The 56,180-nt window shown below is 45.4% G+C and carries 60 protein-coding genes, 1 other RNA gene and 1 pseudogene (2 of these 62 cut by a window edge); 40 read left to right on the forward strand and 22 right to left on the reverse strand.

Annotated elements, in window-relative coordinates; genetic code table 11:
- The 3 genes in view from AOC20_RS03030 to AOC20_RS03040 are tightly spaced (at most 28 nt apart) and all read left to right on the forward strand, a layout consistent with a single transcriptional unit that may run on beyond the window.
- Window positions 1–334: the 3' end of an LOG family protein gene (locus tag AOC20_RS03030; protein WP_215361354.1), read on the forward strand. The gene continues 524 nt to the left of window position 1, outside the view; 334 of the gene's 858 nt are visible here — the last part of the coding sequence; the start codon falls outside the window, past its left edge; its stop codon occupies window positions 332–334.
- 28 nt (window positions 335–362) lie between these two features.
- The gene (locus tag AOC20_RS03035) at window positions 363–875 is read left to right on the forward strand and encodes a hypothetical protein (RefSeq protein ID WP_215361356.1); all 513 of its coding nucleotides are present in this window, start codon (window positions 363–365) and stop codon (window positions 873–875) included.
- A gap of 3 nt (window positions 876–878) precedes the next feature.
- Window positions 879–2,096 (forward strand): BaiN/RdsA family NAD(P)/FAD-dependent oxidoreductase, encoded by a 1,218-nt coding sequence (locus AOC20_RS03040; RefSeq protein ID WP_215361358.1) that lies wholly within the window; start codon window positions 879–881, stop codon window positions 2,094–2,096.
- 2 nt (window positions 2,097–2,098) lie between these two features.
- On the opposite strand, the gene AOC20_RS03045 is transcribed toward AOC20_RS03040, so the two are convergent.
- Window positions 2,099–2,488, reverse strand: coding sequence for a group II truncated hemoglobin (locus tag AOC20_RS03045; protein WP_215361359.1), 390 nt, complete (start codon window positions 2,486–2,488; stop codon window positions 2,099–2,101).
- Between the two features lie 104 nt (window positions 2,489–2,592).
- Here AOC20_RS03045 and AOC20_RS03050 point away from each other — a divergent pair, with 104 nt between their 5' ends.
- Window positions 2,593–3,120, forward strand: coding sequence for a hypothetical protein (locus tag AOC20_RS03050; protein WP_215361360.1), 528 nt, complete (start codon window positions 2,593–2,595; stop codon window positions 3,118–3,120).
- Between the two features lie 53 nt (window positions 3,121–3,173).
- Here AOC20_RS03050 and AOC20_RS03055 read toward each other — a convergent pair whose 3' ends face one another.
- The 3 genes from AOC20_RS03055 to AOC20_RS03065 all read right to left on the reverse strand — a co-directional run bounded on the left by AOC20_RS03055 (window position 3,174) and on the right by AOC20_RS03065 (window position 5,643).
- Window positions 3,174–3,395, reverse strand: coding sequence for a TIGR02450 family Trp-rich protein (locus AOC20_RS03055; protein ID WP_215361361.1), 222 nt, complete (start codon window positions 3,393–3,395; stop codon window positions 3,174–3,176).
- A 397-nt stretch (window positions 3,396–3,792) separates the two neighbouring features.
- Entirely contained in the window at window positions 3,793–5,382 is a 1,590-nt protein-coding gene (locus AOC20_RS03060; RefSeq protein ID WP_215361362.1) for a rhodanese homology domain-containing protein, read from the reverse strand.
- A 36-nt stretch (window positions 5,383–5,418) separates the two neighbouring features.
- A complete protein-coding gene (locus AOC20_RS03065) occupies window positions 5,419–5,643 on the reverse strand; it encodes a hypothetical protein (RefSeq protein ID WP_215361363.1) in 225 nt (74 codons plus the stop codon).
- A 161-nt stretch (window positions 5,644–5,804) separates the two neighbouring features.
- On the opposite strand from AOC20_RS03065, the gene AOC20_RS03070 reads away from it, so the two are divergent.
- Window positions 5,805–5,993 (forward strand): hypothetical protein, encoded by a 189-nt coding sequence (locus AOC20_RS03070; RefSeq protein WP_011903187.1) that lies wholly within the window; start codon window positions 5,805–5,807, stop codon window positions 5,991–5,993.
- A 79-nt stretch (window positions 5,994–6,072) separates the two neighbouring features.
- Here the strand turns inward: AOC20_RS03070 and AOC20_RS03075 are convergent, their stop codons facing one another.
- Window positions 6,073–6,363 (reverse strand): DUF1330 domain-containing protein, encoded by a 291-nt coding sequence (locus AOC20_RS03075; protein WP_215361364.1) that lies wholly within the window; start codon window positions 6,361–6,363, stop codon window positions 6,073–6,075.
- Window positions 6,364–6,423: 60 nt separating this feature from the next.
- Between AOC20_RS03075 and AOC20_RS03080 the strand changes: the two genes are divergently transcribed.
- Both AOC20_RS03080 and mmsB read left to right on the forward strand, forming a co-directional pair.
- Entirely contained in the window at window positions 6,424–6,693 is a 270-nt protein-coding gene (locus AOC20_RS03080) for a cupin domain-containing protein (protein ID WP_215361365.1), read from the forward strand.
- A gap of 25 nt (window positions 6,694–6,718) precedes the next feature.
- A complete protein-coding gene (mmsB, locus tag AOC20_RS03085) occupies window positions 6,719–7,594 on the forward strand; it encodes a 3-hydroxyisobutyrate dehydrogenase (protein WP_215361385.1) in 876 nt (291 codons plus the stop codon).
- On the opposite strand, the gene AOC20_RS03090 is transcribed toward mmsB, so the two are convergent.
- The 4 genes from AOC20_RS03090 to AOC20_RS03105 all read right to left on the reverse strand — a co-directional run bounded on the left by AOC20_RS03090 (window position 7,587) and on the right by AOC20_RS03105 (window position 10,484).
- Window positions 7,587–8,864 (reverse strand): DEAD/DEAH box helicase, encoded by a 1,278-nt coding sequence (locus AOC20_RS03090; protein WP_215361386.1) that lies wholly within the window; start codon window positions 8,862–8,864, stop codon window positions 7,587–7,589. The two genes, mmsB and AOC20_RS03090, sit on opposite strands and share 8 nt — an antisense overlap.
- Window positions 8,865–9,007: 143 nt before the next feature.
- Window positions 9,008–9,586: a cysteine dioxygenase family protein gene (locus AOC20_RS03095; protein ID WP_215361388.1), complete on the reverse strand. Its 579-nt coding sequence runs from the start codon at window positions 9,584–9,586 to the stop codon at window positions 9,008–9,010.
- Window positions 9,587–9,600: 14 nt separating this feature from the next.
- Window positions 9,601–10,041: a YbgC/FadM family acyl-CoA thioesterase gene (locus AOC20_RS03100; protein ID WP_215361391.1), complete on the reverse strand. Its 441-nt coding sequence runs from the start codon at window positions 10,039–10,041 to the stop codon at window positions 9,601–9,603.
- An 11-nt stretch (window positions 10,042–10,052) separates the two neighbouring features.
- Complete coding sequence (locus AOC20_RS03105; protein ID WP_251373142.1) at window positions 10,053–10,484, reverse strand: GNAT family N-acetyltransferase; 432 nt, start codon at window positions 10,482–10,484, stop codon at window positions 10,053–10,055.
- A 161-nt stretch (window positions 10,485–10,645) separates the two neighbouring features.
- Between AOC20_RS03105 and AOC20_RS03110 the strand changes: the two genes are divergently transcribed.
- Window positions 10,646–11,227: a hypothetical protein gene (locus tag AOC20_RS03110; protein WP_251373143.1), complete on the forward strand. Its 582-nt coding sequence runs from the start codon at window positions 10,646–10,648 to the stop codon at window positions 11,225–11,227.
- A gap of 85 nt (window positions 11,228–11,312) precedes the next feature.
- Here the strand turns inward: AOC20_RS03110 and AOC20_RS03115 are convergent, their stop codons facing one another.
- Genes AOC20_RS03115 through AOC20_RS03125 form a run of 3 tightly spaced genes read right to left on the reverse strand, consistent with a single transcriptional unit; the run spans window position 11,313 to window position 13,257 of the window.
- Window positions 11,313–11,537, reverse strand: coding sequence for a TOBE domain-containing protein (locus AOC20_RS03115; protein ID WP_215348965.1), 225 nt, complete (start codon window positions 11,535–11,537; stop codon window positions 11,313–11,315).
- 8 nt (window positions 11,538–11,545) lie between these two features.
- Complete coding sequence (locus tag AOC20_RS03120; RefSeq protein ID WP_215361394.1) at window positions 11,546–12,427, reverse strand: ABC transporter substrate-binding protein; 882 nt, start codon at window positions 12,425–12,427, stop codon at window positions 11,546–11,548.
- Window positions 12,428–12,432: 5 nt separating this feature from the next.
- A complete protein-coding gene (locus tag AOC20_RS03125; RefSeq protein ID WP_215361396.1) occupies window positions 12,433–13,257 on the reverse strand; it encodes an ABC transporter substrate-binding protein in 825 nt (274 codons plus the stop codon).
- A 78-nt stretch (window positions 13,258–13,335) separates the two neighbouring features.
- On the opposite strand from AOC20_RS03125, the gene AOC20_RS03130 reads away from it, so the two are divergent.
- The 7 genes from AOC20_RS03130 (at window position 13,336) to AOC20_RS03160 (ending at window position 19,070) form a co-directional block, all read left to right on the forward strand.
- Window positions 13,336–14,358 carry a substrate-binding domain-containing protein gene (locus tag AOC20_RS03130; protein ID WP_215361397.1) on the forward strand — a complete coding sequence of 341 codons (1,023 nt, stop codon included), beginning with the start codon at window positions 13,336–13,338 and terminating at the stop codon, window positions 14,356–14,358.
- A gap of 57 nt (window positions 14,359–14,415) precedes the next feature.
- Window positions 14,416–15,165 (forward strand): molybdate ABC transporter substrate-binding protein, encoded by a 750-nt coding sequence (modA, locus tag AOC20_RS03135; RefSeq protein ID WP_251373144.1) that lies wholly within the window; start codon window positions 14,416–14,418, stop codon window positions 15,163–15,165.
- Window positions 15,166–15,341: 176 nt separating this feature from the next.
- Window positions 15,342–15,587, forward strand: a complete 246-nt coding sequence (locus AOC20_RS03140; RefSeq protein WP_215361403.1) for a FeoA family protein — start codon at window positions 15,342–15,344, stop codon at window positions 15,585–15,587.
- Entirely contained in the window at window positions 15,580–17,493 is a 1,914-nt protein-coding gene (gene feoB, locus AOC20_RS03145) for a ferrous iron transporter B (protein WP_215361405.1), read from the forward strand. Before AOC20_RS03140 ends, feoB begins: the two co-directional genes overlap by 8 nt.
- Before the next feature lie 70 nt (window positions 17,494–17,563).
- Entirely contained in the window at window positions 17,564–17,959 is a 396-nt protein-coding gene (locus tag AOC20_RS03150; RefSeq protein ID WP_215361407.1) for a c-type cytochrome, read from the forward strand.
- Window positions 17,960–18,060: 101 nt separating this feature from the next.
- Window positions 18,061–18,342: a SemiSWEET transporter gene (locus AOC20_RS03155; RefSeq protein WP_215361409.1), complete on the forward strand. Its 282-nt coding sequence runs from the start codon at window positions 18,061–18,063 to the stop codon at window positions 18,340–18,342.
- 35 nt (window positions 18,343–18,377) lie between these two features.
- Window positions 18,378–19,070 carry a fumarylacetoacetate hydrolase family protein gene (locus tag AOC20_RS03160; protein WP_215361411.1) on the forward strand — a complete coding sequence of 231 codons (693 nt, stop codon included), beginning with the start codon at window positions 18,378–18,380 and terminating at the stop codon, window positions 19,068–19,070.
- Window positions 19,071–19,081: 11 nt separating this feature from the next.
- Here the strand turns inward: AOC20_RS03160 and AOC20_RS03165 are convergent, their stop codons facing one another.
- Window positions 19,082–19,861, reverse strand: a complete 780-nt coding sequence (locus tag AOC20_RS03165) for an enoyl-CoA hydratase/isomerase family protein (RefSeq protein ID WP_215361412.1) — start codon at window positions 19,859–19,861, stop codon at window positions 19,082–19,084.
- Between the two features lie 109 nt (window positions 19,862–19,970).
- On the opposite strand from AOC20_RS03165, the gene AOC20_RS03170 reads away from it, so the two are divergent.
- The 7 genes from AOC20_RS03170 to AOC20_RS03200 all read left to right on the forward strand — a co-directional run bounded on the left by AOC20_RS03170 (window position 19,971) and on the right by AOC20_RS03200 (window position 25,759).
- Window positions 19,971–20,129, forward strand: a complete 159-nt coding sequence (locus AOC20_RS03170) for a DUF5993 family protein (protein ID WP_215361414.1) — start codon at window positions 19,971–19,973, stop codon at window positions 20,127–20,129.
- A 6-nt stretch (window positions 20,130–20,135) separates the two neighbouring features.
- Window positions 20,136–20,699 (forward strand): disulfide bond formation protein B, encoded by a 564-nt coding sequence (locus AOC20_RS03175; protein ID WP_215361416.1) that lies wholly within the window; start codon window positions 20,136–20,138, stop codon window positions 20,697–20,699.
- A gap of 36 nt (window positions 20,700–20,735) precedes the next feature.
- On the forward strand, window positions 20,736–21,737 hold the full coding sequence (locus AOC20_RS03180) for a Bug family tripartite tricarboxylate transporter substrate binding protein (protein WP_215361417.1): 1,002 nt from the start codon (window positions 20,736–20,738) through the stop codon (window positions 21,735–21,737).
- Between the two features lie 199 nt (window positions 21,738–21,936).
- Complete coding sequence (locus AOC20_RS03185; protein ID WP_251373145.1) at window positions 21,937–23,670, forward strand: hypothetical protein; 1,734 nt, start codon at window positions 21,937–21,939, stop codon at window positions 23,668–23,670.
- A gap of 11 nt (window positions 23,671–23,681) precedes the next feature.
- Window positions 23,682–24,038, forward strand: a complete 357-nt coding sequence (locus AOC20_RS03190; RefSeq protein ID WP_215361418.1) for a YcfL family putative periplasmic lipoprotein — start codon at window positions 23,682–23,684, stop codon at window positions 24,036–24,038.
- A 48-nt stretch (window positions 24,039–24,086) separates the two neighbouring features.
- Entirely contained in the window at window positions 24,087–24,677 is a 591-nt protein-coding gene (gene lpoB, locus AOC20_RS03195; protein ID WP_215361421.1) for a penicillin-binding protein activator LpoB, read from the forward strand.
- A 35-nt stretch (window positions 24,678–24,712) separates the two neighbouring features.
- Window positions 24,713–25,759: a hypothetical protein gene (locus AOC20_RS03200; protein ID WP_215361422.1), complete on the forward strand. Its 1,047-nt coding sequence runs from the start codon at window positions 24,713–24,715 to the stop codon at window positions 25,757–25,759.
- Between the two features lie 12 nt (window positions 25,760–25,771).
- Here AOC20_RS03200 and AOC20_RS03205 read toward each other — a convergent pair whose 3' ends face one another.
- From AOC20_RS03205 to trxA, 5 genes are all read right to left on the reverse strand, one after another.
- Window positions 25,772–27,163 (reverse strand): MATE family efflux transporter, encoded by a 1,392-nt coding sequence (locus AOC20_RS03205; RefSeq protein ID WP_215361424.1) that lies wholly within the window; start codon window positions 27,161–27,163, stop codon window positions 25,772–25,774.
- A 3-nt stretch (window positions 27,164–27,166) separates the two neighbouring features.
- Window positions 27,167–28,885 (reverse strand): ArnT family glycosyltransferase, encoded by a 1,719-nt coding sequence (locus AOC20_RS03210; RefSeq protein ID WP_215361426.1) that lies wholly within the window; start codon window positions 28,883–28,885, stop codon window positions 27,167–27,169.
- An 89-nt stretch (window positions 28,886–28,974) separates the two neighbouring features.
- Entirely contained in the window at window positions 28,975–29,322 is a 348-nt protein-coding gene (locus AOC20_RS03215; protein ID WP_215361427.1) for a type B 50S ribosomal protein L31, read from the reverse strand.
- A 178-nt stretch (window positions 29,323–29,500) separates the two neighbouring features.
- Window positions 29,501–30,763: a transcription termination factor Rho gene (gene rho / locus AOC20_RS03220; protein ID WP_068321061.1), complete on the reverse strand. Its 1,263-nt coding sequence runs from the start codon at window positions 30,761–30,763 to the stop codon at window positions 29,501–29,503.
- Window positions 30,764–31,031: 268 nt separating this feature from the next.
- Complete coding sequence (gene trxA / locus AOC20_RS03225) at window positions 31,032–31,358, reverse strand: thioredoxin TrxA (RefSeq protein ID WP_215361428.1); 327 nt, start codon at window positions 31,356–31,358, stop codon at window positions 31,032–31,034.
- A 109-nt stretch (window positions 31,359–31,467) separates the two neighbouring features.
- Here trxA and AOC20_RS03230 point away from each other — a divergent pair, with 109 nt between their 5' ends.
- Window positions 31,468–34,452: a PD-(D/E)XK nuclease family protein gene (locus AOC20_RS03230; protein WP_215361429.1), complete on the forward strand. Its 2,985-nt coding sequence runs from the start codon at window positions 31,468–31,470 to the stop codon at window positions 34,450–34,452.
- Window positions 34,449–37,982, forward strand: coding sequence for a UvrD-helicase domain-containing protein (locus AOC20_RS03235; protein WP_251373146.1), 3,534 nt, complete (start codon window positions 34,449–34,451; stop codon window positions 37,980–37,982). The genes AOC20_RS03230 and AOC20_RS03235 overlap by 4 nt, the downstream gene beginning before the upstream one ends.
- A gap of 4 nt (window positions 37,983–37,986) precedes the next feature.
- On the opposite strand, the gene AOC20_RS03240 is transcribed toward AOC20_RS03235, so the two are convergent.
- Together AOC20_RS03240 and AOC20_RS03245 are read right to left on the reverse strand one after the other, a co-directional pair.
- Window positions 37,987–38,334 carry a BrnA antitoxin family protein gene (locus AOC20_RS03240; RefSeq protein WP_215361431.1) on the reverse strand — a complete coding sequence of 116 codons (348 nt, stop codon included), beginning with the start codon at window positions 38,332–38,334 and terminating at the stop codon, window positions 37,987–37,989.
- A complete protein-coding gene (locus AOC20_RS03245) occupies window positions 38,315–38,596 on the reverse strand; it encodes a BrnT family toxin (RefSeq protein ID WP_349814562.1) in 282 nt (93 codons plus the stop codon). Before AOC20_RS03245 ends, AOC20_RS03240 begins: the two co-directional genes overlap by 20 nt.
- A 107-nt stretch (window positions 38,597–38,703) precedes the next feature.
- Here AOC20_RS03245 and AOC20_RS09765 point away from each other — a divergent pair, with 107 nt between their 5' ends.
- The 5 genes from AOC20_RS09765 to AOC20_RS03260 all read left to right on the forward strand — a co-directional run bounded on the left by AOC20_RS09765 (window position 38,704) and on the right by AOC20_RS03260 (window position 41,696).
- Window positions 38,704–38,829 (forward strand): hypothetical protein, encoded by a 126-nt coding sequence (locus tag AOC20_RS09765; protein WP_285896903.1) that lies wholly within the window; start codon window positions 38,704–38,706, stop codon window positions 38,827–38,829.
- A 134-nt stretch (window positions 38,830–38,963) separates the two neighbouring features.
- Complete coding sequence (locus AOC20_RS03250; protein WP_215361433.1) at window positions 38,964–39,464, forward strand: LexA family protein; 501 nt, start codon at window positions 38,964–38,966, stop codon at window positions 39,462–39,464.
- A 1-nt stretch (window position 39,465) separates the two neighbouring features.
- Window positions 39,466–40,776 carry a Y-family DNA polymerase gene (locus AOC20_RS03255; RefSeq protein WP_215361435.1) on the forward strand — a complete coding sequence of 437 codons (1,311 nt, stop codon included), beginning with the start codon at window positions 39,466–39,468 and terminating at the stop codon, window positions 40,774–40,776.
- A 67-nt stretch (window positions 40,777–40,843) separates the two neighbouring features.
- Entirely contained in the window at window positions 40,844–40,975 is a 132-nt protein-coding gene (locus AOC20_RS09770; RefSeq protein WP_285896904.1) for a hypothetical protein, read from the forward strand.
- 178 nt (window positions 40,976–41,153) lie between these two features.
- Complete coding sequence (locus AOC20_RS03260; RefSeq protein ID WP_215361436.1) at window positions 41,154–41,696, forward strand: TIGR00645 family protein; 543 nt, start codon at window positions 41,154–41,156, stop codon at window positions 41,694–41,696.
- A gap of 19 nt (window positions 41,697–41,715) precedes the next feature.
- On the opposite strand, the gene AOC20_RS03265 is transcribed toward AOC20_RS03260, so the two are convergent.
- Together AOC20_RS03265 and ffs are read right to left on the reverse strand one after the other, a co-directional pair.
- Window positions 41,716–42,375, reverse strand: a complete 660-nt coding sequence (locus tag AOC20_RS03265) for a putative quorum-sensing-regulated virulence factor (RefSeq protein WP_215361437.1) — start codon at window positions 42,373–42,375, stop codon at window positions 41,716–41,718.
- Window positions 42,376–42,663: 288 nt separating this feature from the next.
- Window positions 42,664–42,762: signal recognition particle sRNA small type (gene ffs, locus AOC20_RS03270), an RNA gene on the reverse strand.
- A gap of 32 nt (window positions 42,763–42,794) precedes the next feature.
- On the opposite strand from ffs, the gene dnaX reads away from it, so the two are divergent.
- The 11 genes and pseudogenes from dnaX to AOC20_RS03325 all read left to right on the forward strand — a co-directional run.
- Window positions 42,795–44,468 carry a DNA polymerase III subunit gamma/tau gene (dnaX, locus tag AOC20_RS03275; RefSeq protein ID WP_215361439.1) on the forward strand — a complete coding sequence of 558 codons (1,674 nt, stop codon included), beginning with the start codon at window positions 42,795–42,797 and terminating at the stop codon, window positions 44,466–44,468.
- A gap of 68 nt (window positions 44,469–44,536) precedes the next feature.
- Window positions 44,537–44,860 (forward strand): YbaB/EbfC family nucleoid-associated protein, encoded by a 324-nt coding sequence (locus AOC20_RS03280; protein ID WP_072582156.1) that lies wholly within the window; start codon window positions 44,537–44,539, stop codon window positions 44,858–44,860.
- Window positions 44,861–44,888: 28 nt separating this feature from the next.
- Entirely contained in the window at window positions 44,889–45,503 is a 615-nt protein-coding gene (gene recR / locus AOC20_RS03285; RefSeq protein WP_215361443.1) for a recombination mediator RecR, read from the forward strand.
- 241 nt (window positions 45,504–45,744) lie between these two features.
- The gene (locus AOC20_RS03290; protein ID WP_215361444.1) at window positions 45,745–47,160 is read left to right on the forward strand and encodes a carbohydrate porin; all 1,416 of its coding nucleotides are present in this window, start codon (window positions 45,745–45,747) and stop codon (window positions 47,158–47,160) included.
- Window positions 47,161–47,397: 237 nt separating this feature from the next.
- The gene (locus tag AOC20_RS03295) at window positions 47,398–48,894 is read left to right on the forward strand and encodes a TolC family protein (protein WP_251373147.1); all 1,497 of its coding nucleotides are present in this window, start codon (window positions 47,398–47,400) and stop codon (window positions 48,892–48,894) included.
- Window positions 48,895–48,903: 9 nt separating this feature from the next.
- A complete protein-coding gene (locus AOC20_RS03300; protein WP_215361448.1) occupies window positions 48,904–50,175 on the forward strand; it encodes an efflux RND transporter periplasmic adaptor subunit in 1,272 nt (423 codons plus the stop codon).
- Window positions 50,176–53,253 (forward strand): efflux RND transporter permease subunit, encoded by a 3,078-nt coding sequence (locus tag AOC20_RS03305; protein WP_215361450.1) that lies wholly within the window; start codon window positions 50,176–50,178, stop codon window positions 53,251–53,253.
- 31 nt (window positions 53,254–53,284) lie between these two features.
- On the forward strand, window positions 53,285–54,079 hold the full coding sequence (gene surE, locus AOC20_RS03310) for a 5'/3'-nucleotidase SurE (RefSeq protein ID WP_215361454.1): 795 nt from the start codon (window positions 53,285–53,287) through the stop codon (window positions 54,077–54,079).
- Between the two features lie 29 nt (window positions 54,080–54,108).
- Window positions 54,109–54,732, forward strand: a pseudogene (locus AOC20_RS03315) (protein-L-isoaspartate(D-aspartate) O-methyltransferase); the annotation flags it as partial.
- A 37-nt stretch (window positions 54,733–54,769) separates the two neighbouring features.
- Window positions 54,770–55,534 carry a peptidoglycan DD-metalloendopeptidase family protein gene (locus AOC20_RS03320; protein WP_215361458.1) on the forward strand — a complete coding sequence of 255 codons (765 nt, stop codon included), beginning with the start codon at window positions 54,770–54,772 and terminating at the stop codon, window positions 55,532–55,534.
- A gap of 17 nt (window positions 55,535–55,551) precedes the next feature.
- Window positions 55,552–56,180, forward strand: partial view of a 3'-5' exonuclease gene (locus tag AOC20_RS03325; protein ID WP_215361464.1) — the 5' portion only. It continues 193 nt past the right edge of the window; the window shows 629 of its 822 coding nt (coding positions 1–629); it begins with the start codon at window positions 55,552–55,554; its stop codon lies off the right edge, out of view.

The following is a 56,180-nucleotide window of genomic DNA, read 5'->3' on the forward strand; positions in this document are numbered from 1 at the left end:
AAATCAGTACATCAGCCCTGGACTCAGTTTTCGCTTCCATTACTTCGCGCTACGTAAGATGCACTTTATGCTGCGAGCTAGGGCAATCGTTGCTTACCCAGGAGGATTTGGTTCTTTTGATGAGTTATTCGAGGTATTGACCCTGATACAGACTAAAAAAGTACGGCCTATCCCAGTAATTTTGGTTGGCAAGCAGTATTGGCAAGAAATGGTGAACTTCAATCAGATGGTGGAGTTTGGCGTGATTGACCAAGCGGATATGCAGAGTATTCACTTTTCAGAGACGGCTCTGGAGGCTTGGCAGCATATCCAGGATTGGTATCAGCTAGGCTAAGAACAAGGGCAGCTGTAAAATACCGATCATGCATCCGTCACAAAGCAATCTCGCTACCGCCCTTGATCTTCCAGGTTATCTTCTGGGTGGCGCCATGTTATTGATTGTCTTGGTTTTTCATGGCGTATTGTTGCTGCAGATTGCCAAGCGCTACGAAGTGAAAACTTTTTTGTATTTAGCGGAGAAGAAATATTCTGCTGTCGCTTTTTGTTTTTATATTAGCGTCTTCTATTTATTCTTGACGCATATTGCAGAAATATTGATCTGGGGACTAGCGCTATATGCCTTTAAATTACTACCTGAACTAGGTCAAAGTATTTTATTTAGTGGCAGTACATACACTGCAATGGGTTTTATGGAAGACATTCTTCCGTACGGGTGGAAAATGCTCGCCGTGATTATTGCTTTTTCAGGAATGTTTTCCTTTGCGTGGACCGCGTCAGTAATGATCTCTATGACCAAGAATTTCCGCCAGGCCTATACCAAGCTTCATATGAGAAAGCTTAATATCTCATCTGACATCATTGATCGTTTTGAGTAGTGCATGAGTAGAACTTGGGATGCCATCATTATTGGTGGCGGTGCAGCAGGTCTATTCTGCGCAGGAATTGCTGGTCAGTTAGGTAAAGCAGTACTCGTACTAGACCACGCGGAAGTTTTGGGTGAAAAGATTCGCATTAGCGGTGGAGGGCGCTGTAATTTCACGAATTTACACAGCAGTCCAGCCAATTTCTTGTCCCTTAATCAGCATTTTGTTAAAAGTGCACTTGCTCGATATCCTTCATCAGAATTCATTAAGCTCGTGACGTCCCATGGAATCGGTTACCACGAAAAACATCAGGGTCAATTATTTTGCGATGACTCGGCTAAGCAAATTATTGACATGCTCTTTTCTGAGTGCGCTAAAGGTGGCGTGAGTATTCGTCACCCGGTTAGCGTTCAATCTGTTGAGCAAGCTAGCGATCAGTGGATTATTCACACTGATGCCGGCATTGAAAAATCAAAAACAGTTGTGATGGCCACCGGTGGTTTGCCAGTTCCAGCTATTGGCGCTACTGCTTATTCTTTGGATATTGCAAAGCAGTTTGGATTAAATATTGTGGATCCTAGGCCGGCTTTAGTGCCTCTTTCATTTACTGCGGATAATTTTGGCAGTCTCAACGAATTAGCCGGCCTTAGTGTTCCCGTCAGAATTGCCTCTGGTTCTAAAGGCCATCGTTATGGTGCCTGTAGGTTTATCGAGGATCTACTGCTGACACATAAAGGGCTGTCTGGACCTGCGGTGCTACAGGCCAGTAGTTACTGGGAGGAGGGTGAGCCCATTCATATTGATTGGCTTGGAGCACTTGAGCGCCCTGGTGGGTTTAATTGCGATGAGCTCTTTAATAATGAAGAGAATCGGTTAAAGCAGGCTGAAACAATTCTGGCCTCCGTTATGCCGCAGCGCTTGGCAAATGCATTTGCTGATCAAAAAAACTTGACGGGTCGTAAATGGGCTGAGGTATCTAAAAAAGATCGTCAAGCCCTCAAAGAATTAATTACCAACTGGTCTGTAAAGCCAGCAGGTACCTTAGGCTGGAAAAAAGCTGAGGTGATGTTGGGTGGTGTAGATACTAAAGAATTAGATGGGCAATCGATGATGTCGCGCAAACATCCAGGGCTATTCTTTATTGGTGAATGCGTTGATGTGACAGGCCATTTAGGTGGACATAACTTCCAGTGGGCTTGGGCAAGCGGCTTTGCTTGCGCCCAGGCACTTTAAGACTAGTTAGGCTGATTTCTCATCCAGTCTGCAGTATTAAAAAAAGATTCCTCCAGCTGCTTAGCAGCATTTCCATCGATGCCACATTCCTTCATCGCTTGATACATGCAAGCTAACCATTGATTGCGTTCATTTAAGCCGATCTTGAAGGGTAGATGTCTTGCCCTTAGCATTGGATGGCCATATTTTGGTGAGTAGATATCCGGGCCACCCATCCATCCTGTTAGGAAGAATTTCAGTTTTTCTCTAGAGCTTGAGAGATCCTCTGGATGCATGGCGCGTAAATCATGAAAATTAGGCTCTAGTGCCATTAAATCGTAAAAACGGTCTACTAACTCATCGATTTTGTCGATTCCGCCAATAGTGTCATAAATGGATTGTCTTTCGCTCATTCCCTTATTTTAAGGCTGTAAATCAGGGGAATTGGCAGTTTCTTTAATTCGGTATAGAGTAGTTATTAGAAACTTCACCAACCCCTAATTGATAGGAGCGCAATATGGACGCAAAAGATCTGCAAAAATGGCAACGAGAAAAGGCTAAAGAGCTTTTTGATTATTCGCATACCCTCTTAGAAGCAGCTAAAAAATTGAGCGAGCATCATATGGCTGAGATCGAGTGGGGTATGAAAAATGCCCTAGATAGCGCCAAATCTGCCGCAAAAAATGACTTAAGTAAATTAAAAGATTTACAGGAAGAGGCCACCAAAGAGGCCGCTAAACGCGCTGCCGCATATCAGAAGAAAGTGAAATCTGTTTTAAAAGAACTCGGGGATGGCGCTGCAGATGAAACTGAGAAGCACCTCGAGAAAGTGCGCAGCTCTCTAGTAAATTGGTTAGAGGATGCTGAAAATAAAATGCCAGCACATGCAGATAAGCTCTCTAAGGTTGTTCATGAGATGTCCACTACAGGGCAAAATATGTTTAAAGAGGGGCGCCGTATTGTGAATGAGGTTGCCGAAGCTGCCGAAAAGAATATCGACAACTTAGTACACAAATCCCCGGCATCAAAAAAGAAATCTGATTAAATATTCTTCTTAGTATTCAGAGTTATTGGCCGCCTCATTATTGGGGCGGTTTTTCATTTCCAGCCTTGCAACCATAAATCGCTGTTAGTAAGATCACGCCATGCAATCTGTGTAGTCTTTTTGGAGAAGACGGCCTCGATTTCAATGAATTCTATTTTTTCACTTGGAGGTTCAGGAAGAATCACCTTGCTGACTAAAAAGTGCTTTTGTTTGGCGATTGGCTTTACTGCCGTCCATTTGGTTAGTAGCAATTTCTTCGGGCTTAAGCGATTCATGATGAATTAGATGTGGACCATTTTTTTATAACGCGGCACATTGAAAATTTTCCCCGCTGCTGATGAGTAAGCCTGAGGAAGGTGTAAAAATCACACTGGATTGATTTGTTTGGGCTGAACATTGTCGATCAAAGAAGCTTTGGTTTCCCAAGCTACCGCAGTAATCAAACTTATCCCCCCTAAATTCCATCTGAGCTTTTCTTAGCACCATAGAGATTTTTGTTTCAGTGGGGGAGCTACAACTCCAAGTGGCATACACCTCACGCTCACAAGCACATAGCCAAAGTACTAAAAAAATAGGGGTGATGAGATGAAGGCGGAAGGGCGCTTTGAATAAATCCATACACGAAGAATAGCGAATTATTCACTGCTTCGCTGAAGGACTTTGGTACTGAGCTTATAGAACCCAGAAGTGATGGGTACCATCTTTACCCAACTGCTCTACTAGACCAAATTCCCAGTCAAGATAGGCTTGCATCGCCGCAGGATCGACGCTAGTTCCTTCGTAGGGGCGCTTATAGCGATCTAGAGGTAGTGAGGCTAAATGACTTGGTCCTTTTTCAAGCTCTAGTCCAGCTCTTATCCAAGCGGCATTACCGCCCTCTAGAACAAGGACCTCTGCTTTAATCAGGGCTTGCAGTTCTTGAGCGGCCAAGAGGCTTAATTCGCATGGTGAGCTGGTGATGACATAGCGATCTACTTGAGGAATTTTTTTCATGGCCTCACCCAGTTGAGAGCGCAATGCATACCAACATCCAGGGATATGACCTTTAACGTAATTGGCATGTGTGCTGAAATCAATGGCAATCGTATTGCTGTCTGTCTTCAACCAAGTTGAAACAGTCTTTGCATCTACGCTCTCAATGCTTGGAAGAATAGGTAAAGGCGCTTTCCAGGATCCTGTTTCCATGAGATCAGAGTTATTAACCCCGTCCAGCACATAAACATCCCACGCCATTTGTGCTAACCATGAGGCTGGCATATTGGCTCTTACTCCACCGCCACTCGGATCAACTAAAACTATACGAGCGCCTCGAACTGGGGCAACCATTTCGGTTTCTTGTACAAGCTGTCCGCCTGGCACAGATCTAAAGCCAGGGAGATGACCAGCCTCATATTCTTCTGGAGTGCGTGTATCAAAGAAGTACGTGGTTCGATCGGCTTGAGCTTTCCACGCCTCTATTTGATTCAAACTAGTGCGCTTTACCCCAGCTCTATCTGCAACGCTACGAGCACGTTGCGCTGCATCTTTTTTAGTCTCTTCACCAACTTCCCGAAATTTTCTGCTTTGACCCTTATCGAGTTCTTGTCCGGCTAAAGTCCAGCCAATCGTGCCATTACGCAGAGCATTCACTTCATTCGGAATGCCAGCATTAATGAGTGATTGCGTCCCAATAATGCTGCGGGTTCTTCCGGCACAGTTCACGATGACTTTAGTTTTAGGGTCAGGGGCTAATTCAGGTAAGCGGAGAACAAGCTCAGCGCCAGGAACACTAATGCCTGTTGGGATACTCATCGTGTTGTACTCATCAAAACGACGAACATCGACAACAACAATATTCTCTTTGGCATCAATTAATTGCTTCACTTCTTGCGCCGAAAGAGATGGTGTATGGCGCTTAGATTCTACGTACTCACCAAAAGATTTGCTAGGAACATTGACATCTTTGAATAATTCACCACCAGCTGCTTTCCAGCCTTGAACACCACCTTCGAAAATAGACACATCGGTATAGCCAAGAGTGATTAAACGTTGCGCTGCTAATTGCGCAAATCCTTCTCCATCATCTAAGGTAACGATGGGCACACTCTTCTTTGGCAGCTTCGCGTACGCATCAATCTCCACTCTAGATAAAGGAAGGTTTGCTGCAAAGAGTGGGTGCTCTTGCGCGTGAGGATCCTCCTCTCGCACATCTAATAAAGCAAGCTCTTCTTTATTGAGTAGCTTGTTGCGAACAAAGGAATAATTTTTTGTCTGAATGGCCATGCTGCCTCTTAATTTGATTTTTTATTTTCTTTTAGTCTAACTTGGCGCTATGGGTTGATGCACTGCACCAAGAAGCCAGGCATATCCATCTGGCGCTACTTTTGCTGCAGCTGCGGCGCTAACGGCCCTGCTAGCGCCACCTGGTTGAAATGGGTTAATAAAGGACAATGGCTTGCTGGAAGAAGGCCAGGAGCTGTTTTGGGCGTTGACTGAGAGTCCGATTGGGTCGGCAATCAGCAATAGAAGGATATTTCCGAGCATTTTGGGTATTTCTAAGCCTCACCAGAAAGGAGTAGCCCATTTTGACTGAGCCCGGAAATATAAGAGTTATCCCTGATTTGGGGAGCGATTTTCTATGGTTTTTATGGGGATATACTGACTTGGCTGTCAGTATGAATAATCATTTGTTAATAGGAGACAAGATGTCACAACACGATACATTGTTGGCTGCTTTTGAAGCATACAAAGCTGAAAACGAAAAATTTATTGAAAAAGGTATTAAGGCATCTGCTGCTCGCGCACGCAAAGCCCTGCAAGAAATCGCTGGTGCTTGCAAAGAGCGCCGTAAAGAAATCACTGCCACTAAAGAGGCAATGGAAGCTAAGAAGTAATTCTCATTCCAGATGAATGAAAAAGCCTAGCCTTTATAAGCTAGGCTTTTTTGTTAGGATTAATCTAATGCAAGATAGTTTAAATGGCAACGCTAAACAAAGTGAGTTTCATTGCCTTACTCCGAATGGGTACTAGTAGTTGATATTCAGGACTGTTAGCCCAAGCATGGGCATCTTGCGCCGTAGGGAACTCTAGCTCTACAAAAGTGTTAAAAGATGCGCTACCTAGTTCATTCCAAAATAGTTCAGCTATTGAGCCGCGGTTTTTGATTGAGCCCTTGTAAAGTTCGACTGTTTGGCTGACCTGACTTCTGTATTCCGCAAAGGCGTCTTGATCCTTTAGCTCCATTAATCCAATGACTTTGATCATCACCATTCCTTATAAAGATTGCCGAATGCTATGAGAGTATATCCACGCTATAGTTGAGGTATGAATATTGAGGAATTTTTACGCTTACTTCAGCAGCATGGGTTTCCGGAACCAGTAGAGGTTCAGCAACCCCCCAATAGCCAACTTGGAATCCATGAGCATCCATTTGAGGTGAAGGCGCTTGTGATCGCTGGTGACATCACTATCGTGGCAGATGGAATTACTAAGATATATAGCACTGGCGATGTATTTCATTTGGGCTTTCAGCAGCCGCATTCAGAATCGTATGGTCCTGAGGGTGTGAAATACCTCGCCTCCAGAAAACAATAAAAATTATTCAGAAGTAAGGAGAAATATGAAAATCGGATTTATTGGCTTGGGTAATATGGGTCTCCCAATGGCCCTCAATTTATTAAAAGCGGGACATCTCGTTATTGGCTTTGATTTGGTAAAGAGTCAGCTGGAAGTCTTTGCTGCTGCAGGCGGTACTGTCGCAGATAATGCAAACGCAACAGCAAAAGATGCTGATGTAATAATTAGTATGTTGCCCGCCTCGCGTCATGTAGAGGGTTTATATCTTGGCGATACTGGCCTGCTAGCAAATGCGAATCCCAAGACGCTCCTCATCGATTGCTCAACAATTTCCCCTAAGGTGGCCCAAGCAGTTGCTAGCGCTGCTAAAGCCAAAGGCTTTGCCATGATTGATGCGCCGGTATCCGGTGGCACGGCAGGAGCACAAGCAGGCACATTGACCTTTATGGTTGGCGGAGACGCTGAGGCAGTGGAGTGTGCTCGGCCAATACTAGAAAAAATGGGTAAGAACATCTTTCATGCGGGAGCGAATGGGGCGGGTCAGACGGTTAAAGTCTGCAATAACATGCTGCTGGGTATTCAGATGCTAGGAACGAGTGAGGCGCTACGCTTAGGGATAGCCAATGGCTTAGATCCCAAAGTTCTCTCTGACATCATGTCTAAGAGTTCGGGGCGTAATTGGGCCCTGGAGCTATATAACCCTTGTCCGGGGATCATGGACAATGTGCCATCATCAAAAGGATATGCTGGTGGCTTTGGTGTAGATCTGATGCTGAAAGACTTGGGGTTAGCAGTTGAGAACGCAGAAAACCTAAATGCTAACGTTCCACTAGGAAAGCTTGCACAAGAACTCTATGAGACTCATAGCAAAGCAGGTAATGGCCAGTTAGATTTCTCAAGCGTATTTAATCTCAAGTAAAGCTTCGCTTGGGCGGGCTACTTCTCTTAGCTGGAGCTTTTTTGGCTGGAGCACCGCTTGAACCAGCTGGTCTTGGTTTTCTGGATTGTTGGTGTTGTTGACTGCGTAATTGAATCGGTTGAGCCACGGCGTTAGGATCTGGTTCAAAACCAGCAATGACCTCTTGAGGTAGTTTTTGCTTAATGAGCTTTTCAATATCTCTCAGCATCTGGTGTTCATCAACGCAGACCAGGGATACAGCGACACCATTTGAGCCTGCGCGACCGGTACGACCAATGCGATGCACGTAGTCTTCAGAGACGTTTGGAAGATCGTAGTTCACCACATGGGGCAGTTGATCAATATCAATGCCACGTGCAGCGATATCAGTGGCAACTAAGGCGGTTAACTTGCCAGCCTTAAAGTCGGCAAGTGCTTTGGTACGGGCAGATTGACTCTTGTTGCCGTGGATGGCCATACTTGTGATGCCATCTTTCTCTAGCTGGGTAACTAATTTATTGGCACCATGCTTGGTACGGGTAAAAACTAGAACTTGCTTCCAGTCATTACTTTTAATGAGGTGGGCTAATAGCGGATGCTTCTTAGTCCTATCTACCGGGTGAATGAGTTGGGCGATCGCCTCGTTAGTACTATTACTTCTTGCTACTTCAATCAGTTCCGGCGCATTCAATAAGCCATCAGCCAGCGCTTTGATCTCGGTAGAGAAGGTTGCTGAGAAGAGAAGGTTCTGGCGTTGCTTTGGAAGCACAGCCAGGATCTTTTTAATATCACGTAAGAAACCCATATCTAGCATGCGATCTGCTTCATCGAGAACCAGAATTTCAATGTCCTTGAGGGAAACGCAATTTTGCGACATCAAATCCAATAAGCGTCCAGGGGTTGCAACCAGAATATCTAATCCGCCAGCAATCGCTTTAATTTGCGGGTTCGCGCCAACACCGCCGAAGATAACAGTGGACTTCAGACCTGTGTACTTTCCATAAGTTACAACGGACTCTTGTACTTGAGCAGCGAGTTCTCGTGTTGGTGTAAGGATTAATACACGCAGTAGACGCTTGCCTGAGCTTGCCTTTGCAGAGGTGAGACGTTGCAAAATCGGCAGAGTAAATCCTGCGGTTTTACCCGTGCCTGTTTGTGCGGCAGCTAAGAGATCGCCGCCTTTGAGAACGGCAGGAATAGACTTTGCTTGAATGGGGGTGGGGCTGGCATAGCCTTCTTCTGCAATAGCGCGAAGAATAGGTTCTGATAAACCGAGATCTGTAAATAACATAGGGACCAATAAAGTATTGACCCGTATTCAACGTATTTAAAAATCGACTATCCCGGTCAATGGGGTGAGCTGCCACGCAAGCGCGTTTGCAGTAAGAGTCTCTATTTTAAGTCATCAACCCCAAAAGCTAAAGAATTAAGGGATTAAACAGGATTCCAGAGGTTAGGGACAACGGTATTGGCATAACCAGAGACAAAGGATTTTTCAGAGCCGGTGATGGGATCAAATACTGAGCGATGAATGCGTCCAATATTGCCGCCATACACATGAATGCTGATCGAAGTCTGATCACTCAGGCTATTTTCGACAACGTGAATGTCATGAGTATCCGGGGAAACGGTATCAACATGTCCGGGTTGACTAATACATGCCTCTCCAGGTTTGAAGCTACCATCTGTTTGTCGATAGTAGGGTGTGCCGGTTTCCTCGCCACGCAACTGACCGATCATTCCCCAAACCGTATGATTGTGCAGTGGTGTTCTTTGACCCGGACCCCATACAAAACTCACAATAGAAAATTGATCTAAGGGATCGGCATACAGTAAGTATTGTTGGTAATACTGTGGATGGGGTTTAGTAAATTCTTCAGGCAACCAATCATCTACTGCAATCAGTTTTTCTAGTAATTTTTTACCATCAGTAAAAATAATCTCTTCGCTGGGCTGTTTCTCCAGCAGCAGGCTGAGTGCTTTGACGAAGGTCAGTAATTTTCCATCAGGCATAGTGCGCTCCATTGCTAATGTGACTCAGCAAGAAATAAGCCATCAGGCCAAGCTTTCGGCTTTAGTGTATTGGTATCGACACAGACGATATGCAGAACAGCGCTGGCAATGACTTGCAACTCCTCGCTCTCCGGAAGTTTTCTCTGTGCAGTTTGTTTAACTGAGACTTGAGTGCGGCCACGATGTTCAATCACTTGATCAATATAGAGAATGTCATCGAGGCGACCGGGTTTATAGAAGTTCATAGTGAGCTCACGAACGGGCATCACAATATTCATTTCATTGATGAGCTTGGTGGGGCTTAAGCCACGCTGAGAGAGCCACTCTGCACGACTACGTTCAAAAATCTCCAGATAACGTCCGTGATAGACAAAGCCAGCAGCATCTGTATCGGAATAACATACGCGATGAATGTAGGTGAAAGCTGAAGGGTCTGGATTGAAGTGAGTAGTCATTGTTGAAAAGTCTATTTTGGCAATATGAGAATCATATTACGATGCGGGATGCCAGCCTCTTTATAAGTAGGGCCTTGTGCTGTAAAGCCTGATTTTTCATAAAAAGGAATGGCCTCAACTTGAGAGTGCAGCACAATCGACTCTGTCCCTTGTGATTTAGCAAGACAAATCAAGCTTTCTAAGATTAGCTTACCTACACCCTGATTTCTGAATGGGGCTAATACAGCCATGCGTCCAATTTGAACCTCTCCACGATCCAAATCTACTAGCCTGCCCGTTCCAATACAACGTTCATCAAAATAGGCTAGGGCATGAGCCGCCACGGAGTCGTATTCATCTAACTCTAGCTCTGCCGGAACTCCTTGCTCCTGAATAAATACCTCATGACGCACCAAAAAGGCGCTGGTCTTAGCCTCTTTCCACGGTTTTATGAGTATTTCCAAGATGGTTGGGTCTCAATTGGCTGTAAATGGCTCAATTTACCAAAGAAAGGGGGTTTAAAGATAGTTCGGTACCGTACAAAAAGTGCCTCATTCCGTGGTTACAATGAATTGTGGCTCTTTATAGAGCCCGTCCAAAACCTTTTACTCATTTAGGAGTTATCTTGAAGAAATCTTTATTGGCTGGTTTGTTTGCTGTAGTTGGCGTTAGCTTTGCGAGTTCTGTTTTTGCACAACTTCCTGCAAAGATGTTGCCTTTAGCGGCTGACGTTGTGGTTTTGAGCGCAACCGTTGATTCAGTAGATGCTAAAAAGCGTATCGTTGTATTGAAAGATGCTAACGGTAATTTGGCCCAGATGAATGTTTCTAAATCAATTAATGATTTAGATAAAGTTAAAAAGGGCGACGTATTCTTGGTCGAGCATGCTCAAGCGGTTGCAGTTGGTTTAACTGCTGCTGGTAAAGATGCTAAACCAGGCGTATCTGGTGTACGCTCAGTGGTAATCGCAGGCAAAGGTTCTGCAAAGCCATTTGAAGAAACAACAGATACTGTATATGCAACTGTCAAGATTTCAACAATTGATCAAAAGACACGTATCGTTACTTTCACAATGCCTAATGGCGAGAAGCAAAAAGTTAAAGTGGATCAAGCAGTTCTTGGATTAGAGAAATTCAAAGCTGGCGATGATGTGATGATTGAGTTTGTTGACGACACAGCTATTGGTTTCGTAACACCAAAGAAATAAGTATTCAATTACTAAGCAGTACTCTAGTTGTAAAAAAGCCCGCAGTAGCGGGCTTTTTTATTGCAACTTAAATCTAAATTCTTAATTAAGCACTCTTGGCAATCATGACGTCAGAAGCCTTAATCACTGCCCAGGCTTGATCGCCAACCTTCAGGTTCAGTTCATCAACCGCCTCGTTAGTAATTGATGCAGTCACGATATGGCCACCACCAATATCCAATTTCACATGGGATGTAGTTTGACCCATCTTCAGTTCTACTACTTTTCCGTTAAGGGTGTTACGGGCGCTAAGTTTGACTTTGAGTTCCATGATTTCTCCTAATGAACGTATTGCTTTGCGTATGCAGCATCATTATATAAGGGCTCTTTATACTTTGATTTGCCATAGTTCCGGATGATCGACTGACCCTCATCTGAAGCTACAAATTGGATGAACTTCACTGCTATATCGCGATTGTTAGTAGTGCCAGCAGGTGCAGCTAGGGCATCATAAGTATTTACCAAGTACTTGTCACCTCTATAAAGGATCTGCAAATTTGGCGCTACATCCTTTTCGGCGACCCAGGTGCTGCTATCAGTCATAAAGTAAGCATTCTCTGCATTCGCTTTTTTAAGTGATGCCGTCATAAAGTCGTTAGTAACGATGTACCAACTGCCCTCTGGTGCAATGCCTGTCTTTTTCCAGATGTCCATTTCTTTAACGTGGGTGCCGGATTTATCCCCTCTAGAAATAAAATTTGCCTTTACCTTGGCAATCTTAGAATAAGCATCGGCACCACTACTAGCCAATTTAATTTGCGCAGGGTCGTTCTTTGGCCCAACGATATAAAACTCGTTAGAACCAATGAGCGTCCGGTTAGTAGCCCACCCATCCGCTATAGCTTTATTAACTGCATCAGGTGCATGCACCATGATCATATCGACTTGAGCAGTTTTCAAAAGATTGAGGGATGCGCCACTACCGGCTTTGATCCAGATTAAGCGAGCACCTTCTTTTTTATCAAAGGCTTCGCCAAGAGCTTGAAGAAGCCCTAGCTCACCAGGACTACCAGTAGCCAATGTAAAGCTTTGATTGCCTTGTCCGTAAATGGCTTCTGGTTTTACAGCATTGTTTTGGGCCATGGCGGTTTGTAGTCCTATGCTAAAGGCAATACCAATAAAGAGTGTCTTTAGTGATGTTAGGGGCTTCTGCTTTTTCATATTGATTATTTCTTAGCATTCGGGAAGAAGAGCTGCTCGCCATCAATCTTGTAGCTTGCAATCACATCTTGACCATTTTTGGAAACGAGCCAATCAATAAATTCTTGGCCTTGTACTTTCTTAATATGAGGGAATTTAGCTGGGTTAACCAACATCACGCCATACTGGTTAAATAGCTTTGGATCGCCTTGCACCAGGATTACCAGGTCGCCACGATTCTTAAAGCTTAACCAGGTGCCACGATCGGCCAAGATGTAGCCATTCATAGCAGAAGCAGTATTCAGAGCAGGTCCCATGCCTGAGCCCGTCTCTTTGTACCAAGATTGGCCAGTAGCAGGGTTGATGCCTGCGCCTTTCCAGTAGCGCATTTCAGCAGCGTGGGTACCACTTTTATCTGCCCGAGAAACAAATGGAGCTTGTGCTGCAGAAATCTTTTGCAGAGCTACTTGAATATCTTTGCCGCCACCGACTTTTGCTGGATCAGATTTTGGGCCAATCAAAACAAAGTCGTTGTACATCACTTCGATACGTTTAGTAGCAAATCCTTCTTCTACAAACTTTTCTTCAGCGGGTTTATCGTGGACAAACACGACATCTGCGTCACCGCGACGACCAATATCCAGTGCTTGGCCAGTTCCTACCGCAACAACTTTGACTTCAATACCGGTCTTCATCTTAAAAATAGGCAGCATGTAGTTAAAGAGGCCGGATTGCTCGGTGGAGGTGGTGGATGACAACACAATACTTTTCTCTTGCGCATAAACCTGCGCAAATGGAATTGATAGTGCTAATAAGGTAGCTAGAAATAGCTTGCGAATCACTTTTTTCATGGTTGTACTCAAATGATGGTTGATTAAAACCTTATCATCGCATATATTGATACTTATTGAATATGCAAAAGATTACATATGCAAATTGAAGTGCGCCCAACTCTCATTGTTAAAACCCAGTCCGACGGAAAAAGCTCGGTAGACCTCATTTGGCTCTCTCAGTTGCTAAAAGATATCGGGCGAGGCAGCTCTTTGGTGGTAGCCAGTAAAAAGTCGGGCACCTCATATCGGGGGGCTTGGGGCAAAGTAAACCAAGTCGAGGATGCCTTAGGTATGCCGCTCATGATTCGAACCAAAGGCCATGGATCCGAACTCACTGAATTTGGGATCTTTTTCGTTGATTTTATCGAGGGTATGCAAGCGGGATATTTAAAGCATGATGCGCATTACCACGACATCCTCTTAAAGGAAATCAAGAAAATACAAAGATTGGAAAGCCTTCGGTGGAAATTTTTCTCAAGCAGTGATTCGTTAATTCAAAAAGCTGCTGCAGAAGTGAAGGGTATTGATTTAAAAATTGCGGGCTCAGGAGAGTCCTTAGAGAGGCTGCTCAATAATGAAGCGCATATTGCTGGATATCACGTCTCTGATCAGAAGAGCTCAAAAGCAATTTATCAGCGCTTATCCAAAAATGGTATCGAGATATATCCAGTAATGAAGCGAACCCAGGGATTCATTGTGAAGAAGGGAAATCCTCTGCACATTCGCTCCATAGAGGATTTGACTGGTAAAAAGGTACGCTTTATTAATCGACAGATTGGCTCTGGTACTAGGTTGTTGCTTGATACCCTGATTATGGAAGAGGGCGTTGATCCCTCGGAGATCAATGGCTATCTGGCGGAAGAATTTACTCACTCTGCTGTTGCTAATGCTATTTTGGCCGGAAAGGCAGACGTAGGCTTGGGCGTAAAGAATATCGCTTTAGAAAATGGCCTAGGCTTTGTGCCACTCAAAGATGAAATATTCTTCATTGCCATGAATAAAGAAATGGCTGCTCAATCGGAATCCTCAAAGTTGATCCGGAAGATACGGAGTGCTTCTGGAGAGACCCCGGGATATAAGGCGGTTAGCTTAAATAGGCAAATACAGGATTGGCTGTAGCCTTACATTGCTGTCAGCTATAGGGAATCAATCCACTAGAATGGATTGCATATGATCATGCGACTCCTTACCTTGTTTGCAATCTCTTTCCTCTATTTAGGTAGCGCATTTGCACAAGCGCCCACTATTGCAGTTGCCGCCAATATGAAGGATGCATTTGCAGAGATCGTAAGGGCATTTCAACCGCCCAGTAAATCTGAGATGAAGATAGTCTATGGATCATCTGGAAACTTTACTGCGCAAATAATGAATGGTGCGCCATTTAACTTATTTATTGCTGCTGACGAGCATTTTCCACTTGAGCTTTATAAGAATGGCAAAACAGTGGATGAGGGTGCTGTTTACGCAATTGGTAAGTTAGCAATGATTGCTAAAACCTCATCAGGAATCCAATTACTTGATAACAAGGCGGACATTACGAAAGCAATCAACAAGGCTAATAAGATTGCGATTGCAAAGCCTGAGCTAGCACCTTACGGTAGAGCCGCAGTAGAGTATTTAAAAGCAGAAGGTCTTTGGGATCTCACTAGAGCAAAATTGGTATACGCTGATAACATCGGGCTAGCTACAACCTATGTAGTGAGCGGTGCTGCTGATATTGGGTTTACTGCCGTATCGCTCGCTAAGTCACTAGAGGTAGCCAAAGAAACTAATTTCATGCTGGTCAATCCAAGGCTCTATGAGCCTATCAAACAACGAATGGTGCTATTGAAGGGTGCGCCCCAAGAGGTGGTGGATTTATATCGTTTTATACAGAGTGCTCAGGCCAAAGCTATCTTGCAGAAGTACGGGTACGCAACACCTTAGCTACTTGAGAGCTTCACGTATTAGGGCATGTATTAATTCACCCTTTTTTTGTTTTGGATCAAGCCCTCAAGGGTTTGACTAGTTCATCATCTCAGATTCAATCACTCTTTTGATGAATGAGATTCATTCTCATTCATCGCTATAATAGCCTTCATACAAGCCAAAAAACAAATTTCATGAATTTAGACCAGGTTGACTTAGGCAGTCTTTATCGCGTTAGTGAAGTGAATGCCCCAAAGGGCGCACCTCAAATTAAGGGTCAGCTGGAAGATATTGGGTTTTTGCCTGGCGAACAAGTGACGGTATTGCGCAAAGGTCTCTTGGGTAAGGGGCCTTATATGGTTCGCATAGGCGCCTCGACTTTTGCTTTAAGACAGTCAGAGGCGCGCATGATTTCTGTTGAAGCGACATCGCATGCCTGAATCAAAAGTCCATTTTTATTCGAGTGAACCACTCGTTGCCTTATTGGGCAATCCCAATTGCGGCAAAACAGCTTTATTTAATTTACTCACCGGTAGCAAGCAGAAGGTTGCAAACTATTCTGGAGTGACTGTTGAGCGCAAAGAAGGGCGTCTAGCCCTCGAGTCCGGTAAAAATATTCGTGTTCTCGATTTGCCTGGTGCCTATAGTCTTTATCCAAGATCGCTCGATGAAAAGGTAACGTGCAATGTATTGCTCGGAAGGGCTGAGGGTGAAAAGCGTCCCGACTTAGTCATCTGCGTATTAAGTGCAATGAACTTACGCCGAAATTTGCGTTTGGTATTGGCTGCAAAACGATTAGGGCTGCCTTGTGTCGTGGTACTCAACATGCTGGATATCGCCAAGCGCCAGGGTTTACAAATTGATACTGTTGCCCTTTCTAATGAATTGGGATTACCAGTTCTCACTAGCATTGGTATTCAGTCGAATGGTGCCGATGAGCTCAAGCATTTTTTATCGAATTTGGATTGGCGTAATTTAGATGGCTTGCGGACAGGGACAAGCGATGCCAATGTTGAGAATATCGCTTCTCATATTGCCCACACCGAAACCGATAACATTCAAGTCCAAAGAATTCTGCAAAATCTGAAGCTAGATCGCATTATTCCTGATCGACTGAGTGATCGCCTAGATGCCGTATTGCTACACCCCGTTTTCGGCCCCATGATTTTGGTGGTCTTACTTTTTTGTATCTTTCAAGCAGTCTTCAGCTGGGCTACTGTGCCCATGGATCTGATTAAAGCGGGCGTTGAGTTTTTGGGGGCACAGATTGTCGAGGTATTACCAAATGGTTGGCTGCGTAGTTTGTTGATCAACGGAATTTTGGCAGGCTTAGGTGGTGTGGTGATTTTCTTGCCGCAAATTTTGATTCTATTTTTCTTTATTTTGCTTCTTGAAGAGTCTGGCTATCTTCCCAGAGCTGCTTATTTACTGGATCGGGTAATGGGATCAGTGGGGCTCTCTGGTAGATCTTTTATTCCACTACTTTCCAGTTTTGCTTGTGCAATCCCAGGAATCATGGCTACCAGGAGCATCTCTAATGCACGTGATCGCATGGTGACGATTCTGATTGCACCCATGATGACCTGTTCGGCACGTCTCCCGGTTTATGCCTTACTAATTTCGGCATTTATTCCAGAGCAAAAGTTATGGGCTGGGATTGATTTACAGGGATTAGTCTTATTCACACTGTATCTTGCTGGAATTTTAGGTGCGATGGCAGTTGCCTGGATTCTGAAGCGCTTTACCAGTGAGCAATTCAAGATGAATGCCCTCATGATGGAGCTGCCTAGTTATCACTTGCCACGTTTGGGTAATTTGGCTATCAGTCTTTGGCAGCGTGCAGAAATATTTTTGCGTCGGGTTGGCGGAATTATTTTACTGATGACTATTGGCTTGTGGATCTTATCTAGCTTTCCATTTCCACCAGAGGGTGCAACAGGTTCGCCTATTCAATATAGCTTTGCCGGAATGATTGGGCAGGCCTTAGCTTATGTTTTCTCACCCATTGGATTTAATTGGCAAATTAGTATTGCCTTAGTACCAGGTATGGCTGCGCGTGAGGTGGTGGTGAGTTCTTTGGCAACGGTCTATGCGCTCTCAAGCTCTAATGTAGATGCAAGTGATGCATTAATTCCGTTAATCTCTAGTGGCTGGTCTTTGGCTACCGCACTTTCTTTGTTGGCTTGGTTTGTGTTTGCACCTCAGTGTTTATCTACCATTGCGGCCGTTAAGCGTGAGACTGGGGGTTGGAAGATCCCAATCATTATGCTGAGCTACCTTTTTGCATTGGCCTATATCGCTGCATTAATTACCTATCAGATTGCTAGCTCCCTTGGCTTGGCTTGATTAGGATCAAAGCAAGGTTTCGCAAATTCAGATAATCTCATAAGCATTCATTTTTGAAGAGGGTGCTCAAATGCGTTCCAAATCGTTTTTTTTCTCACTATTCTGCCTATTTGGTATTTCTGCTTCAAATTTAGCTCTAGCTCAATCTGGCGAGAATACCTATAAACAAGTTTGTGCTAGCTGCCATGGAGCAGGAGTCCTGAATGCGCCTAAGTTTGGCGATAAAGCGAAGTGGGCGCCTTTGATTGCAGAGGGTCAAGTCATCTTAACGGCTCACGCTTACTACGGCGTTAGAGCAATGCCGCCTAAAGGTGGTAATCCCAATTTAAGTATTGAGGGATTTGCAGATGCCTTGGTCTATATGGTGAATAACTCAGGAGGCAATTGGAAATCGCCAGATGCTAAAACGATTGCTGCCATCAATAAAGAAATCGAAGTGCGAAAAGCGGGTACGAAAAAGCAGTAATAAGCATACCAACGCTTAAATATGTTCGCGGGTTCGGTCTACGTCTCTATATTCATTTGCTGAACGATTAATACTCTAAATTACTTTCCCCGGTGCCTCTGATGACACTTGAGCCTCACTATATTGAGATTATTGGTTATTGCGCCGCATTCTTAACCACGATTGCCTTTTTACCGCAGGCAATCCAGTCTTGGCGTACCAGGGATCTTTCCGGAATTTCCTTGGGGATGTATTCCTTCTTTACGATAGGAGTGGGCCTGTGGCTAGTTTATGGCCTCATTATTGAAAAGTGGCCTCTCATATTGGCAAATGCTTTGACCTTTGCCTTGGCGATCAGCATCCTATTTTTGAAATTGCGTCATACTTCTAGACAGCGGAAATAGAATACGTATTCATCAAAATTCTTAGAAAGGTTTTTATGTCTTCAGCATTTGTGATCGATCCACCAGTAGTTATTTCGTTGCCCGTGACAGGTGATACCCGTCGCTTTGCTGTCAATCGCATTTACTGCGTGGGACGTAACTATGCTGATCATGCGCGTGAGATGGGACATGATCCTGATCGCGAACCACCATTCTTTTTCATGAAGCCCGCCAATTCAATTGTGACGGATGGTAAAGATATGGCATATCCAGGCTTATCAAACGATGTTCACCATGAAATTGAAATGGTAGTTGCGATTGGTAAGGGCGGTGCGAACATTGCCCCTGATAAGGCTCTAGACTATGTTTATGGTTATGGCGTTGGATTGGATATGACGAGGCGCGATCTTCAGGGCGAAGCCAAGAAAATGGGCCGCCCGTGGGATACGGGTAAAGCATTTGATCAGTCTGCTCCATGCGGCGAGATCACTCCAGCAAGTCAATGTGGTCATCCCGCCAAGGGCACTGTTAAGTTGCTGGTTAACGGAGAGGTTCGCCAAGAAGGAGATCTCAATCAGCTCATCTGGAATGTTCCCGATACGATCGCCTATCTCTCTACTTTATTTACTTTAGAGCCAGGAGACCTCATTTTCTCTGGCACCCCGGCAGGAGTTGGCCCAGTGAAAAAGGGTGATGTACTTGAAGGAAGTGTTGCTGGGTTGCCGAGCTTAAAGACAAAAATTATCTAAATAAAGCGCAATTACTTCCCAACCCATTGAGGTGGACGTCCTTCTAGGAAGGCGTTCACTCCCTCCCTAAAGTCTTTGCTGTTATAGGTTTCGCGCATGAGATCTGTGCAATCAGGGAGATTGCTTTGAAGCAGGCGCGCCAAAGTGAGCTTGCTTGCTTTTTGCGTGATGGGTGCCAGAGCACTTAATTTTTCTGCTAGCGCATTTGTCACGGATTCAATTTCTGCAGCATCCGCTGTTTGATAGATGAAGCCAGACTCCAATAATTCCGGAGCCTTAATCAGTTCAGCCGTGAGTAACATCTTCTTCACCATCGGAATTCCAAGGTGTGCTGCTATCCAAGATAGATTGCTTGGCGACAAGCAGTTTCCTAATGTCTTTGCTACTGGTATGCCAAAACGGGCTTCCGGAGTCGAAATGCGGAAGTCACAAGCAGTAGCGATCAAGAGACCGCTGCCTACAGCCAGACCCTCAATCAAGGCAATCGTTGGCATGGGTAGTTGTTGCAGGGAGGCGAAAATATGATCTACAGCTACTTCATAGGCCTCATCTTTTTGAAGATCAACAAACTGTTGTATATCACTTCCAGAAACAAATGCTTTGCTTCCTGCGCCTCTAAAAATGACTACGCGGATATCGGGGTTGCCCGCTAGCGAATCACAGATCTTTTTGAGCTCTTCATACATTGGCCAAGTGAGCGCATTGCGGGCAGTTGGATTATTGAAAGTAAGCCGTGCAATTTTTCCGTTAATAGTTAAATCTAGGCAGGGCGGTTTGGAGTCAATTGTCATGGAAGCATTCTAAACAATAGCTAACGCCACCAATACTTAAAGACCTTGCTCTAGGCTCTGTAATAGCAGTTTTGACCATATTGACAGACTCCTGCGCTAGAATTCCCCTATGTATATGTTTCTACCATTTCTGACAGCTTTGATCGGACTTGTTCTAGTCTGGTTTGAGAAGCGACTGGCAGGCTTAATAGTTTTGGCGATCACTATTGGCATTCTTTTAGTTTGGTTTAGGGTTCATGCAACCGACCATCTCAATATCAGTCTGTAATTGAAAATGAGTAGACATTCTTTTCCTTCCTTAGCGGCATTGGGCAATCAACTGGCGTTACTAGCGATTATTGGTATGCTTTCCTATGCTTTTGTGGATCAGCTGTATTTTGGTGAGTTGCCTTGCCCGTTGTGCTTAATGCAGCGTATTGGATTTGTGATCATTGGCTTTGCATTGGTTTTAAATATTCGTTGTGGCGCTCACTCCGCTCACTATGGATGGGGCATCATTGGCGGCTTAGTGGGAATGATGGTTTCGCTCCGTCAGGTGTTCTTGCACATATTGCCGGGTGATAAAGGATTTGGCACCACCTTTCTCGAATTGCATTTTTATACTTGGGCTTATGTCGGCTATACAGGTTTATTAATGGGATTAGCAATACTGTTAATGTTGCCTAATCGTGAGGTTAGATCTCGCACTTGGTTTGCAAATGCCTTGGTGATGATTTTTATTCTCCTAGTTTTAGGTAACCTGATTTCCACTTTGCTTGAATGCGGCATCGGCCCTTGTGCCGATGATCCTGTCAAATATGATGGCTGGCTTTGGCTGCGTTCCCGCTTTGGCTTTTAATCCAGGCCCTTCGGTCTGGCTCTGAATCGATTAAGCATGCAAGTCTTTAAAGTTCTCAAGAGCTTCCTGATTGCATCAGTGATGTGGGGCATAGGATGCTCGGCCCAAGCACAAGGCGCAGCCCAAAAGAATACCGCTTGGCCTAAACATACTATTCGCATCATTGTTACTTTCACACCAGGTGGTGCCCCGGATATTTTGGCGCGTGTTTTAGCAGAAAGTTGGCAACAAAATTTGGGTGTACCGGTGCTGGTCGAGAATCGTCCTGGCTATGGCGGAAATATTGGCGCTGATCTAGTTGCTAAGAGTGAGCCAGATGGTTATACCTTGTTGATTGGAACGGTAGGCATTCATGCTATCAACAGCTCGCTTTATGAAAAGATGTCTTTTGATCCTGTGAAGGACTTCACGCCGATTAGTTTTTTGGCCAGTACGCCCAATGTTTTAATCGTGAACAAAAAACTGGGTGTGAGCAATCTTCAAGAACTCATTGAGTTAGCAAAGACAAAGCCCGACCAACTCACTTTTGGCTCATCAGGAGTTGGTACTTCGCTGCACATGTCGGGTGAATTATTTAAAGAGATGGCAGGGGTACAGATTCGTCATATTCCATATAAAGGGCGCGCGCAATCATTGCCAGACTTATTAAGTGGTCGCATCTCCATGCTCTTTGATAATCTTTCCTCTTCTTTAGCCTTAATTAAAGCAGGGGAGGTTCAGGCCCTAGGAGTCACCACACTAAAGAGGTCGCATGCCGCCCCTGAAATTCCCACCTTGGCCGAGCAGGGTCTGACTGGTTTTGAGGCGGTATCTTGGTTTTCATTGATGGCGCCGGCAAATCTGCCGCCCAATATCCAAAAACGTTTGAATGAAATGACGTACCAAGCCTTGAGCAACCCCGAGGTAAGGGCTCGTCTCTTGGCGGGTGGCTTAGATCCCGCTCCGGGCAGTCCTAAGGAGCTTTCTAAGCTAATTAGCTCTGAAGCCAGTAAATGGGGCAGGGTTGTAAGGCAATCAGGTGCAAAATTAGACCAATAAACAGCTTTTCTTGTCAGCCCAAGCTTATTCTCAAGCGTTATAGATATCAGAACCATTTGCCTGACATTATTTTCAACTAATACCTCATTCCCAAGTCCTAAATTTGCCTAAATTTTCAGCACTAGACTTTTCTAAACTCGGGATAACTTTGGCTGTTTGTTTATTGGTGGGTTGCGCTACGCAGACCCAGCAAATCAAAATGAATGAGTCTAAGGAGTCATTCAAGAACGGCGATCTGCAAAATACAACCGCTGTTATTCAGAGTGCCTTCAAAGATAAAAATACTCTCTACTATATGGAAATGGGTGAGGTGCAGAGACTCCAAGGCCCTACGCAGATTCCGAATAGTACTCAAAGCTTGCTGGCCGCAGACCAGCTGGTTAGTCGCTGGGAAATTACTACGAGCGACAAGCTGAGGCGCTCTTTTTCAGGGGCAAGCTCCTATGTTTTATCAGAAGGCTTTAGTAGTGAGTATGAGCCTAAGCCTTATGAAGTCAGTTTTTTGAGTCAAACTTTAGCGTTAAATCACCTCTCTCAAGGGCGTTGGAATGATGCTATGGTTGAGGCCAAAAAAATGGCGCAGCGTGAGAAGGTGATCGAGGAGCTCATTCAAAGTAAAGTCGCAGCCGTATCTAAGGTCGAGCGTGAGCAGCAAACCAGTCCCAGCACTCAGGGCGCTACCAGTCGTGTTGAGAATATCAATGGCTACCCAATCAATTTATTGGATGATGAAGATACACGTAGCCTGAAGAATTCCTATCAGAACGCTGGCGCTTATTACCTATCGGGCTTTATTCATGAGTCACAAGGGGAGGCCAGCTTGGCGGCACCAGGTTATCGACTGGCGATTGAGTTAAGGCCCCAAGCCAATTTTTTTAAAACGAGCATTGCTAAGCTTGATTCCAATATTGCCAATCAAGGTAAAAAATCCTTTGCGGATACCTTGATCATTATTGATACGGGGTATATGCCCAAAATTATCCCTTATCAAATTAGCCAAACTTTTAATATCGGTGGTAACTCAAAGTTAATCACCTTAACTTTCCCGGTCATTGAAAAATCTAATGAACGTTTTAGACCAACAATGGTTCAGCTGGGCGATAAGATGGCTAATCCAGAGTTAGTAGCCAATATCGACGCGATGGCCCGCAAGAACTTGCGCGATGAGCTACCGGCATACGTACTGAGAGCTTCCTCAAGAGCGCTAGTTTCTTTGGCTGCACAATACACAGCTGATCGCGCCGCCCAACAGGCAGCCAACAGAAATCAGAACAATCAAAATAGTGGCAGCGCAGCTTTGATTGGCGCTATTGCAGGAATGATCGTAGGATATGGATTGCAGTCAATTAACGTGACTGATGTGCGCCACTGGTCAACCTTACCGGCGCAAACTTATATGGCCAGAATGGGTTTACCGATTGGACCCACCGTTCTTAAGTACACCCTACCTTCTGGAGTCACCGCTTCTCAGACTGTCAATCTAGTAGGTGGCTATAACGTAGTCTATATTCGCATGTTCAGAAATCGGGCAACAGTGCTCACCTCGAATGACCCAGCCGCTCTGCCATCTAAGACGCCCATTGCAGTCGTCCCAGCCGCCACCAATCCAATTCCTGCTCAGCCCGTAAGTATCTTGCCTGCAACTATAGAGTCTAAGCCAGCTGAAGGTGCTTTTGCTGGCTTTATGAAATTGTTGGGTGGCTTTCAGGACGCCAAGCCGGAAGAGCTTGCGCCAACAGCCACGTCTCCTGCGCCTGCAGTGGTAGCCTCTCCTACCGTTACGCCAGTGCAGACTGCGCCTGCGGCATCAGTCCCGGCATCCAGCCCCAATCCAACCCCCAATGCTAATCCTGCTAGCGGTAATATAGAAGGAGGGGCTAAGCCTTACGAGCCACCCAATCTGCTAAATAGTCTTCAGCAGCTTTTTAATTAGGAAAGACCTAGATGAAAAATTACCTTGCAATCCTGTTTACGGCGCTTGCTCTACTAGCGTGTAGCTCAACGCCATCAATGAAGGATATGACGGTGCGCATGGGTAATACGGATAGTATCCAAATTACCGATATGCGCAGCTTGGTGCGCAACGGCGTACTGACGGCGCAAGTCACTATCCAGAATGACAGTAAATCAAATCTGGTTTCTTATCGGTTCAAGTGGATTGGTAAAAACGGTATGACTGTAACCGATGAAGAGTCATGGAAGCCTGTCACTGTAGGTAAAGGGCAGTCGACTATTATTACGGGGATAGCCCCAACACCAGATGCGACTGACTTTCGCTTTGAGTTAAATCAGTACAAGTAAATATCAAGCAACCACTCAATATTAAAAAGATATTAAGGCTTATTAAAGATGAATATGAATACTAAAACTATCCGCTTATCCGCAATTGCATTGTCAGTCGCAGCGCTTGCTGCCTGTTCTGGACCCCAGGTGCGTTATGGCGATGCTAAAGCGGTTGAGACGGTAAATGCCAACTATGGGTCTACGGATCTACAGATTATTGCTGAGGCGATGACAAGATCACTACTTCAATCAAAAGCAATTTCCGGAAGTAAGGATGCCCCAATTGTGACTTTGGCAGATGTGAAGAATAAAACTTCTGAATATATCGATACACGTGTCATTACCGATAAGATCCGTACACAATTGATGAAGAGTGGTCAGGTGCGATTTGCAGTGAGTGTTTCCGAAATGAATAATCAAACTGAAGAGCTTAAGCGTCAGAATCAGTCTGGACTATACAAAAATAGTACGATTGCTAAGACAGGCAATATGCAAGGCGCTCAATACCGTATCGAGGGATCCATTGCATCTATTGTGAAGAACACCAAAGACGTTAAAGATGTGTACTACGTCTTTAATTTGAATCTAATTAATAACGAATCGGGTTTGCTCGAATGGGCTGACGAAAAAGAGATTCGCAAGACTGCTACACGCTAATACGGCACTCAACATCAAAGAGAATTGAGTAACACATGAAAAAAACCCTTTTAGCTTGCACAGGTCTCAGCCTAGTCTTTTTAGCCAGCTGTGCTTCCAAGCCACCCGCTCCAGCAGCAGAATCTGCGATTGTGGGTCAGGTTCCAGCAGATCCACCTAAAAATCCAGTGATTAGTGCACAAGCACTGAAAGCGGATTCTAAGTCTATTGCAGTAACGGATATTTACTTCAAAAAAGAAGGCAAGAACTTAACCTTTATTGAAGAAACCAGAACAACGACGGGTAACAGCATTTCCTCTACGATTGCACCGAAGACGATTGAAGTAGATGCCGATAAAGCAAATGCATCTGCTCTTACTGGCGGTCCAAATTCATCTGCGTTTCCAGTGAAGTTCACCGATCTGTCTGATCCAAAAGCGACCAGCCCAGGTACTGCTATTCCGCCTGCACCAGTGGTTGATGCAGCGGCACCGAGCAGCAGTACTTCAAGCGCCAATACCCAGAGCATGAAAAAGTCTGGCTATCAAAGTAATAGTGAATATGGCGAGTTACGCTATTTGGCTAATCCCATTCGTGGCTTGCTAATCAAGTCTGGTTATAAAGTGGTGCAGGCTAAATCTACACCTGCCGCTCCTAACCAAGGTGATGAGTACTTTGATATTGTGAAGCGGATTAAGGCTGGCGATTTTGGTGATGCTGACTATGTGCTCTATGGCGTCCTGGCTGAAATTTCTAGCACTGACAATGTTGCTGACATCCCCGGAACTAAATCTACTTCACAACAAGTAACACTTGAGGTAACCGTAGACTTTAATATCGTTGACACTAAAACTACTCAAGTCGTAGCATCCTTTGTAGCTTCAGGCGAGGGCAAGGATGTGCAAATTGATGGCAGGGATACAAGCCATAAGCCAAGCATGGCAAAGCTAATGAAGTTAGCCTCTTTAGATTTAGCAGAAGATGTGCGCAAGCATTTGGCGGATCAAAACTTTATTACTAATCATCCGGGGTCAGCAGGACAAGTTCGCAATCTCAAAAGACGCTTGGATGATGATGCTTCCACTTTGAAGGTTTATAAGTAATAGCGATCTGTATTAAACCTCTACCGGCGGATGTGTTTTCTCATAGCGCTCCGCCGTTCTTCTGAAGAGGTAAAGTAAGAAGCACGCAGCCAAGCCTAAGCTCAGGCTATTACCAGCCCAAAAGCCATTCGCACCTTGTAAGAATGCAGGCGTATTGCCCAATACATTAAAGCCCATAAGATAGCCGCCACCGAGGCCGACACCCCAGAGGGATCCGGCATAAATGACCATTGGCCAAAATGCAATGCGATACGCCCTCAAAATAAATGCTGCAGTGATCTGCAATGCATCAAAGACTTGATAGAACGCAATAAACAGAAAGAGGGGAATAGAAAAGACCTTTACCTCTGCTGGAGGATCATATAAATCAAGCAGTTGAACTCTGAATATCCAAACGGCGATGCCGATAGAGATGCATAGGGTTGTTGTGAAGAAGACTGATGACCAACCAATTTCTTCAGCGCGTTCAGGCTTGTTGGCACCAATCGATTGGGATACTAATGTCATCGTGGCAATAGAGAGGGATAGCGGCACCATATAAATGACAGTTCCCATATTGGCCACAATTTGATGTCCTGCTAAGGCGGTCGTTCCAAGGCGAGCAATAAATAAGGACATAAAAGTGAAGGAGGTCACTTCAATCAAGTAGCTAAAACCAATGGGTGCACCTAGTTTGAGTAGGGTCCAGATGCGATGCCAGTCAGGCATGCTAAAGCGCGCAAAAATCTTAAATGGTTTGTAAAAACGATCAAACAAAACAAAGCCTAAGGTCATGAGTAGCCAAGACCAGTTGATGATGACGGTAGCCACTGCGCAACCAGGCCCGCCCATCCCCTCAATACCAAAGCCCCCATAGATGAAGAGAAGATTTAACGGAAGCTTTAGTGCTAGGCCCATGATCTGCACCACCGTGATAACAGTAGGGCGTGATACTGCATTGTGAAGTGCCATTAATACGCGCATGGCCATGCTGGCTGGCAAGCCAATTGCTAGGATATTGAGATATAACTTTGCTTTACCTTCGATGAGATCATTCACCTGTGAGATGGCCAGCAAATGATCTGCATTAAGCAAAATGAAGCAGCCGAGCACCGTGAGACCCAAAGCAAGCCAAGTTGCTTGACGAACCTCTTCACCGATTTCTGAAAAACGTTTGGCACCAAACAGCTGACCAGCAATTGGGGCGAGGGCCGATATCACTCCCGTTAAGCCAACATAAATACTAATGAAGATGGCTGATGCCATAGCGAGCGCTGCTAGATCATCGGCAGAATAACGCGCTGTCATAGCGGTATCTAGCACCCCAAAAGCAATCACCGCTAGCTGGCCAATTAATAAAGGCCCAGCTAACTTTAATAGGGAGGGGATATCCTCGCGAAGACGCGAAAGCTTAAAGTGCAACACGATTTATTCAGGGATGACTTCGTAAAGACGTAGGCGTTCGTCGCGGTCAGCTGCGCGGCGGTCTTCCCATAGAAGGGTGAGTTTTTTATTGTTTAATTGTGCGTAAGCTTTTGCTTCTGATTGACTATGGGTTAGCATCCACGGGCAATTTGGATCGTCGCGGAAGGTGAGCTTCGAGAAGTATTGAAAAGAGGCTAGTTGTGCAAAACCGAGATTGCTAGTGTTAATGCAGCCGCCGCCAGATGGGATGACTTGAACCAGTCGCGCTGAAACATGGCGATAGGTTTTAGCAAAGTTAATTGTTGGTAGCCATAAGCTCATGAGCAGTACCCACATCAAAGTAGTGCCTGATGCAGAGATAATTAGGCAGCGCCAAATTTCTTTTGGAGCGCGTGAAGTTCTCCAGCGCACTACTGCAAGCCAGACGCCTGTGATGGCGAGTGCCACAATAAATCCTAAGACATTAAATTGACTCTCAAATCCAGGAAGTAAGCGTGCAATATTGGCCGCGGTGGTTTCAGGATAGCCGGTCACTTTTGCTAGCCAGATAATCCAAATAGCCAGTGCAATGAGCGTAAAGCTAAACATTGCAAACCAATCGATAAAGCTAATAACGCTGCGCTTGAGAACAGGCAAGCTAAATGCAGCAATGATCGAAAGGCTAGGAATCAAAATCATTAAATCATGTTCATTTGCCTCTAGGCGGAATAGAACATAGATCAAGCTGCCAATGAATAAGCTTAATGGAATAGCAAGATGCGGTGCGCGCCATGCACCTGCTTCTTTGGTGCGACCCCAGTGCGCAAGCGAAACCATGGCTAGCGGCCAAACAGGCCAAGCGTAAGCCCAAAAGTTCACGCTCAAGAAACCAAGTGATTCGATTGAGGGGGTAGCGCGCATTTCTGGCATATTTCGCCAGCCTTCTTCGGCGATATGTCGCCACTGCGCTGGTAGGTCAGCCAAATACCAAACGATGGGCCAAATCGCAAAACCAATTAAACCCAAAACAGTACTTGTCAGCGTCCACCGAAAACGCAACTTTGCATTACTAGCAATCACCGCAATGATGGTGGAGGTAACGACGATTAAGCTAAGTGTCAGGTTGCTGGAGAGCGCCACGATCGCGATACCCAGGCCGGTCCATAAACCCCCTTGCCATGGTTTGTCTAAGCCACGAACCGTACCGTACAGCACAATACTGATACCCATCAGCTGCGCCATCATCGGTGTTGTTTCATGGGCGCGTTGCGCTAAGCCTACGCACGCTAAAAAAATCAGCAATGCACCATCAGCCAATGTCATGCCATAGCTCTTTAGGTCTGGTTGACCACCAACGGCTAAAGCCATCGGTTGTACTTCACGTCGACGGCCTAATAAATAAGTGGCATACCAAATTGCTAGGGCTGCAGCAAAAAAGCAGATCGCTGAATATAGGCGAGCTGCATTGGCAGCGCCAATCCAAGAGCCAAACAATTTAATGAGGGTAGCGCCCATCCAATATGGTAAAGGTGCACCTAAGGAGATATCACGACCAGCTAAATGGGGAACAACCCAATCAATAGAGTTGCCACGAAAAAGAGTCCACATGCCACCAAAGCCAATCGCATCTTCATTCTTCCAAGGATCACGAAAGAAGAGGCCAGCAAAACCATAAACCAAAGTCAGCGCAAAAATAATAATGCGCGGAATCGATTTAGTGGCGGCGGCGGTAAGTTTGACCATGTATAAAGTTCAAAATAAAAAAGGCAGCAAACGCTGCCTTGATTATCTCGCAGAGCAGGTATTTCACATACCCTGCGAATAGAAGTGGATTAAGCCTTCTTCTTAGCTGGCTTTTCAGCAGCTTTAGCTTCTGCAGCAGCAGCTTTTTTCTCAGCTGTTTTAGCAGCGCCATCACCGGTAGCTTTAGCAACCGCTTTAGTACCGAATTTCTGACGGAATTTCTCAACACGACCAGCGGTATCCATAATTTTCTGGGTACCAGTGTAGAAAGGGTGTGATTCAGATGAAGTCTCGATCTTGGCCAATGGATATTCATTGCCATCTTCCCACTTGATTGTCTCTTTAGTAGACATAGTGGAGCGAGTCTTGAAGCTGAAGTTGTTGGAAACGTCTACAAAGACGATTTCGCGATATTCGGGGTGAATGCCAGGTTTCATATTGAGTCCTATGAGCGGGTAGCCGTTTGAGTCAAATTGACTTAAATACTTGCCCAGGTTTTAAAAACAGTTAATGTAAATCTTGGGTGCAGCAAAAGCGAAATTATGCCATGAAATCAAGGACAAAGCTCGCTTTTAGGGTCTAAAAAGGGCTAAAACAGCCCCCTAGACCCTTAAATTAGCCTCCTCGACGCATAAGGTCGAAGAATTCACCATTGTTTTTGGTGGATTTGAGCTTATCAACGATGAAGTTCATCGCCTCGATATCGTCCATATCTGCCAGCAATTTACGCAATACCCAGATCTTCTGGAGATTCTCAGCTTTAACCAGGAGTTCTTCACGGCGGGTGCCAGACTTATTGAGGTTAATCGATGGGTAAACACGACGCTCAGCCAAGCGACGTTCAAGGTGTACTTCCATATTGCCCGTACCTTTGAACTCTTCATAGATGAGGTCATCCATACGGCTGCCGGTTTCAATCAGGGCGGTAGCAATGATCGTCAATGAACCACCTTCTTCGATATTACGAGCTGCACCAAAGAAACGCTTTGGACGTTGCAATGCGTTTGCATCCACACCACCAGAAAGCACCTTACCAGATGAAGGTACAACGGTGTTGTATGCACGCGCAAGACGGGTAATCGAATCTAACAAGATGATCACATCTTTGCCCATCTCTACTAAGCGCTTGGCTTTTTCAATCACCATCTCAGCCACTTGAACGTGACGCACTGCTGGCTCATCAAAAGTAGAGGCAACTACTTCACCGCGAACGGAGCGTTGCATCTCAGTAACTTCTTCAGGGCGCTCGTCTACGAGTAGCACGATAAGGATGGCATCAGGATTATTTGCAGAGATTGCGTGTGCAATGTGCTGCATCATCACTGTCTTACCGGATTTTGGTGAGGCTACGATCAAACCACGCTGGCCGTAACCAATCGGGGAGATCATATCGATGATGCGGCCAGTCAAATTCTCTTCAGCCTTGATATCGCGCTCCAAGCTGATTACACGGTTAGGGTGTAATGGCGTTAAGTTCTCGAACATGATGCGGTTCTTAAGAGCCTCTGGAGCCAAACCGTTGATCTTGTCTACTTTTACCAATGCAAAGTAACGCTCGCCATCTTTTGGTGTACGTACTTCACCTTCAACGCTATCACCGGTATGTAAGTTAAAGCGGCGGATCTGCGCAGGGGAGATATAAATATCATCCGGAGAAGCCATGTAAGAGGCTTCCGGTGAGCGTAAGAAACCAAAGCCATCAGGCAATACTTCTAATGTGCCATCGCCGAATACTGTCTCGCCAGCCTTCGCACGTTTTTTTAGAATGGCAAACATCAATTCTTGTTTACGCATCCGTTGTGTATTTTCAATCTCCAAGCTGGCTGCCATTTCAAGCAGAGCGGATACGTGGAGGACTTTGAGTTCAGTTAATTGCATGTGGTTCTCGGGTATTGATAAAGGTAAAAATAAATATGGGAAATTGGTTTTGGGGTATTGCCGCGCTGATCTAGATCACGCAGATGTGGAAAAACAGAATTTGGGAAGTTTACTTAGAAGAGGGGGGGGTAAATTGCTGGAAAGAGCGCGCTACTTGAAAGCGCTGAACTACTGATAACTACGATACTACACTAAAAAATAGGCCTGACAAGCAGGGGAATCAGTAAAAACCACAGGCTCAACTGGTGAACCTGTGGTCTGAGACTATTTACAGATGACTATCAATAAATGCAGTCAACTGGGATTTGGCCAAAGCGCCTACTTTTTGAGCAGCCACAGTGCCATTTTTAAAGAGGATCAGAGTAGGAATGCCACGAATATTAAATTGGGCTGGAACACCTTGGTTCTCATCCACATTCATTTTCGCGATCTGTAGCTTATCGCCATACTCGCCAGCGAGGTCTTCCAGAATCGGACCAATCATTTTGCAAGGACCGCACCACTCAGCCCAGAAGTCGAGCAGAACAGGTTTATCGGACTTGAGGACGTCTTGTTCAAAAGAAGCGTCAGTTACATATTTGATGCCGGCACTCATGAAAATTCCTTATTTAGACTTATTTAGCGAGTTATTTAATTATGTCGTTACAACGCTTATATTAGCAATAAGCGGAACGTTCTGCTCAAAATAGATAAATAGTCACCTGATGCCCCAGCCTTTTCCTACCCTTTCTGATCAAAAGCAGCCGCAAGCTTGGGCAATTACGCCCAATAGCCAAGCACTTGCCGAGTTAGCTCAGGGTATTTGGGATTGTGCAGTGCAAACTAAGCAACGCCCCTTGGTGGTGCTGAGTACTGCCGGACCACTGGTTGGGGTGAGAGCGGTCTTGGAGCAAAACCGACCCAAAAATCTGCCAAGCAGCATTGCATTCTTGCCTCAAGTGATCAGTTTTGCGGATTGGCTAGAAGCGGCACCCGGCGCATGGAAGTTTCCAAAGAAGCAAAGTGATTTAGAAAGATGGTTAGGTGTCTATGCCACTTTACGTAAACATAAACAATTACAAGCGTGGTTTAAGGCTGAGACTGAAACGGGTGCATGGGGTTTAGCACAAGCCATTGTTGAAGCCTGCGATACCCTATCAATTGCAGTGAGTCCACAGTTGCAAAAACAGATTCATGAACATATTCTGAATAATCAGGCTGGCAAAAGTAATCTCGGTGAGATTTGTCTTGAACAAGCGCAAGTGTTGTTGGATAGCGCCGTTGCCAATGTTTATTCAGGAATGGCTCGTAAAGTTGTAGATCAAGAAACTAAGGTTTTGCTGGAGTTTTGGCGGTATACCGTAAGCATCAGTGACCCAGCATTTCGAAATCAGTTTGCAATGGCTGCACATCTCAATGCAATTGAAGCTGCCAAGAATGCGCATCACGCGAGACCGCTGATTTGGGTGGAGACGGCTGATCCAACTCCTATTGATCAAGAGATCATTAGCAATTTACTGAATCAGTATGCCCAATACGCTCCAGTGGTAGAAGTCAAAATGGATTGGCGTGATGCGGGCTTGTGGCCTGAGTCTATTGGCGTAGAAGGCGATGAGCAGTCTAGGGTACTAGCACTTGCAAATGTAAAGCGTTCGCAAGGTAAAGGCTGGCAACTGATTCCGGCTAAACGCTTTGAAGAGTTAGCGTGGACTGCTGCTAAAACGATTGAGCAACATCTCATTGATGGCAAAACTAATCTCGCACTTGTTGCACAAGATCGTTTAGTTGCAAGAAGGGCGCGTGCGCTACTTTCACGATTAGGTCCAGCGCTTAATATTCGCGATGAGACTGGTTGGAAGTTATCCACTACGCGTGCAGCTGCTGCACTTAATAGTTGGTTAGAGCTAATCAAGGCGCCTAAGGATGGCCCTAGTGCAAAAACCTTGCTTGAGTTTTTGCAAAATCCTTTTTTAGATTTTGGAAAAATTCTCAATCGAGACCCAGCATCCTGCATGGGACTTATTGCAGAGTTGGAAGATATTCTAGTTGCTAGTAAAGCGGAGTCTGGTTGGAAAACCTTTCACCTGGCAATTGAAGGCGCAAGAGATAATGCGACAAAAACCTCGAGTTCGCTACCAAGCTCTGCATTATTTGAGTTGCTCCAGTTTGTCAGGGAACGCCATCATGAGTGGCTGGCGTTAAAGGTTGATTGCAACCAAGCCTTTAAGCAGTTACAGGGCAATCTTCAAGCAACTGGCATGGTCCAAAGCCTCGAGAAAGACTCTGCTGGCAAACAGTTGTTAGAGGTGCTTAAGACATTTGATTTAAGTAAGACGCAATACCAAGCTTCCCCTATGCGCTTAAGTGAATGGCTGAGTTTGCTCAAAACCGTTATAGAGGGTGCTAGTTATCAAGAGGCTGGCAAAGAAGCTAAAGCTGCACTCAGTATTCTGCCGCTCAGCTCAACACGTATGCGAGATTTTGAAGCTGTAGTTGTCGTGGGTTGTGATGAGCAGCAGTTGCCGGCATATTCAGAGCCGCCACTCTTTTTCTCAGATGCGCTAAATCAGTTATTGAAGACCTCCACAATAGAGATGCAGTTTGTGCAGCAAGCTAGAGATTTGTCGCAATTGCTGGTGTCATGCCCCAATGTTGATTTGCTCTGGCAAAGTAAAAGTAATAACGGAGAGCCGCTGAGGCCCTCGGCTTGGATACAGCGTTTGCAAAATCAAATTGAGTGGGAAGCCATTCCGACTCAACTAAAAAAACGATCTTTTGAGGCCGTGCCAATGGAGATGGCGGTTGCGCATTTTGAAGAAGATCTGCCGCTGCCGCTTTCGATGAGTCCCAGCGCCTACAAGGCCCTCCGGGATTGCCCATATCGTTATTACGTTCGCAGTCTATTGGGCTTACGTAAGAACAAGGAGTTTGATGAGGGCTTTGATGCTTCCTTAGCAGGACAGACCTTGCACAAGTTACTTAAGCGTTTTTATCAAGCGCTTAAAACACAAGAACACACTAATTCAGCCCTCAAGTCCAATTCAGAGCAAAGACGCGCCTGGATGGAGCAAAGCTTAAATGTTTATTCTGAGCAAGAGTTCGCCTCTTTGATCGAGGGTGATGCTAGGGTAATGGGCACATTAAGAGATTGGCAAAAGCAAATCCCTAGTTTTGTAGATTGGCAATTACAACGTGAGATGGCAGGTTGGCAATATTTTGATGGCGAAGTCAAAGTTGGTTTTGATCTGTCATTTCAGGATGCTGATGAAAATCTCAAAATGATTCGGATTGAAGGCTATGCTGATCGCTATGACGTTCATGTAGATGACAGTAAGCTTGCCTCAGTGATTGATTACAAAAATCAACGCTTTGAGAAGGTAAAAGTACGCGCCGAACATATCTTGGATGATCCTCAGCTATTGATCTACGCTCGGGCCGCTAATGAGATGCAGGAAGGTCATAAGCTTACTGGCCATCAGGTTCGACAAGCAGAGTGGGTAGCCTTAAAGGCAGACATCTCCAAGGGAGAGCAAAAGGCTACGCGTAGCCAAGAGGTGTCTGATATGCCAGAAATGATGAAGCTATTCTCTGAGCAAATGACAGAGGACATAGAGCAGCTTTGGGCTAAAAAGCCAATGCAAGCATTTGCACCTGAAGGAGTTTGCCAATACTGCGAAGCAAGGGGTATTTGCAGGAAGGGAATTTGGTGAGTGATCTCATGAATGTGCTTCCAGAGAAGCGGGTCTATTCAGAAAGCCTTGCTTGTGATCCCCAGCGCTCGGTAATTGTCTCTGCTTGTGCAGGCAGCGGCAAGACTTGGTTGCTAGTTGCGCGTATGGTACGCCTATTGCTTGACGATGTGAAGCCGCAAGAGATTCTTGCATTAACGTTCACACGCAAAGCCGCGCAAGAAATGCGTGACCGCTTATATGGATTGCTCGAGCAATTTTCTAAAAGTGACGATGCTTCGTTAATTAAAGAACTCACCGCTAGAGGCATGGCGCGTGATCAAGCTGAAAAATACCTGCCCAAGGCTAAAGCGCTTTATGAGCAGGTGCTGGCAAATCCACAGCCGATTGTGATTGACACCTTTCATGGTTGGTTTGGCAGATTATTGGGTGCAGCCCCCGTATCACTGGGTATTCAGCCGGGATTTAAGCTGCGTGAAGACGCCAAGCGATTGCAAGAGGAGTGTCTTGACGATTGGTGGGGTGATCTCACGCCAGAACTGAAAGCCCATTACGACGTCTTACTCAAATACTTAGGATCACATGAGACGCAAAAACTCTTGATGGGTAAAAGTAGTCTCTTAAAGCAAAGAGGAGCATGGGCTTTCTTTGCAAAGAAATGCAATCAAACTAGCGTGAGCCCAATTGAGCGCCTAAAACAGTCTCTACATAAACTGAACTTACCTAATCCATTACTAGGTCAGTGGAATGCACCCAACGTACTAGAGGATCTTCAGTTCCTAGCGCGCTGTTTTCAAAATAGCAGCGTAAAAGATAGTGATCTCCTGCAATACTTGTTGCCTGCCATTGCCTGTAAAGAACGTGAAGGCAATGTGATGGAGGTCGCGAGTCACTTTCAAACTACTTTCTTAACCAAAGATCCAAAATATCGCAGTAATAACGATAAAGCTTTGGGTGAGGCGAAAAAATATCTCGAGAAGATGGGTGAGTCTCATCGTATCGATGAGCACATCGCTATTAAGCAGCAATGGGGGCATGCTTTTGAGGAATATCTCCTATGGCAAGCTGAGCAGGATGTCTTTCTTATCAATGAAGCTTGGTTTGCTCTGAGTCAATCCATGATGGCACACGCCAGCGCCCAAAAAGAGAATATGCGTGTGCGTGATTTCGATGATCTGGAAGTTGGCGTTAGCTTATTAATGGGGGAGCCTGAACATGCTGCATATCTTCAGTCTCGTTTAGATGCCAAGTACAAACAAATTTTGATAGATGAGTTCCAGGATACCAATCCATTGCAGTGGCAAATTCTGCGAGCCTGGTTAGCGGGCTACAGCGAAGGAGATGAGCGGCCAAAAGTATTTATTGTGGGCGATCCCAAGCAGTCGATTTATCGCTTCCGCCGTGCCGACCCCAGATTGTTTGTAAGTGCAGCACGGTTTTTGTATCAATACCATGATGCGGCTTATATTGAGCAAGACAAAACGCGTCGCAACGCTCCTGAAATTAATCAAACAGTGAATAGAATCTTTCAGGGCGAGCAAGTGCCGCCTGATTACCCGTATTCAGAGCAGCAAACCCTGTGGACCACTTCAGATGAAGGTAAGCCGACCGATGTTTATGCTCAGCAAGGCGAGATTTATTTATTACCCCTCATTCCTTATGCAGAGCAGACACAGGAACCCCGAGAGGGCAGCGCTTTTGACGGAGCGATTGCCGATTCAAGTGAAACGGTTGGTGTGATTCAGCGTCAGCATGAGGGTGAGTTAGTCGCGCGTCTAATTAAAGAGATCATCGCGACACGCAAGGTAGCTGACAAAGAAGGCGGCAAGGAAATATGGCGTGAGGCTAGAGCAAGCGATTTCTTGTTGCTAGTCAAACGTCGTAAATACTTACCTCAATACGAAAGGGCACTGCGTGATGTAAAGCTTGCCTATGAGAGTCCACGTTTAGGCGGGTTGCTTAATACTTTAGAGATCGATGATCTTATTGCTTTACTGACTGTTTTGGTAACACCTCGTCACGACTTACCGCTAGCCCAAGTTCTTAGAAGTCCGATTTTTAGTTTTACAGAAAAACAAATGCAGCAATTGGCAGTAGCAATGACATCAGGTCAATATCGCTCTTGGTGGGATGCACTGCAAGATAGCAAGGATGCAAAGCTACAAAGAGCTGGTCGTTATCTCCAGCATTGGCATGTCTTAGGGGAGCGCTTGCCAGTCCATGACCTGCTCGATCGTATCTACCAAGAGGGAGATGTACGCCTCAAATATGCTGCCGTCTGTCAGGATCTTGATCGTCCGCAGGTATTGGCAAATTTAGATGCTTTTTTAGAGGTGGCACTCAATCAAGACGGTGGTCAATACCCAAGCTTAAGCCGTTTTATTCAAGAAATGAATACGAAACGCCGTGGCGATGATGATGAAACGCCCGACGAGGGAGATGTTGATGCTGCCAGCGATGACAACTTGGCGGAAGTAGATGAAGAGAGCGAGATGTCAGAGGAGGATCGCTATAAGCGTGTGCGACTCATGACAATTCACGGCGCCAAAGGTTTGGAGTCGCCTTTTGTCATTATTCTCGATGCGAACAATACCGATACGAATGTGGACTACAGTGGCGTGTTAATTGATTGGTCACCACAAGAAGAGGGTCCATCTCACCTATCTCTCTTTACTTCTAAAACATTAACGAGTCCTCGCACTGAAATCAATGAAGCTGAGAAGCAAATCGGTGAAAAAGAAAATTGGAACTTACTTTACGTCGCTATGACCCGTGCGCGCCAGGGCTTATGGATTAGCGGTGATGCTCAAAAGCCCACCACCAATAACCCTAGTGGCCTAGATAAAACTTCTTGGTATGGCAAGGCAAGCAAAGCTGAGTTACCTGTATATCAGGTAGGTGATCAAGCGGGATCAATAGAAGAGACTGAAACTATTCAATCTAAGCAAGAAAATGCAGTCGAAGATTTTTTCTTGGACTGGAATCCTGCACAAGAGAGCCACACGCAAATGCTCTCTGACATCGAAAGTGGTGTCACAGTTGAAGTGTTTGCGGGCGAAGATGAGCAAGCTAGCAATCCCGATCCTGAAATTTTGGAAGAGGGTACGAACTTCCATAAGTTGCTTGAATTTCTCACTCCAGATACCACTAACCAAGCAAAGCCGGCAATGCCAAGCGAGCAAGAGCTCATGGATTGGCTAGCCGTTGATCAGAGTCATGCGGAAACATTACTCTCCCGTACTAAAAAAGTACTAGAGACTCCAGAGCTTAAGCGCTATCTCACATCAGGTGAGTGGTTGCAAGCTTGGAATGAGCTCGATATCACCAGCGAAGACGGTAAGAGCTATCGCATGGACCGTTTGATAGAGTTTGATGACCATCTAGCCATCATTGATTACAAGCTGACTATCCCGGAAGTGGCTAGTGAGCAGTATGAAAAGTACCGCAAGCAATTGCAGGGCTACCAAGCTGAACTCACGCGCATCAGAAAAGACAAGCCAAACAAGGCTTACTTGATTTCATCCAAGGGCGAGATGGTTGAATTTAGGTAAATCCTTAAGCAGCAGCCTTGAATTTGTTGGTCATTAAAGTGCCTTTGCTCAACTTCTTTTCAACAGTCGATATTGATTTGGATTCCCTTTTCACTTCACCAAGTACTTGATTGATAAAAGTTTGCCAACCTTCACCTTTGGATTTGTAAAAATCTAAAGTTTCTTTATCAATTCTTAGGGTAACCTGTTCTTTAGCTCCACTGCCTAGGGGCCTGCCACGACCACGAACTAGCGTAGGCTTAACTTTCTCCCACTCTTCATCCGTGAATGGCATATTGTCAGGATCTGCCATTGCCGCTTTTGTAATAGCAGCATCTTCTTCGGCACTAGGTCTAATTATTTTCTTTTTCATATCTCTCTACCTCGCGGGTATTTGCTTTTCTTAGACTAATAATTCTTTTACCTATTTTTAGTTCAACATAAACTACGCAGTACAGACGTTGCTTTATGAGTGCTAGCGCTACACACCTCTCCTCACCATAATTCTTTCTGCCATCAATGTAGCTAATGGCAGAATCCCAATCCAGCAGCTTTGCATCTGAGAGAGGTAGACCATGTTTTGCAATATTTGAATCATTTTTTGCCGAATCATAAGTGAATTTTATCAGAAATATTGTAGTTACGTTAAATCATAACATCAATGAATTAATATAACTACAAAAAATAAGGGAATTCCAATAAAAGAGGGCTTTGGAGGGGTATTAAGTACTATCATTGAGGCATGGAACGTTTCCCAATCATTCTTGAGCTCGTAGAAACTGCGCAGTCATGGTTTTATCGAGCCAGTATTTATCTATCCAACGTCTTTGCGGATGACCCAGCAATACTTGCGTTTGTTTTTTGCTAAGGTTGAGTGAGGCTGAGCGAGCCACCTACGGGTGGTTTTTTGTTGCCTAAATTTTGAGCAAATAGCCCTAAAACAACAAAAATAAGTTCATTTCTGCGGTTTTTACATATACTGTATAAACATACAGTATATTAATGACTATGACGCAAGTAATGAACCCCGCGAAAGTAACCCTAAGCCAGGCACCACAGGCCTTGGCGGGGCATTTTGCTGCCTATGAGCTTAAGCTTCTTAGCCACCGGATTTCAGCTGGATTCCCTAGTCCAGCAGCAGATTACGCCGAAGACGGCCTCGATCTGAACCATTACCTCGTCCAGAACAAGCCAGCCACTTTCATGTTCACTGTAAAGGGGGATTCGATGTTGGGCGCAGGCATTTGTGACGGTGACAAGGTGGTCGTGGATAAGGCCCTCAAGCCAAAGCATAAAGATATCGTTGTGGCAGTCGTTGATAGTGAATACACCATCAAACGCCTCTATCAGTTACGTGGTCGTATTGAGCTTCAACCAGAAAATCCCAGCTATCAAGCCATCACCTTCAATGAGGGTAGCGAGTTACAAATCTGGGGTGTAGTGGTTGGAGTAGTACGTAAGTACAGTAATGCTAGCGGCAGATACAACAAAGAGGGTAAGTGAGATGAATACACAAAACACTTCAACCTCACTCTTCGCGCTTGTAGATGTAAATAACTTCTATGTTTCTTGTGAGCGCGTATTTCAGCCCAAGTTAGAAGAGGTGCCGATGGTAGTGCTCTCTAATAACGATGGCTGTGCTGTTGCACGTAGTGCGGAAGTTAAAGCGCTTGGCGTGAAGATGGGTACGCCCTGGTTTCAGATGAAGGACTTAGCTAAGAAGCATGGCATTCAGGCTTACTCATCCAATTACACCTTGTATGGTGATATGAGTAGTCGTGTCGTTCAGGTGCTCAGGGAGTTCACGCCTAATCTTGAGGTGTACAGCATCGATGAGAGCTTCTTACAAATCGAGACTGTCTTAAAACAATATCAAGACACGATTGAGCTAGGTCAGAGAATCAAACAGCAGGTGAAAGACACCACTGGCTTGCCAGTCTGTGTAGGCATTGGCGCTAGCAAGACCTTGGCTAAGCTGGCTAATCACTTGGCTAAGAAACACAAGCAGTTCGCTGGCGTATGTGATGTCAATGCGATGGCAAAAGAAGAGCTCTACCAGTGGATGAGCGAGACTGAAGTAGGTGAAGTGTGGGGTGTTGGCAAACAAATCGCTAAGAAACTCAAAGCCCAAAAGATTCAGAGCGTATTTGATCTCTTACAGACTTCACCGCAAGCTATGCGTCAGCAGTTTGGTGTGGTGATGGAGCGCCTTTGTTATGAGTTGCGTGGTACATCCTGTCTACAGCTAGAGGAAGTGGCACCAGCCAAACAACAAATCATTGCCTCACGTAGTTTTGGCAAGTTAGTGAGTAGTCAAGCAGAGCTTGCTGAATCGGTTGCTACCCATGTAGCCCGCGCCGCTGAAAAACTCAGAACTCAAAACAGTACTACGGGCGCGCTCACGGTATTTATTCAGACTAATCCGTTTAAACAAAATGAACCGCAGTATCACCAGAGTGTCACGATTCCATTGGCCGATCCAACAGACAACACGCTGACCTTAACGAATGCAGCGCTGGCAGGTTTAAAGCAAATCTATCAAGCGAACTTTCGTTATAAGAAAGCGGGCGTCATCCTTAATCTCATTAGCGATAAGCCAACCGCACAGCAATCACTCTTTGACGATATCGAAACCAAGGGGAAGTCTGCGCACCTCATGAAAGCAGTCGATGAGATCAATACGCGCTTTGGTAATGCGGCAATCAGATCTGCAGCTGCAGGAACCAATCACTCTAAGGAAGAGTGGCAGATGAGGTCAAACAATCGGTCGCCAAACTACACCACCAAGTGGGATGAGTTGCCGGTAGCTAGATAAAGAATGAAGTAAGCAATAAACCAATTAGTCATTAAATAAAACGTAATAACGTACAAAGGAGAAGCAAATGGACTTACTTAACAACTTCAACGGAATTTCTCTGGCAGTCATCATGATCCTGTCCTATTGCGCAGTGTTGAAAAACACCAAGCGTCATGATGCTGAAACAAAGCAGATCTTTAATCGTAGATATCAGTAAAGAATCTATCGGTAGTAGCAGGAGTAAAGAAAAAGCAGTGGCAAGGAAAAAGCAGCAGGCAGAGAGGGAATAAGGAAATCACGGATTCCTTATTCCCTATTGCATATAAGGGCATGTAGATAATTCCCCTAATTTTGTTAAGTCTTTAATACCCCTAAAAAGTGGTTAAGATTTGCACATGAACCAAGATAAACAAACTTTCCTAGATAAAAAATTACGCCCATTGCCGCGTTGGATATTCATGTCCCGCTGGCTGCAGGCGCCACTCTATTTGGGTCTAATTGTTGCCCAGGGTGTGTACGTTTGGCAGTTCTGGATAGAGCTAGTTCATCTCATTACGATGATGGCAGATAAGTCGATGACTGAAACTGCCTTAATGCTAGTGGTATTAGGCTTGATCGACGTAGTCATGATTTCCAACTTATTGGTCATGGTCATTGTTGGTGGCTGGGAAACATTTGTCTCACGCCTAGAGCTGGAGAATCACCCCGATCAGCCTGAATGGCTATCTCATGTGAATGCTGGGGTATTGAAGGTAAAGCTGGCAACTGCCATCATTGGTATTTCATCAATCCATTTACTCAAGACATTCATCAATGCGGCATCCTATGATGAAAAAACCTTGATGTGGCAAACCTTAATTCACATTACCTTTGTACTGTCAGCAGTTGCAATTGCCTATACTGAAAAAATAGTGACAGCAGCGCATAAGCCCCATTAATAGAGCCAAGCCATACAAGCTACTTAGCTTCTAAGGCTTTGCGCAGATATTCAGAGACATTGTCTTGACGTAGCATCCATTGCTTATAGTCACTAGGCATTTGGCTAATCAGCTCACCCTTGTGTTTGCCATAGGGCATTACTTTCGGAATGCGGGCTTTCTCAGACATCTCCCATAAGGCATCTAAAGAGATCGGGTGTAACTTATCAATAATCTGCCCAACAATCTTGGAGCAGATCCATACATCAGCTAAGGCGCTATGAGCATTACGTAACTGATCTCTAGCGGTGCTACGTTCAAAGTGATAGAGCAGGGCGCTTTGTGTATGACTGTCGAGCTTAGGCCAAAGGCTGCGTGCTAGTGCTAGGGTGCAGATACGTTTTACTTCGGGCTTACCAATCGCCACCCAGTCAAAATCAATATTGTGACCAATTAGGTATTTAGCGCCAGCTGGTAATCGAAAAGAACTACTTGCAGGGCAATTGACTAGCTCTTCATCCATGATGTGATGAGTAGCAAGCGCGCCTAAGCTAATCGGTTTACCTGGGTTGTAACGTTGCACCCAAGGGTTGCCCACTTCAAATGGCTTAAGGGAAGTGACATCAAGTGAAGCGGCTTCAATAATCACTGCATCGTTCTTATCGGTTGCTTCTACGTCAAAAATAATGGCTTGGGACATAAGTACTTTAGTGAAGTTGTATTGGTCTATTGTGCCTTGACTACTTACTTACACTTAAATCCTCAAAATTCTCTATTCAATGAGGTCTTAAGGTTCTACGCTAAAACATTCAATTTAGGGGAGGGCATACTTTGCGAGTATCTATTGAGTGTTCCCATAAACAATTGCAATTATTTAGGATCTCGCTAGATGCAAGAACAGTCCTAGTTTTGCTAATTATTTGGATGATTTGGGGGATTTTTAGGATTCTGAAGATCTTCTGAATCGCTGTTTTTAATAGGGGGAGGGGTGGATGAGCCAAACCCCCGGCACTGGCAGAAATTGGGTTTGGCTGCTTCGTTCCCGACCTGACCAGGTTATCCAACCCACCATGCGGGGAGGCCCATCCAATTCCATTTTAGCTTGTTAGAATGTAAGACATGACAGCATTGGCATTAGCCCGTTCGTGGCGCCCCAAAACCTTCTCTGAATTAGTTGGCCAAGACCATGTGGTTAAGGCTTTAACGCATGCCTTGGATCAGGGTCGCCTGCACCATGCATGGCTCTTTACTGGCACTCGCGGGGTAGGTAAGACGACTATTGCCCGAATTATGGCTAAAGCCCTCAATTGCACAGGATCCGATGGTTCCGGCAAGATGACTTCAGAGCCTTGCGGAAAATGCCCAGCTTGTATGGAAATCGATGCAGGCCGCTTTGTTGACTATATAGAGATGGATGCTGCAAGTAATCGTGGTGTTGACGACATTGCTTCCCTGCTAGAGAAAGCTGCGTACGCACCAAGTAATGGTCGTTATAAGGTTTACATGATTGACGAGGTGCACATGCTCACCAATCATGCCTTTAATGCCATGCTCAAAACTTTGGAAGAGCCTCCAGAGCACGTCAAATTTATTCTGGCGACAACAGATCCGCAAAAGATCCCTGTCACTATTCTGTCTCGTTGCTTGCAGTTCAATCTCAAGCAAATGCCAGTACCGCTCATCGTTGAGCATCTCGAAAAAGTGCTGGCAGCTGAAAAAGTCGAATGTGAAGTCAATGCTTTGCGTGTTCTGGCTAAGGCCGCTCAAGGTTCTATGCGCGATGCGCTCTCATTAACTGACCAAGCGATTGCTTACGCTGCTGGCAAGGTAACTGAAGAATCGGTGCGCGGCATGCTCGGTACCCTAGATGATGCTTATCTCATTCGTATTCTGGATTGTTTGATTGCTAAAGATGGTGCAAGCCTTCTGGCAGTCGCAAACGAAATGGGAGAGCGCAGCATGTCTTTCTCATTAGCGTTACAAGATCTATCAAGCTTGTTGCAAAAAATTGCAGCAGCGCAAGTTGTTCCAGAATCTGTTTTAGAAGATTGGCCAGAAGCAGGTGAGATTCGTCGTTTAGCCGGTCAACTGACGAAAGAAGAAGCGCAACTCTTTTATCAAATTACTATTACTAGCCGCCCAGATTTATCTTTGGCACCAGATGAACAAACTGGTTTTGCTATGACGCTCTTGCGGATGCTCGCATTTCGTCCGGGCAATGGCGGTGGGGGTAGTTCTTCTTCAACACCCTCATCACCATCGGCTCCACCGGTAAATACTGCTCGCCCAGCACCTGCTGCATCAGCATCCAGAGCAGCTGCTCCTGCGCCAGTAGCAAAAGCTGCTGCTCCAGCTCAAGCGCCGTCACCTGCCGCTTCAGCACCTGTTGCTGCCGCAGGTAACTCGGCAGAGCGTCCTGATTGGCATGCCTTGATGCGTCAGTTGCCGGTAAAGGGATTAGTACAGCAGTTAGCGTTTCAGACCGAATTACAAGATTGGAATGATTCTGCTGCAGGTGTACGCGCAACCATCGTGACGCCAATGCCGCAGTTAGCTTCTGATGCATCTGTTGGTCGTTTGGCTGATGCCCTCACAGTTCACTTTGGCAAACCTGTGAAGATTGTGATTGAGAAGGGTGAAGTAGAAGGCAAAACTGTTGCCAAGGTTGATGCCCAGATTCATCAAGAGAAAAGAATGAATGCAGAACAAATGATTGCAGCTGATCCTTTTATTCAGCAATTGGAAAAAGAGTTTGGCGCCAAAGTAGTTGGCGGCTCAGTAAAACCTCTTTGATGCAGCTACTGTAATAAAAGCTCTTTAATTTAAATATCAATATTCAAAAGCACTAAGGAAATAAAGCGATGATGAAAGGTGGACTTGCTGGTCTCATGAAACAGGCTCAGCAGATGCAAGAGAAAATGAAAACTGCGCAAGCTGAATTGGCTGCGTTGGAAGTAACTGGCCAAGCGGCTGGTGGCTTGGTGAAAGTAACTATCTCTGGCAAATACGAACTCAAGCGTGTACAGATTGATCCAGGCGCAATGGATGATCGCGAGATGTTGGAAGACCTCATCGTGACCGCTTACACAGAAGCATTCAAGCAAGTGGAAGCTGCCAGCGCACAAATGATGTCTGGCGCTACTGCTGGTATGCCAATGCCTCCTGGCTTTAAGTTGCCGTTCTAACTCTTTTTCAATATAAAGCTCTGATTACATGGCGCGTATAGAAGCACCTCAAGATGCACTCGGTCGTTTGATCGAGGCATTGCGCGTACTGCCTGGAGTAGGGCCAAAGTCTGCCCAGCGCATGGCGTTTTATCTACTACAGCATGATCGCAATGGTGCAGCTGTACTTGCTCAGTCGTTAGGCGAAGCGGTTGAAACGGTTGGTCACTGCGCGCGTTGCAATACATTCTCAGAAACACAGATTTGTAGTACCTGTTCTGATGAGTGTCGTGATCCATCACTCCTATGTATTGTCGAAACGCCTGCCGATCAAGTGATGGTGGAGCAGACACTCAGCTTCAAGGGCAATTACTTTGTATTGATGGGCCGTCTCTCGCCACTCGATGGCATGGGTCCGAATGAAATTGGCTTTGATCGATTGCTCATGCGTATTGAAAGTCCTGACACGGGAGTGCCAATTCGTGAAGTGGTGCTAGCAACCAATTTCACGAGCGAGGGTGAGGCTACCGCCCATTACATTGGTGAAGTACTCAAGGCCAAGGGGATCAAAGTCACCCGGATTGCTCGAGGCATCCCAGTAGGCGGCGAACTCGAATACGTAGATGCGGGCACGTTGGCTCGCGCCTTAATGGATCGCCGTTAATTCTGCTAACTGAGGTTTGAGTTGTTTCAGAGCACACCCATTGACGAATGCAAGCATGGTCTAGCGGTGATTTCTCTTCGATCTGTCATCTCCATGACATAAAAACTAGTTAAATTACTCACTATTGGGGATAATTTGTCCTGCGCGACCCTTGGGCTTCAATATCAAGCTGTGTCTGCCTAGTTTTCCCCATCGGCTTGTTGCTATTGCATTGCTCTAGCAACCCCATTAGAAATTGTGAATGACACGCAAGATTTATTTACTTCTCCTGCTCAGTATTGCCTGCACATTTTTTGGTGCTTCTGCTTTTGCGCAGAGGGCAGGATCGGGTGCAGACCAAATTTCCAGCTTCGCAGATGACCTTTCCTGGTTGCCAACCGAGGGTGAGATTTTTGGCCTACCAGTAAATATTCATGGCCAAACCACTTACATCAATCAGCGTTATAACAACTTCACCTCGAGTTATTCAGGACAAAACAGCTTGTCTGATCTGAAGTCGATGAGCTATACCTGGTCGGGTACTTTATTTCTGGGTGCACGCTTGGCCCCGAATACTGACGTCTATTTCAATCCAGAAGTTGTTTCAGGTGTGCCATTCTCGGATTTAGTTGGTCTAGGTGGCTTCACAAACGGTGAAGCTACTAAGGCAGGTGGTTTGAATGCCAAGTTTTATTCTGCACGCGCATTTCTGCGTCACACCATTAATCAAGAGGGCGATAAAGTTGTTCTTGAAAATGATGCCAACCAAATTACACAAACCGTTAGCAGTAATCGTGTTGTGATTACTGCAGGACAGTTCTCTACCTTAGATATTTTTGACGATAGCAAATATGCCAAAGATCCCCGTATTCAGTTCATGAACTGGGGCAATATGACCTATCTAGCTTATGACTATGCTGCCGATGCGCGCGGCTACAGTACTGGCTTGGCGGGTGAGTGGTATGTTGACAATTGGGTTCTGCGTGCCTCTCGTATGCTGGCTCCAAAGAATCCGAATGGCCGTGATCTGAACTGGCAAATTTTTAATACTTATGGCGATCAAATAGAAGTGGAGCGTCAGCATAATATCGCCGATCTTCCAGGCAAGGTAAGCGTGCTGGCTTATCGCAACAGAATGATCTTGGCACGTTTCTCTGATGCAACCAATTATGTCGTTGCCAATAATGCACAGGGTACGCAAGCAATTAATAATGTTCGCACTAACTACCAATATAAAACGGGTGTTGGTATTAATGGAGAGCAGGCATTAACTAAAAACCTTGGCATCTATGGCCGTGCATTTACATCCGATGGACATACCGAAACCATGTCGTTCACCGAAGCAGATAATTCAGTCTCAGTTGGCATGGGTTTAAATGGTACGAGCTGGCAGCGACCCAGTGACACTATCGGTATTTCGATGATGCAAAACGGACTCTCGAGCTATAGAAGAGGTTATTTGCAGGCTGGTGGCGTGTCTTACTTTATCGGTGACTATGCCGGTCCTAATCAAACAATTTCTTATCGCCCCGAAAGAATTGGTGAGGTGTATTACAACGCTTTGGTAGTCAAGAATGTCCTAGCCGGTTTGAACTTTCAGCACATCAGCAATCCAGCTTATAACTCTGCTCGTGGACCCGTAAGCATTCTATCTTTTAGGATTCATGCCGAGTTTTAAGGGTTTTACTGATCCCAGTCTTAATTATTATCTTTAGAATCAATAAGATACGTATTTCTGTTTATTAGACTTTTGACTTTTGTCGCCTATAATTCATAAACCCCCCTGAAATGGGTATGGATAGGTTCTAAATCTGCATTGGGGGCTATAAAAACAGCATTTTTATTGATTTAGAGGCAGTAGCATTTGTTGACTCTCAGTAAACACCAGAAAAGCGCATTTAAAACGCTCAACAGCGTGACTCCATTTGCAATGGCTGCTTTTGTCTGCGCTACAACTTTCTCCGTTCCTTTATGCGCTCAAATAGTTTTAGATAACGCACCTGCTAGTGTGACTGTTCAGTCTGGCGATGCTTTATTTGCAGCTCCCCCATCGATTGGCGCTCAACTTAGCGCACAAGACCCAGCCATAAACTCGAATCCTATAACTGCCGAGATGTTTGCTCCGGTAACAAAAGCCAACACGCCAAAGATTTATACCAAGCCTGCGTCAACTGGACCAACGGAGATGGATTTGCGTCAGTTGTGGAATGAGCTCAAGTTAAATAATCCGCAACTGTCATCCTTGCGTGAATCTTATTTATCTGCCAAAGCAACTGTGCCGCAAATCAACGCGCCAGCCAATCCACAGGTGGGATTGGTATGGTCCGGTATGCCCGTGAATTCACCATTTGCTTTGGGCGGAGCGAATGCGCCTACTCAGCAATATCCTGGCGGCATCAGTACTAATAACGGTTTTTCTTTTACGCAGCCTTTGCAGTTCCCCGGCAAGAAAAGTCTGGCGGCAGATATTGCCGATACCAATGCTGAAGCCTTATTGGCGGGCTCAGAGGTGACCTATCTTCAACTTGGTGCTCAACTGTCTACTCTCTACTACGGTGCTTTGGCATCGCAAAAGCAATTACAGGTACTTAAAGAGTCCGTTATTCGCCTAGAGATGATTAAGAATGTAGCTAAGGCGCGTTATGCAAATAATGCTGCAGCCTATGTCGAGTTTTTAAATGCGCAAGTAGCGCAAAGTGCAGCTCAAGCGGATCAATTTAATGTAGAGCGTCAGCTAAATGTTTCGTTACATAGTATTAATACTTTAGTTGGGCGCCATTCTCGTGAAAAGTTAGTACTGCGTGGTGATGTGCGTCGCGCTATGACTAGCGTACCCACCTTAATTGAATTGGAAGACTATGCTGAAAATAGTCATCCATCCTTAAAGAGCTCAGCATTGCAATTGGATGCAGCACGCAAAGGTGTTGACCTAGCAAAAAAAGCATATCTACCTGATTTTCAGGTCATTGGTTCATCCTTTACACCGCGGGGGCCATTTTCTGCAAACAATGGCGCGCTGTATTATCAGTTTGAGTTAGATTTAATTATTCCTTTGTACTTCTTTACTAAAGAAAAGTATGGGGTAGAACAGGCTCAACGTAATCAGGCTTCTGCGGAGGCGGGTAATATTTCTAATCGCCAACAAATCGTATTGGCAGTCAACACCGCATACGCTAATTACGAGCAAGCTAAAAATCAAGCGCAGTTCCTGAGGGATCGTCAGGTGCCTCAGGCAGATACTGCTTATAAAGTCGGTCTGACCCAGTACTCAAATAACGGCCAAGGCTTTAATGATTTATTGACTGCCCAAACGCAATTGCGTAACTTAGAGATTGCATTGGCTCAAGCTGAAAGTAATTTGTTGCAGGCACAAGCGGTTCTCATGGTCTCAGCGGGTAAAGAACCCTTTTAAGGAGTAGTTTTGAAAGATAAAATTCTTTCGTTTCTCAAGCGCCTGTCTGAAAAGGCAAAGCCGATTCTTCATCAGGGCGCCAATCAAGGTGCACATCATGCAAAAGTCGCAGCTGCCGGATTAGCAGGTCTGTATTGGAATTTGTCACCCCAGAATCGATATCGCGTTCGACTGGCTGCCTTTGCATTTGCCATTCTTTCTTTGGGTATCGTGGTGGGGCGAGTGACTAATGTAAATCGCACAGTCAAGATTGAGGCTTCCGATAAGGCGCTCAAAGTTGAGAAGACAGGTGTCCTAGAATTAAAGCTACCTGGCGTGCAACTTAATCCAGAAATTTATATCTTTCAGTCCGCTGAAAAAGTACAAGTGCCAGTCAATATTAAAGTGCCTGGGCGCTTGGCATTTAATGCAGAAAAATCTAAAGTACTTTCAGCGCGTGCTCCTGGACGAGTTGAGCGTATCTATGCTTTTGATGGCGCTCAAGTAGATATTGGCTCACCAATTGTTGAGTTGTACAGCCCAGAATTTCAGTCGGCACAACAAGAGTATTTGTTGTCCTCTAAGACGGCTAAAGTTCTCGAATCCAGCAAAACGATGAGCGACTTACTGGGTGATGCGCGTATCACTCAGCAAGCAGCCTCCAATCGCATGAGAAATCTCGGTGCTGGCGATGGTGATATTAAGAGTATTGAAAATACCGGCAAGACCACGAGTAATTTAATAATGCGCTCCCCTTTGAAGGGTGTAGTCGTAAAGCGTAATGTAGAGCCTGGCTCAGCCTTGAGTGCTGGAGATGTGATTGCCACTTTGGCAGATCCTAAGCAGCTTTGGTTCTTGGGAAATGTATTTGAGCAAGATTTTCGCTTGATCAAGCAAGGTCAAAAAATGGTCTTGCATCTGGAGGCATACCCAGATAAAGAGTTTGTTGCGTACGCTAATTACATTGCCCCATCCGTTGATCCACAAACCCGAGCGTTATTAATTCGTGCGGATGTGGAGAATACTGATGATCTATTGCGCCCAGATATGTATGCCTCAGCATCACTCACTACAGGGACGGCTGATGCAGTAGTGGTGCCTCAATCAGCGATTGTCAGAATCCGCGAGAATCGCTATGCGATTATTAAAGTAGGTCCAGAAACTTTCCGTCGCGTGCCAGTCAAAGGTTATGACCTGAACAGTAAGAGTTTTGCGATTACTGAAGGTGTAGAGCAGGGCTGGCAAATATTGGCCGAAGGCGCTGTCTTGTTAAATGATCGTTTTGCTAAGCAGGAGGACTAAGTGAGCGTTTTCACCTCCTTTATTCGAGGGGTAGTTGAAAAGCGCGCGCTTGTCATTTTTGCGTCAATCGTACTGCTGGGCTTAGGCATGCTCAGTTTAAGTAAGTTACCAATTCAGCCATATCCAGGTGTAGCTCCATTAACGATTCAAGCCATCTCACAATGGCCTGGAAGAAGTACTACCGAAGTTGAGCAGCAAGTCACTATTCCGGTTGAGAATGCTTTGGCTGGTATCCCGGGCTTACAAGCTTTCCGCTCCGTATCCCTGTTTGGTTTATCGGTAGTCACTCTCAAATTTAACGACACTGCTGATCCTTTTAAAGCGCGTCAGACTTTTTTAGCAAACTTAGCAAATGTTGCTTTTCCATCGGGCGTCACCTCAAGTATTAGCCCTGACTCAGATGCAACAGGCGAGATCATGCGTTACGAGGTGCGTTCAGACTATGCATCTTCAACTCTACTGAAGACTCTGCAGAACTATGAGATCTACAAAGAGCTCAAGCAAACTCCGGGTGTAGCTGATGTATCTTCTTTCGGCGGCAAGGTACGTCAATATCAAGTCATTGTCAGCCCAGAAAGCATGCAGGCCAAGGGCATCTCTGTTAATCAGTTGATTGCTGCCTTAACCAATGCAAATAGTAATACCGGTGGCGGACTATTACCGAGTGGTGAACAGCAATTTGTGGTCCGTGGGGTAGGCCTCCTCAAGAATATTGACGATATCAAGCAGGTCGTTATTACCATCAATAATGGTGTACCGATTCATATTGGGGATGTAGCTAGGGTGGAAATTGGTAATGCTCCACGCTTGGGTATGTTCCAGTTCAATGACAATCCAGATTCTGTAGAAGGGATTGTGTATCTACGCCGTGGTGAGAATGCTACTGAAGTTTTGGCGCGCGTTCGCAACACGGTAGACAACATTAATAAACACGTACTGCCCCCTGGTATTGAAGTAAAGCCTTTCTATGATCGTCAGGTTCTGTTGGACATTACTGTCGGTACCGTAAAACATACTTTGTTCTTCGGTATTTCTTTGGTGCTGGCAGTGCTGTTCTTCTTCTTAGGTAATATTCGTGCGGCTGCCGTAGTAGCTGCGGTCATTCCCTTAGCACTGTGTGTTTCGTTTATTCAGATGCACTTGTGGAGTGTGCCAGCCAATCTGATCTCCTTGGGTGCTATCGACTTTGGCGTGATTGTTGACTCAGCCGTGATTTTGACGGAGAACGTCATGCGTCACCTGGAAGAGGGCGGCAAGCGCTTAAACCAAAGCATTATTCTCGCAACGAGTGAAGTACAGCGAGCGATGATTTATTCCACGGGCATCATCATCGTCGCCTACTCACCATTGTTCTTCATGGGCGGTGTTGAGGGCATTATCTTTAAGCCAATGGCCTTTACGATGGGCTTTGCTTTGATTGCTGCAATGATTCTCAGTTTGACATTCTTGCCGGCAATGATTTCATTGGTCTTTGGTGAGAATCTACACCATAAGCCACCATCTTTTATTACCAAGATCTTGGATAGCTATAAGCCTTTGCTGAGAAGGTGGATGGATCGCCCATTAACTATTTTCTCGGTAGCAGTCTTTGTATTGGGAATTACTTTGCTCAGTATGACTCGCTTGGGTACGGCATTCTTGCCGACGCTTGAGGAGAATAATATTTGGTTGCGCGTCACTTTACCCAATACAGTTGATCTCGATTATTCAGTCAAGATTGCGAACCAATTGCGCGAAACCTTTATGGCGCAACCGGAGATTGAAAAGGTTGCAGCCCAGATTGGGCGTCCGGATGATGGTACTGACTCAACCGGTGTCTTTAACCAAGAGTATGGCTTGTATCTGAAGAGTCCTGACAAAATGCCTAGTGGGTCTTCAAAGAAAGACTTGATTGCACACTTAGAAGTTGAGCTTAATAAAATTCCAGGGGTTACCTATAGCTTCTCGCAATACATTCAAGATAACGTCAATGAGGCTTTATCAGGAGTGAAGGGTGAGAACTCCGTCAAGATTTACGGCACTGATCTTGAGGTGCTCGACCAAAAAGCACATGAAGTGATTGATCAACTCAAAAAAGTACGTGGTGTTGCTGATGAAGGTATTTTGAAAGAGTTGGGTCAACCAACCCTTAATATTCAGATTGATCGAGAGAAAGCAGCGCGTTACGGCATTAACGTAAATGATATTCAGACGGTAGTTGCCAATGCGATTGGTGGGGCTGCGGTAACCAACTTGCTCGAAGATGAAAAAACCTTCGGCATAGCAGTGCGCTTGAATGAAGGTAGTCGCAATGACGTTGCTGACATTGGCCATTTATTGGTTGAGGCCCCTGATGGCACCAAGATTCCTCTATCGATGGTTGCTACTGTTCGTTTAACGGATGGTCCATTCTTCATCTATCGTGAAGCGGGTAAGCGTTATATCGCGATTAAATTTAGTGTCCGCAATCGTGATCTCGGTAGCGCTGTAGAAGATGCCCAATTCTTAGTGGAAAAGAATATTACTTTGCCACCAAACTATTCCATTAGCTGGGACGGTCAGTTCAATCAAATGAAGCAAGCGCAGAAGAAGCTAATGCTGATCGTGCCATTAGCTTTGATGGGCATTTTCTTGTTGCTGGTAAGTGCGTTTGGCAACTTCCGCGATGCCTTCATTGTGATGATCAATGTACCGTTTGCTGCAATTGGTGGCGTCATTGCTCTGCACTTAGCAGGTGAGACCTTAAGTATTTCAGCATTCTTTGGATTCTTATCGCTGTTTGGTATTGCGATTCAGGATGGCGTGATTCTCATTTCCTTTATTAATAAGACGGCTGCCACTGAGCATGGGCAGATGAAAGACATCATGGTTGAGGGTGCATCCTTGAGGGTACGTCCGGTATTAATGACTGCAGCCCTCTCTGGCTTGGGTCTCCTGCCAGCAGCCTTATCGCATTCGATTGGTTCTGAGGCGCAACGTCCATTAGCCTTGGTGATTGTGGGTGGCATGGTAACTACTACTATTTTGACTCTCTTAGTGTTACCTGTCATTTATGGTTGGTTTAGAGCCCGTGCTTTAACTCCAGCCAGTAATATATAAACATCTAGCAAAAAGAAAGAACTACATAGTCATGAGTAATCGTCAACCCCACATTCTGATTTCTAATGATGACGGCTATTTAGCTCCCGGCTTATTGGCTTTGGTGAATGCAGTGCGTCCTTTGGGCCGGATTACCGTAATCGCTCCTGAGCAAAACCACAGCGGCGCCTCCAATTCTTTAACGCTTTCTAGACCACTCTCGATTCATCGAGTTGCTGGTGGAGAGCGAGATGGCTTTTTCTTTATCAACGGCACTCCTACGGATTGTGTGCACGTAGCCATGACTGGATTCTTGGATGAGAAACCTGATCTCGTGATTTCTGGGATCAATCAAGGTGAGAACATGGGTGAAGATACGCTTTACTCTGGTACTGTTGCTGCTGCTGTAGAGGGCGTCATGTTTGGAGTGCCCGGTATTGCATTCTCGCAAATAGATCGTGGCTGGAATCGGATTGAAGATGCTGCAAAAGCCGCGCATGATGTGGTTGCGCAGATGCTGGTTTCTGCATTAAGCAAAAACCATGCTGATGGCGTAGCAACACTACTCAACGTGAACATCCCAAATCGTCCTTATGCAGATCTCTATCGCTGGCGTGTTACTCGCCTCGGCAATCGTCATCATTCACAGCCTGTAGTAGTTCAAGACAGCCCTCGCGGCGAAAAGATTTATTGGATTGGTGCTGCTGGTGATGTTAAGGAAGGCTCTGAGGGTACAGATTTTCATGCTATCGCTGAAGGCTGTATCTCGATCACTCCAATGCAATTGGATTTGACGCACCATGCTCGTTTAGCTGCAATGCGTGCGAATGGATGGGATCGCGGTTGAAGGCGCCCACCGAACGTTTTGCTGCCTATCGACAGGCTCTAGCTGCAAAAGTGCATGCGGGGGGTGTTAAGCACGGCAAAACACTTGAGGCTATTGCCACTGTGCCACGCCATGCATTTATGGATGCAGGCTTGCATGCGCAAGCTTATGAAGATACGGCGCTACCTATAGGTCATGAGCAAACGATTTCCAAGCCATCGGTAGTAGCGCGCATGATTGAGTTGCTCCATAAGCCTAAACATAAGCTTGGCAAAGTATTAGAGATTGGCACTGGTTGTGGTTATCAAGCAGCAGTTCTCAGTTTGTTAGCAGAAGAGGTGTATTCAATCGAACGTATTCGTCCGCTGCATGACATGGCAAGAGCAAAGCTGCGCCCATTTCGCATTAATAATCTGCGCCTGATTTATGGCGATGGTATTTTGGGTTTACCTCAAGCAGCACCATTTGACGGCATTATTTTGGCGGCCGCAGGCTTGGGTATTCCGGATGCTTTACTTGATCAATTGGCGATCGGTGGGCGTTTGGTAGCTCCAGTTGCCAAAAATGACAAAGAGCAGCAGTTGGTCATGGTGGAGAGAATGAGCTCCCAGCGCTACCAAAGAACTGTGCTGGACGGGGTCTTTTTTGTCCCCTTACAATCAGGGGTAGTATGAGATCCATGATGAATTCACTAATTCAGAACCTAATTTAATGTCACACACTTTATCCAAACGTTTCCTCATTGCATTTATATCCGCATCTTTGATGATGTTGGTGGGATGTTCTACACTGCGTACTAAGCCTGCTGGCGTGACGGATAGAAGCGGTAGCAGCTCTGTTGAGGCAACGCCACCTGGCTACTACCGAGTTAAAAAAGGGGATACCTTGGCTCGTATAGCTTTAGATAATGGCCAAGCTCCGCGCGATGTAGTGCAATGGAATAAGGCAGTCAATCCTAGCTTTAATCCGAATGTGATTGAGGTGGGTGACTTGATCGTGATTAAGGCTCCAGCAGGCTCTAAGTCTGCACGCGTGGTCGAGAAAAAGTCGGCAGCAGAAAAATCTGATACACCAGTATCAACTCCTGAGCCAGCAAAAGCAGAAGTCGTAGCTGAGCCGGGCATTCGTTTATCTTGGCCAGCAAAAGGTAAGGTCGTCGCTGAATTTAGTGAGACCAATAAGGGAATCGATATTGCCGGTAAGGTTGGCGAGCCGGTACTTGCGGCATCTGATGGCAAAGTGGTTTATGCCGGCAATAGTTTGCGCGGTTATGGCAATTTAGTTATTGTTAAGCACGACAATACTTATCTCACTGCTTATGCCCATAACAGCAAGCTCTTGGTTAAAGAAGGTGATGCTGTGCGTAAGGGGCAGCGTATTGCCGAGATGGGTGATACAGATGCCAATGCAATCAAGTTGCACTTTGAGCTCCGTGTAAATGGCAAGCCAGTGAATCCAACGCCGTATTTGCAGTGATGTTGCAGTAAATACGCATGGCCACTGTTCTTGTTTTTGACATTGAAACGATTCCTGACGTAGCGGGTCTGCGTCGTTTGGAAGATTTTCCGGAGTCAATGAGTGATTCTGAAGTAGCTGCTAAAGCCATGGCTGATCGTGCTGCTAAAACGGGTAGTGAATTTCTACCCCTATTTCTGCAAAAGATTGTGGCTATCTCCTGCGTGATTCGGAGAACGACTAAAGAAGGTTTGCCACAAATTAAAGTCGGCACACTTGGAACTCCACAAGATGATGAGAAGGTGTTGATCCAAGCCTTCTTTGATCTAGTAGAAAAATACACTCCTCAATTGGTGTCATGGAACGGTAGCGGTTTTGACTTGCCGGTTCTACACTATCGAGCTTTAGCAAATCATGTGCAAGCTCCACGTTATTGGGAGATGGGTGAGAGCCAGGATTCTGATAGCCGAGAATTTAAATGGAACAACTACATCAGTCGTTATCACATGCGTCATCTCGATATTATGGATTTGCTGGCTAAATTTAATGGCCGTGCAAATGCGCCCCTGGATGGCTTAGCTAAGCTCTGCGGCTTTCCCGGAAAAATGGGGATGGATGGTAGCCAAGTATGGCCGGCTTATCAGGATGGCAAGATTAATGACATCCG

This window comes from Polynucleobacter ibericus (assembly GCF_018687955.1).
Classification (GTDB): domain Bacteria; phylum Pseudomonadota; class Gammaproteobacteria; order Burkholderiales; family Burkholderiaceae; genus Polynucleobacter; species Polynucleobacter ibericus.

Excerpts from the sequence above, each read along its gene's own strand:
- AOC20_RS03240 (WP_215361431.1), bottom strand. The coding sequence starts at position 38,334 with ATGAAAAAGAAAATAATTAGACCTAGTGCCGAAGAAGATGCTGCTATT.
- AOC20_RS03185 (WP_251373145.1), top strand. The coding sequence starts at position 21,937 with ATGAATGAGTCTAAGGAGTCATTCAAGAACGGCGATCTGCAAAATACA.
- AOC20_RS03150 (WP_215361407.1), top strand. The coding sequence starts at position 17,564 with ATGCGTTCCAAATCGTTTTTTTTCTCACTATTCTGCCTATTTGGTATT.
- AOC20_RS03215 (WP_215361427.1), bottom strand. The coding sequence starts at position 29,322 with ATGAAACCTGGCATTCACCCCGAATATCGCGAAATCGTCTTTGTAGAC.
- AOC20_RS03160 (WP_215361411.1), top strand. The coding sequence starts at position 18,378 with ATGTCTTCAGCATTTGTGATCGATCCACCAGTAGTTATTTCGTTGCCC.
- AOC20_RS03120 (WP_215361394.1), bottom strand. The coding sequence starts at position 12,427 with ATGAAAAAGCAGAAGCCCCTAACATCACTAAAGACACTCTTTATTGGT.
- AOC20_RS03190 (WP_215361418.1), top strand. The coding sequence starts at position 23,682 with ATGAAAAATTACCTTGCAATCCTGTTTACGGCGCTTGCTCTACTAGCG.
- AOC20_RS03290 (WP_215361444.1), top strand. The coding sequence starts at position 45,745 with ATGACACGCAAGATTTATTTACTTCTCCTGCTCAGTATTGCCTGCACA.
- AOC20_RS03155 (WP_215361409.1), top strand. The coding sequence starts at position 18,061 with ATGACACTTGAGCCTCACTATATTGAGATTATTGGTTATTGCGCCGCA.
- AOC20_RS03065 (WP_215361363.1), bottom strand. The coding sequence starts at position 5,643 with ATGCTCGGAAATATCCTTCTATTGCTGATTGCCGACCCAATCGGACTC.
- AOC20_RS03210 (WP_215361426.1), bottom strand. The coding sequence starts at position 28,885 with ATGGTCAAACTTACCGCCGCCGCCACTAAATCGATTCCGCGCATTATT.
- AOC20_RS03095 (WP_215361388.1), bottom strand. The coding sequence starts at position 9,586 with ATGCCTGATGGAAAATTACTGACCTTCGTCAAAGCACTCAGCCTGCTG.
- AOC20_RS03055 (WP_215361361.1), bottom strand. The coding sequence starts at position 3,395 with ATGAATCGCTTAAGCCCGAAGAAATTGCTACTAACCAAATGGACGGCA.
- AOC20_RS03280 (WP_072582156.1), top strand. The coding sequence starts at position 44,537 with ATGATGAAAGGTGGACTTGCTGGTCTCATGAAACAGGCTCAGCAGATG.
- AOC20_RS03260 (WP_215361436.1), top strand. The coding sequence starts at position 41,154 with ATGAACCAAGATAAACAAACTTTCCTAGATAAAAAATTACGCCCATTG.
- AOC20_RS03255 (WP_215361435.1), top strand. The coding sequence starts at position 39,466 with ATGAATACACAAAACACTTCAACCTCACTCTTCGCGCTTGTAGATGTA.
- AOC20_RS03050 (WP_215361360.1), top strand. The coding sequence starts at position 2,593 with ATGGACGCAAAAGATCTGCAAAAATGGCAACGAGAAAAGGCTAAAGAG.
- AOC20_RS03250 (WP_215361433.1), top strand. The coding sequence starts at position 38,964 with ATGACTATGACGCAAGTAATGAACCCCGCGAAAGTAACCCTAAGCCAG.
- AOC20_RS03090 (WP_215361386.1), bottom strand. The coding sequence starts at position 8,864 with ATGTTATTTACAGATCTCGGTTTATCAGAACCTATTCTTCGCGCTATT.
- surE (WP_215361454.1), top strand. The coding sequence starts at position 53,285 with ATGAGTAATCGTCAACCCCACATTCTGATTTCTAATGATGACGGCTAT.
- AOC20_RS03040 (WP_215361358.1), top strand. The coding sequence starts at position 879 with ATGAGTAGAACTTGGGATGCCATCATTATTGGTGGCGGTGCAGCAGGT.
- mmsB (WP_215361385.1), top strand. The coding sequence starts at position 6,719 with ATGAAAATCGGATTTATTGGCTTGGGTAATATGGGTCTCCCAATGGCC.
- AOC20_RS03165 (WP_215361412.1), bottom strand. The coding sequence starts at position 19,861 with ATGACAATTGACTCCAAACCGCCCTGCCTAGATTTAACTATTAACGGA.
- AOC20_RS03045 (WP_215361359.1), bottom strand. The coding sequence starts at position 2,488 with ATGAGCGAAAGACAATCCATTTATGACACTATTGGCGGAATCGACAAA.
- AOC20_RS03230 (WP_215361429.1), top strand. The coding sequence starts at position 31,468 with ATGCCCCAGCCTTTTCCTACCCTTTCTGATCAAAAGCAGCCGCAAGCT.
- AOC20_RS03080 (WP_215361365.1), top strand. The coding sequence starts at position 6,424 with ATGAATATTGAGGAATTTTTACGCTTACTTCAGCAGCATGGGTTTCCG.
- rho (WP_068321061.1), bottom strand. The coding sequence starts at position 30,763 with ATGCAATTAACTGAACTCAAAGTCCTCCACGTATCCGCTCTGCTTGAA.
- AOC20_RS03115 (WP_215348965.1), bottom strand. The coding sequence starts at position 11,537 with ATGGAACTCAAAGTCAAACTTAGCGCCCGTAACACCCTTAACGGAAAA.
- trxA (WP_215361428.1), bottom strand. The coding sequence starts at position 31,358 with ATGAGTGCCGGCATCAAATATGTAACTGACGCTTCTTTTGAACAAGAC.
- feoB (WP_215361405.1), top strand. The coding sequence starts at position 15,580 with ATGCCTGAATCAAAAGTCCATTTTTATTCGAGTGAACCACTCGTTGCC.
- AOC20_RS03100 (WP_215361391.1), bottom strand. The coding sequence starts at position 10,041 with ATGACTACTCACTTCAATCCAGACCCTTCAGCTTTCACCTACATTCAT.
- AOC20_RS03130 (WP_215361397.1), top strand. The coding sequence starts at position 13,336 with ATGCAAATTGAAGTGCGCCCAACTCTCATTGTTAAAACCCAGTCCGAC.
- AOC20_RS03170 (WP_215361414.1), top strand. The coding sequence starts at position 19,971 with ATGTATATGTTTCTACCATTTCTGACAGCTTTGATCGGACTTGTTCTA.
- modA (WP_251373144.1), top strand. The coding sequence starts at position 14,416 with ATGCGACTCCTTACCTTGTTTGCAATCTCTTTCCTCTATTTAGGTAGC.
- AOC20_RS03200 (WP_215361422.1), top strand. The coding sequence starts at position 24,713 with ATGAAAAAAACCCTTTTAGCTTGCACAGGTCTCAGCCTAGTCTTTTTA.
- AOC20_RS09765 (WP_285896903.1), top strand. The coding sequence starts at position 38,704 with ATGGAACGTTTCCCAATCATTCTTGAGCTCGTAGAAACTGCGCAGTCA.
- AOC20_RS03265 (WP_215361437.1), bottom strand. The coding sequence starts at position 42,375 with ATGTCCCAAGCCATTATTTTTGACGTAGAAGCAACCGATAAGAACGAT.
- AOC20_RS03320 (WP_215361458.1), top strand. The coding sequence starts at position 54,770 with ATGTCACACACTTTATCCAAACGTTTCCTCATTGCATTTATATCCGCA.
- AOC20_RS09770 (WP_285896904.1), top strand. The coding sequence starts at position 40,844 with ATGGACTTACTTAACAACTTCAACGGAATTTCTCTGGCAGTCATCATG.
- AOC20_RS03125 (WP_215361396.1), bottom strand. The coding sequence starts at position 13,257 with ATGAAAAAAGTGATTCGCAAGCTATTTCTAGCTACCTTATTAGCACTA.
- AOC20_RS03180 (WP_215361417.1), top strand. The coding sequence starts at position 20,736 with ATGCAAGTCTTTAAAGTTCTCAAGAGCTTCCTGATTGCATCAGTGATG.
- AOC20_RS03070 (WP_011903187.1), top strand. The coding sequence starts at position 5,805 with ATGTCACAACACGATACATTGTTGGCTGCTTTTGAAGCATACAAAGCT.
- AOC20_RS03060 (WP_215361362.1), bottom strand. The coding sequence starts at position 5,382 with ATGGCCATTCAGACAAAAAATTATTCCTTTGTTCGCAACAAGCTACTC.
- recR (WP_215361443.1), top strand. The coding sequence starts at position 44,889 with ATGGCGCGTATAGAAGCACCTCAAGATGCACTCGGTCGTTTGATCGAG.
- lpoB (WP_215361421.1), top strand. The coding sequence starts at position 24,087 with ATGAATATGAATACTAAAACTATCCGCTTATCCGCAATTGCATTGTCA.
- AOC20_RS03035 (WP_215361356.1), top strand. The coding sequence starts at position 363 with ATGCATCCGTCACAAAGCAATCTCGCTACCGCCCTTGATCTTCCAGGT.
- AOC20_RS03140 (WP_215361403.1), top strand. The coding sequence starts at position 15,342 with ATGAATTTAGACCAGGTTGACTTAGGCAGTCTTTATCGCGTTAGTGAA.
- dnaX (WP_215361439.1), top strand. The coding sequence starts at position 42,795 with ATGACAGCATTGGCATTAGCCCGTTCGTGGCGCCCCAAAACCTTCTCT.
- AOC20_RS03175 (WP_215361416.1), top strand. The coding sequence starts at position 20,136 with ATGAGTAGACATTCTTTTCCTTCCTTAGCGGCATTGGGCAATCAACTG.
- AOC20_RS03075 (WP_215361364.1), bottom strand. The coding sequence starts at position 6,363 with ATGATCAAAGTCATTGGATTAATGGAGCTAAAGGATCAAGACGCCTTT.